This window comes from Kitasatospora sp. NPDC056181 (assembly GCF_042266225.1).
In the GTDB taxonomy this organism is placed as follows: domain Bacteria; phylum Actinomycetota; class Actinomycetes; order Streptomycetales; family Streptomycetaceae; genus Kitasatospora.
Genome location: NZ_JBHJUK010000007.1, coordinates 1 through 57,671, shown reverse-complemented (window position 1 = coordinate 57,671; position 57,671 = coordinate 1). Strand labels below are relative to the sequence as shown.

At 73.7% G+C, this 57,671-nt stretch carries 44 protein-coding genes (1 of these 44 running past the window's edge); 12 read left to right on the top strand and 32 right to left on the bottom strand.

The window, feature by feature from the left end; all coding sequences use genetic code 11:
- The 4 genes in view from ACFC1F_RS05220 to ACFC1F_RS05205 are tightly spaced (each overlapping or abutting the next) and all read right to left on the bottom strand, a layout consistent with a single transcriptional unit that may run on beyond the window.
- Positions 1–176, bottom strand: the start of a protein-coding gene (locus ACFC1F_RS05220) for an effector-associated domain EAD1-containing protein (protein WP_376155815.1). 1,369 nt of this gene lie to the left of the window's left edge; 176 of the gene's 1,545 nt are visible here — the first part of the coding sequence; it begins with the start codon at positions 174–176; the stop codon falls past the left edge of the window.
- On the bottom strand, positions 173–1,252 hold the full coding sequence (locus ACFC1F_RS05215) for a ThiF family adenylyltransferase (protein ID WP_376155814.1): 1,080 nt from the start codon (positions 1,250–1,252) through the stop codon (positions 173–175). Before ACFC1F_RS05215 ends, ACFC1F_RS05220 begins: the two co-directional genes overlap by 4 nt.
- Positions 1,252–2,037 carry a hypothetical protein gene (locus ACFC1F_RS05210; RefSeq protein WP_376155812.1) on the bottom strand — a complete coding sequence of 262 codons (786 nt, stop codon included), beginning with the start codon at positions 2,035–2,037 and terminating at the stop codon, positions 1,252–1,254. The genes ACFC1F_RS05215 and ACFC1F_RS05210 overlap by 1 nt, the downstream gene beginning before the upstream one ends.
- Positions 2,034–2,894: a CHAT domain-containing protein gene (locus ACFC1F_RS05205; protein WP_376155810.1), complete on the bottom strand. Its 861-nt coding sequence runs from the start codon at positions 2,892–2,894 to the stop codon at positions 2,034–2,036. The genes ACFC1F_RS05210 and ACFC1F_RS05205 overlap by 4 nt, the downstream gene beginning before the upstream one ends.
- 183 nt (positions 2,895–3,077) lie before the next feature.
- Here ACFC1F_RS05205 and ACFC1F_RS05200 point away from each other — a divergent pair, with 183 nt between their 5' ends.
- From ACFC1F_RS05200 to ACFC1F_RS05165, 8 genes are read left to right on the top strand one after another with little or no spacing between them, the layout of a single operon-like run.
- A complete protein-coding gene (locus ACFC1F_RS05200) occupies positions 3,078–4,133 on the top strand; it encodes a hypothetical protein (protein ID WP_376155808.1) in 1,056 nt (351 codons plus the stop codon).
- Entirely contained in the window at positions 4,130–5,278 is a 1,149-nt protein-coding gene (locus tag ACFC1F_RS05195; RefSeq protein ID WP_376155806.1) for a hypothetical protein, read from the top strand. Before ACFC1F_RS05200 ends, ACFC1F_RS05195 begins: the two co-directional genes overlap by 4 nt.
- On the top strand, positions 5,275–7,134 hold the full coding sequence (locus ACFC1F_RS05190; RefSeq protein WP_376155804.1) for a hypothetical protein: 1,860 nt from the start codon (positions 5,275–5,277) through the stop codon (positions 7,132–7,134). Before ACFC1F_RS05195 ends, ACFC1F_RS05190 begins: the two co-directional genes overlap by 4 nt.
- Positions 7,131–8,285, top strand: coding sequence for a hypothetical protein (locus ACFC1F_RS05185; RefSeq protein WP_376155803.1), 1,155 nt, complete (start codon positions 7,131–7,133; stop codon positions 8,283–8,285). Before ACFC1F_RS05190 ends, ACFC1F_RS05185 begins: the two co-directional genes overlap by 4 nt.
- Positions 8,286–8,320: 35 nt before the next feature.
- Entirely contained in the window at positions 8,321–8,896 is a 576-nt protein-coding gene (locus ACFC1F_RS05180; RefSeq protein WP_376155801.1) for a hypothetical protein, read from the top strand.
- 20 nt (positions 8,897–8,916) lie between these two features.
- Complete coding sequence (locus tag ACFC1F_RS05175; RefSeq protein WP_376155799.1) at positions 8,917–9,114, top strand: hypothetical protein; 198 nt, start codon at positions 8,917–8,919, stop codon at positions 9,112–9,114.
- Complete coding sequence (locus ACFC1F_RS05170; protein ID WP_376155798.1) at positions 9,107–9,751, top strand: hypothetical protein; 645 nt, start codon at positions 9,107–9,109, stop codon at positions 9,749–9,751. The genes ACFC1F_RS05175 and ACFC1F_RS05170 overlap by 8 nt, the downstream gene beginning before the upstream one ends.
- On the top strand, positions 9,748–10,431 hold the full coding sequence (locus ACFC1F_RS05165) for a phosphatase PAP2 family protein (RefSeq protein ID WP_376155796.1): 684 nt from the start codon (positions 9,748–9,750) through the stop codon (positions 10,429–10,431). Before ACFC1F_RS05170 ends, ACFC1F_RS05165 begins: the two co-directional genes overlap by 4 nt.
- 47 nt (positions 10,432–10,478) lie before the next feature.
- On the opposite strand, the gene ACFC1F_RS05160 is transcribed toward ACFC1F_RS05165, so the two are convergent.
- From ACFC1F_RS05160 to ACFC1F_RS05040, 25 genes are all read right to left on the bottom strand, one after another.
- The gene (locus tag ACFC1F_RS05160) at positions 10,479–11,813 is read right to left on the bottom strand and encodes a glutamate-1-semialdehyde 2,1-aminomutase (protein WP_376155794.1); all 1,335 of its coding nucleotides are present in this window, start codon (positions 11,811–11,813) and stop codon (positions 10,479–10,481) included.
- Positions 11,814–11,820: 7 nt separating this feature from the next.
- Positions 11,821–12,372, bottom strand: a complete 552-nt coding sequence (locus ACFC1F_RS05155) for a dTDP-4-dehydrorhamnose 3,5-epimerase family protein (RefSeq protein ID WP_209413843.1) — start codon at positions 12,370–12,372, stop codon at positions 11,821–11,823.
- Positions 12,369–13,640 (bottom strand): polysaccharide pyruvyl transferase family protein, encoded by a 1,272-nt coding sequence (locus ACFC1F_RS05150; RefSeq protein ID WP_376155793.1) that lies wholly within the window; start codon positions 13,638–13,640, stop codon positions 12,369–12,371. The genes ACFC1F_RS05155 and ACFC1F_RS05150 overlap by 4 nt, the downstream gene beginning before the upstream one ends.
- A complete protein-coding gene (locus tag ACFC1F_RS05145) occupies positions 13,637–14,584 on the bottom strand; it encodes a glycosyltransferase family 2 protein (RefSeq protein WP_376155791.1) in 948 nt (315 codons plus the stop codon). Before ACFC1F_RS05145 ends, ACFC1F_RS05150 begins: the two co-directional genes overlap by 4 nt.
- The gene (locus ACFC1F_RS05140) at positions 14,581–15,966 is read right to left on the bottom strand and encodes a hypothetical protein (RefSeq protein ID WP_376155789.1); all 1,386 of its coding nucleotides are present in this window, start codon (positions 15,964–15,966) and stop codon (positions 14,581–14,583) included. Before ACFC1F_RS05140 ends, ACFC1F_RS05145 begins: the two co-directional genes overlap by 4 nt.
- Complete coding sequence (locus tag ACFC1F_RS05135) at positions 15,963–17,246, bottom strand: DUF4910 domain-containing protein (RefSeq protein WP_376155787.1); 1,284 nt, start codon at positions 17,244–17,246, stop codon at positions 15,963–15,965. Before ACFC1F_RS05135 ends, ACFC1F_RS05140 begins: the two co-directional genes overlap by 4 nt.
- Positions 17,234–18,259, bottom strand: coding sequence for an NAD-dependent epimerase/dehydratase family protein (locus ACFC1F_RS05130; RefSeq protein WP_376155785.1), 1,026 nt, complete (start codon positions 18,257–18,259; stop codon positions 17,234–17,236). Before ACFC1F_RS05130 ends, ACFC1F_RS05135 begins: the two co-directional genes overlap by 13 nt.
- Before the next feature lie 3 nt (positions 18,260–18,262).
- Complete coding sequence (locus ACFC1F_RS05125) at positions 18,263–18,925, bottom strand: PIG-L deacetylase family protein (protein ID WP_376155783.1); 663 nt, start codon at positions 18,923–18,925, stop codon at positions 18,263–18,265.
- The gene (locus ACFC1F_RS05120; RefSeq protein ID WP_376155782.1) at positions 18,922–19,752 is read right to left on the bottom strand and encodes a glucose-1-phosphate cytidylyltransferase; all 831 of its coding nucleotides are present in this window, start codon (positions 19,750–19,752) and stop codon (positions 18,922–18,924) included. Before ACFC1F_RS05120 ends, ACFC1F_RS05125 begins: the two co-directional genes overlap by 4 nt.
- Positions 19,749–20,984 (bottom strand): methyltransferase domain-containing protein, encoded by a 1,236-nt coding sequence (locus tag ACFC1F_RS05115; protein WP_376155780.1) that lies wholly within the window; start codon positions 20,982–20,984, stop codon positions 19,749–19,751. Before ACFC1F_RS05115 ends, ACFC1F_RS05120 begins: the two co-directional genes overlap by 4 nt.
- Positions 20,985–22,259 carry a glycosyltransferase gene (locus tag ACFC1F_RS05110; RefSeq protein WP_376155779.1) on the bottom strand — a complete coding sequence of 425 codons (1,275 nt, stop codon included), beginning with the start codon at positions 22,257–22,259 and terminating at the stop codon, positions 20,985–20,987.
- Between the two features lie 2 nt (positions 22,260–22,261).
- Complete coding sequence (locus ACFC1F_RS05105; RefSeq protein WP_376155778.1) at positions 22,262–23,593, bottom strand: O-antigen ligase domain-containing protein; 1,332 nt, start codon at positions 23,591–23,593, stop codon at positions 22,262–22,264.
- 1 nt (position 23,594) lies between these two features.
- On the bottom strand, positions 23,595–25,133 hold the full coding sequence (locus ACFC1F_RS05100) for a right-handed parallel beta-helix repeat-containing protein (RefSeq protein WP_376155776.1): 1,539 nt from the start codon (positions 25,131–25,133) through the stop codon (positions 23,595–23,597).
- Between the two features lie 32 nt (positions 25,134–25,165).
- Positions 25,166–27,124 carry an alginate lyase family protein gene (locus ACFC1F_RS05095; protein WP_376155775.1) on the bottom strand — a complete coding sequence of 653 codons (1,959 nt, stop codon included), beginning with the start codon at positions 27,122–27,124 and terminating at the stop codon, positions 25,166–25,168.
- Positions 27,121–29,316: a bi-domain-containing oxidoreductase gene (locus ACFC1F_RS05090; protein WP_376155773.1), complete on the bottom strand. Its 2,196-nt coding sequence runs from the start codon at positions 29,314–29,316 to the stop codon at positions 27,121–27,123. The genes ACFC1F_RS05095 and ACFC1F_RS05090 overlap by 4 nt, the downstream gene beginning before the upstream one ends.
- 111 nt (positions 29,317–29,427) lie before the next feature.
- Positions 29,428–31,353, bottom strand: a complete 1,926-nt coding sequence (asnB, locus tag ACFC1F_RS05085; RefSeq protein WP_376155771.1) for an asparagine synthase (glutamine-hydrolyzing) — start codon at positions 31,351–31,353, stop codon at positions 29,428–29,430.
- Positions 31,354–31,356: 3 nt separating this feature from the next.
- Positions 31,357–32,886 carry a Wzz/FepE/Etk N-terminal domain-containing protein gene (locus tag ACFC1F_RS05080; RefSeq protein ID WP_376155769.1) on the bottom strand — a complete coding sequence of 510 codons (1,530 nt, stop codon included), beginning with the start codon at positions 32,884–32,886 and terminating at the stop codon, positions 31,357–31,359.
- Complete coding sequence (locus ACFC1F_RS05075; protein ID WP_376155767.1) at positions 32,883–34,256, bottom strand: Wzz/FepE/Etk N-terminal domain-containing protein; 1,374 nt, start codon at positions 34,254–34,256, stop codon at positions 32,883–32,885. The genes ACFC1F_RS05080 and ACFC1F_RS05075 overlap by 4 nt, the downstream gene beginning before the upstream one ends.
- Positions 34,253–35,518 (bottom strand): glycosyltransferase family 4 protein, encoded by a 1,266-nt coding sequence (locus ACFC1F_RS05070; protein WP_376155765.1) that lies wholly within the window; start codon positions 35,516–35,518, stop codon positions 34,253–34,255. The genes ACFC1F_RS05075 and ACFC1F_RS05070 overlap by 4 nt, the downstream gene beginning before the upstream one ends.
- A complete protein-coding gene (locus ACFC1F_RS05065) occupies positions 35,508–36,824 on the bottom strand; it encodes a nucleotide sugar dehydrogenase (protein ID WP_376155763.1) in 1,317 nt (438 codons plus the stop codon). The genes ACFC1F_RS05070 and ACFC1F_RS05065 overlap by 11 nt, the downstream gene beginning before the upstream one ends.
- Before the next feature lie 73 nt (positions 36,825–36,897).
- Positions 36,898–38,382 (bottom strand): sugar transferase, encoded by a 1,485-nt coding sequence (locus ACFC1F_RS05060; protein ID WP_374106077.1) that lies wholly within the window; start codon positions 38,380–38,382, stop codon positions 36,898–36,900.
- A gap of 1,746 nt (positions 38,383–40,128) precedes the next feature.
- On the bottom strand, positions 40,129–40,281 hold the full coding sequence (locus ACFC1F_RS05055; RefSeq protein WP_209413824.1) for a hypothetical protein: 153 nt from the start codon (positions 40,279–40,281) through the stop codon (positions 40,129–40,131).
- Between the two features lie 519 nt (positions 40,282–40,800).
- Positions 40,801–41,985, bottom strand: coding sequence for a cytochrome P450 (locus ACFC1F_RS05050; protein ID WP_376155761.1), 1,185 nt, complete (start codon positions 41,983–41,985; stop codon positions 40,801–40,803).
- Between the two features lie 424 nt (positions 41,986–42,409).
- Positions 42,410–44,026, bottom strand: a complete 1,617-nt coding sequence (locus ACFC1F_RS05045; RefSeq protein WP_376155759.1) for an alpha/beta hydrolase — start codon at positions 44,024–44,026, stop codon at positions 42,410–42,412.
- Between the two features lie 298 nt (positions 44,027–44,324).
- Entirely contained in the window at positions 44,325–44,750 is a 426-nt protein-coding gene (locus ACFC1F_RS05040; protein ID WP_376155757.1) for a hypothetical protein, read from the bottom strand.
- Between the two features lie 483 nt (positions 44,751–45,233).
- Between ACFC1F_RS05040 and ACFC1F_RS05035 the strand changes: the two genes are divergently transcribed.
- The gene (locus ACFC1F_RS05035) at positions 45,234–46,484 is read left to right on the top strand and encodes a metalloprotease (protein ID WP_376155755.1); all 1,251 of its coding nucleotides are present in this window, start codon (positions 45,234–45,236) and stop codon (positions 46,482–46,484) included.
- Between the two features lie 122 nt (positions 46,485–46,606).
- Here ACFC1F_RS05035 and ACFC1F_RS05030 read toward each other — a convergent pair whose 3' ends face one another.
- From ACFC1F_RS05030 to ACFC1F_RS05020, 3 genes are read right to left on the bottom strand one after another with little or no spacing between them, the layout of a single operon-like run.
- Entirely contained in the window at positions 46,607–47,131 is a 525-nt protein-coding gene (locus ACFC1F_RS05030) for a flavin reductase family protein (RefSeq protein WP_376155753.1), read from the bottom strand.
- A 23-nt stretch (positions 47,132–47,154) separates the two neighbouring features.
- Positions 47,155–49,290 (bottom strand): tetratricopeptide repeat protein, encoded by a 2,136-nt coding sequence (locus ACFC1F_RS05025; protein WP_376155751.1) that lies wholly within the window; start codon positions 49,288–49,290, stop codon positions 47,155–47,157.
- 30 nt (positions 49,291–49,320) lie between these two features.
- Positions 49,321–50,466, bottom strand: a complete 1,146-nt coding sequence (locus ACFC1F_RS05020) for a hypothetical protein (RefSeq protein WP_376155749.1) — start codon at positions 50,464–50,466, stop codon at positions 49,321–49,323.
- Positions 50,467–50,856: 390 nt separating this feature from the next.
- On the opposite strand from ACFC1F_RS05020, the gene ACFC1F_RS05015 reads away from it, so the two are divergent.
- The 3 genes from ACFC1F_RS05015 to ACFC1F_RS05005 all read left to right on the top strand — a co-directional run bounded on the left by ACFC1F_RS05015 (position 50,857) and on the right by ACFC1F_RS05005 (position 57,424).
- Positions 50,857–51,423 (top strand): flavoprotein, encoded by a 567-nt coding sequence (locus tag ACFC1F_RS05015; protein WP_206671055.1) that lies wholly within the window; start codon positions 50,857–50,859, stop codon positions 51,421–51,423.
- Positions 51,424–51,464: 41 nt separating this feature from the next.
- On the top strand, positions 51,465–54,428 hold the full coding sequence (locus ACFC1F_RS05010; RefSeq protein ID WP_376155747.1) for an AAA family ATPase: 2,964 nt from the start codon (positions 51,465–51,467) through the stop codon (positions 54,426–54,428).
- 65 nt (positions 54,429–54,493) lie between these two features.
- Positions 54,494–57,424 carry a type 2 lanthipeptide synthetase LanM family protein gene (locus ACFC1F_RS05005; RefSeq protein WP_376155746.1) on the top strand — a complete coding sequence of 977 codons (2,931 nt, stop codon included), beginning with the start codon at positions 54,494–54,496 and terminating at the stop codon, positions 57,422–57,424.
- The last annotated feature ends 247 nt before the right edge of the window (positions 57,425–57,671 follow it).

Sequence of the window (57,671 nt, the reverse complement as noted above, 5' to 3'; positions counted from 1 at the left end):
CGTTCACCGTCGACCAGCCGCCCGCCTTCCAGCTGCGTCAGCACGTCCTGCCAGAACTGGGCGGCGCTGGTGGCGGCCGGGATGTGCGCCGTCGGGAAGCCGATCGCCTTGAGGATTAATATCCCGTCCTGCATCGGCAGGTACTTGCACAGCTGTTCGTAGAGTTCGGTTCTCACCGTGCACCGCCTCCCCAGCCCGTTCCGGGCTTCAGTTCCAGATACCGCGACAGGGTTCTGCCGCGGTCGTCGAGTACGGGGATCAACTCGCCCGGCGGGATCCCGAGGGCGCCCAACGACGCGTCGGGGTCCGCCGCGCGCAGCCTGGTGGTGGCGGGAACGGGCGAGCGCGATCCGACGCCGACGAACCCGGCCCAGCCCATCGGCTGCTCCGCCGGGCCGACCAGGCCGAGCAGCGCGGACACCGGATCGTCCACCGTCAACGGCACCGGGTGCACCTGGTCGCCCGGCACCCGCTCGTGCAGGGGGCACCCGGGCGACGGGCCGCGGCGGCCTCCGGCGGTGGTGACCAGGCCGGTGCCGGCCAGCGGATCGAGCCGCATCGCGCCCTCGGGCACCGGCAGACCGAGCAGCAGCCGTACCGCCCAGAGGCCCAGTTGCGCGCCGACGAGGGCGGAGACCGGCGCCGAGGCGGCCTCGACCCGGGCCTGCCCGGGGCCGGGCGCCGTGCAGCTCCACGGGTCGTCCCGGACGGCCAGCTCCCGGGGCGTCGAGCCGCAGCCGTAGCAGGGGCCGCCGGGCCGGAAGTACCGCACCTCCCCGCCCCAGGGGTGGGTTCCGCCGTCCAGCATCGCGGCGGCCACCAGATTGACGCGGGAAGCCAGTTGGATCCGGGCGGCCCGGCTGTCCAGGCAGCTGATCACGAGGTCGGCGGCGCGCAGCTCGGCCAGCCCGACACCGGACAGCAGCGGCGCGCAGCGCGCCGTCGCCTCGACGCCCGGGGCGAGCTCCGCCAGTGCCGTCGCGGCGACCTCCGCCTTGGGCCGACCCAGGTCGGCAGCGCGGAACAGTACGCCGCGGCTGAGGTTGCTCTCCTCGACGCCGTCGGGGTCACAGAGCAGCAGCCGGCCCACGCCGACCGAGGCCAGCAGCCGGGACACCTCGCTGCCGAGTGCGCCGATCCCGACCACCACGCAGCGGGCGGCGGCCAGCCGCTCCTGGTCCCAGCCGGGGACGGCCCGCTGCCTGGAGTACAGCTCTGCGGAGCCTGCGGCACGGTTCCGGGCCGCCGCCATCAGGACTGCCCCCCGCGCTCGACCAGGAAGGTGAGGCAGGACTTCCGGCCGGGGGTGCGACTCCAGTGGTCGTAGCACATGAGCCCCTGGGCCGGGTCCCGGTGGATGGCGCTCATGCAGGGCTCGGGCTGACCGCAGGGGCAGTGCACCACCACTTCGCCGGTGCGCAGCGTCGCGCCGCACACCCAGCACCCGAAGCGGCGCTGGTGCGCGCCGCCCGGTACGGTCTGGTCGAACCGGGCCAGCAGCGGGTGGCCGGGGTCCAGCCGGGACAGCCGCAGGCCGCTCTCCGGCGGATACGCCGCGTCGAGCCCCCGGTGGAAATCGGCCGCCGCCTGTGCGGTGTCGGCCCGTGGGTGCGCCTCCGACTCGGACGTGCAGAAGTCGGCGTCGTGGTGGCGCAGCAGGAACTCCTCGGCGGGACCGCCGGCCAGCGACACCGCCTCGCCGAGCCGGAATGTGTGGCTGCACTCCTGGCAGGACCGGCCCGCCGCGTCCATCTGCTGCAGCAGCCGCTCGGTGACGGTGATCCGGGTGCTCCCGGCGGCGCACTCCCCGTCGCCCGCGGCGTCCGGTGCGGCCGCGCCGGGCTCCGGCGCGCCGCCGAGCCCGAGCCGGAACTGCCGCAGCGCCTCCACGGTCTGTGGGTCCGTGATCTCCGCCACGGCGTCCTGGGCCTCGGCGGCGGCCAGTCGGCGGCTGCGCCGCTCCCGGGCGGCGGCAGCCGCGCGGCGCTGGTCGGCCGCCGCGGACTCGGTGACCACGATGACCCGAGGCGTCGTCACCCGGATCGGCCTCCTGTCCTGAGCTCGAGTTCCACGGGACCGGTGGCGTCCAGATCGACCTGGTGCAGGCCGAACCGGAAGGAGTCGCCGATGTTCCGGCCGTGCCGCAGGCCGGTGTAGAAGCCGCGGTCGAAGGAGAGGGCAGCAGGATCGGGGAGCCGGCTGCGGCAGGCGATCACCGACTCGACCGTGGCCGGCAGCGGCGTGGTGCCCGTCCCGAGGTGGCAGGCCGTCATCACCACGGTCCGGATCCCGCCGATGGTCTCGACGATGCCCGCCAGCAGGGCCAGCGACATCGCCGCGACCCCGCCGTTGTCCTGTTCCAGCATGAAGTAGCCGTTGGGGGAGCCGTGTCCGCCCAAGTGCAGGACCTCGGGCCGGTACTGGAGCAGCGCCGGCAGGATGTCCGACGGCCGGGCGGCGGGTTGGACGGCGATCTCGAGTGGCCGCGGGCCGGGCTGTCGGGAGATCTCCTGGATCAGTCGTGCCTCGGAGCCGAGCCGGAGGCGGTCCTGGCCGGGGCCGGCCGGGTCGGCGAACAGGAGCAGCACCCGCAGCGGTGGCTGCTCGGCCGGCCCGGTGGGTCTGGAGCCGTCGGGGGCGAGGCAGAGGCGCTCGGCGGCGGCGCGGAAGACGGGGTTGCTCGGCCACTCGCGGACCAGCGCGCCGACCAGGCGGGCCTCGCCGTCCTCCAGCCGGCCGCCGTCGAGCTGGGTCAGCGCGTCGTGCCAGAACTGACTGCTGGTCGCCGAGTTCTGCGGGAGGGTCGCGGGCGGGAAGCCGATCGCGCGAAGGAGGCGGGTGCCTTCGGCCACCGACAGCCACTTGTTCAGCTCGTGGAAGAGCTCGTCATCCAACGTGTGCCGCCCCCAGCCCGGTCGATTCGCACAACCTATCTTTGCAGTACAGCAGTTGATCGCACGTCACTATAAGGGAGAAGAGCGGGTCATCGGGCAGAACGGGCGTATGGTGACCCGTCGGTGTGATACATCAGCTGGGGGCAGCAGGGCCCGGCCGGGCCTTGGCCCCAGGGGGGTGCGATGCAGGCAGACTTCTACGGCCGGAGACCGCGCGGCCAGGATCCGGAACCGGCCGCCGTCACGGTGGACCTCGGTGCGGAGGATCCGGGCGGCGCGGCACAGGGCGACCTCCGGCTGCGGCCCGGTCGGCTGCTCCCCGCGAACGAAGCGGTCATGGTCGTCTCGTCCGCCCACCCGGTGGCCGGCCCGCGGCTGATGCGCCAGGCCTTCGAAGTCACCGAGCTGCTGGAACAGTGGTGCGGTGAGGGCCGCTACCCGCAGCAGCTCGTCCGGGTGCTCCGCTGGGACGACACGCCGGGTGCCCAGCGCCTGCTGTGCTCCTGGCGCGGCCACCGGGTCGACGCCCTGCCGCCCGGCATGACCCTGGCGGGCCCGCGGCTGCGTGCGGCCGCCCGCGATCTGTTCACCGCGCTCGGCTGCCTGCACGAGGCCGGTCTCGCCCACGGAGCCGTCACCCTCGACCGGCTGTGGTGGGACGAGCTGGCCGGTCTCCAGCTCGCCGGCCTGGAACACGCGTTGTCACGGGGGTCGTCCGAAGACCGGTACCAGGACGTCCGTGCGGCCGGCCGACTGCTCTACCATCTCGCCACCGGCGAGGACCTGCTTCCCGGTGAGCAGCGCAGCGAGATCCAGCGGCGGCTGGGTCTGCTGGACCCGTGGCCGGCCCGGATGCTGACCGACATCCTCGTCCGCGAGCGGCCGCCCGCCGCCGACGTCCTCGTCCGGAAGTTGTCCCCGCCGCCCGCACCATCGCCCGGTCGGCACTCGGCCGAGTACGACCGCGCGCTCACCGCCTTCGACGAGCTCCGCGCCAGGCAGCGCCGGTTCAGGAGCGAGCCGGTCCCTCGGCGACCGCTCGCTTCGCTGTCGGTACCCTGGCGGCCGATCCCACCCGAGCGCCGGGTGGACCAGGGGCGGCCGCCGAGCCACGACCCATGGGACGGGCCGGTCATGGATCATCCGGTCATGGATCATCCGGGCGTGTTCCGCCGTGGCGTGCGGCGGCTGCGCACCCTGGTCGGACTCTCCCTGCTGCTGGCGGTGGTGACGCGATGACTGTTCCTGGCGGCGTCGGGCTCACGGGCGAGGTCGGCGTGATCGACTGCCCGATCTGCGTCGGACAGCTGCACTGGGAGCAGGCCCCGCTGCTGACGCTCGACGCGGACGGCACCGAGAACCCGTTGGACCTGCGGACCGTGCACGGCGACGCCAATCGGCGGCGACTGCTGATGCACGCCTACCGGCGCTGTCCGGGCAACGACGCCCAGCCACCCCACCTGCTCCCGGAGCGGTTCCCCGGACTGGGCACCCGGCCGGTCACCATCGGTCTGGTCGGGGCCTCGGGGACCGGCAAGACGCACCTGCTGGCCGCGATGGTCAGCCGCCTCCACGACGCCACCGTGATGGCCCGGATGAACCTGCAGGTGCAGGGACTGGACCTGCGGATGCACGCCGCCTACCTCGGCGGCCAGGTCAGCCGGTTCATCGACCGGCGCGAGGAACTGCCGGCCACCAGGATCGACGCGCCGGTCGAGTTCGCCGTGGGGCTCATGGTCGACGACCTCGTCTCCGGGCGCAGCCACACCGTGGTGATCTTCGACGTCTCCGGGGAGCGGCTGCAGAGCCCCGACCGGGACCTCGCGTTCATCAACCAGCTCAGCGCCCTGCTGTGCGTGGTGGACCCCACCGCCGTGCTCGGCCTGACCGGGCCGCGGCAGGGCGGCGTCGGCGGCGACCATGCCTTCGACGCCACGATGGACCGGCTGAAGAACGCCCGCTGCCGGCCGGGCAGTCCGCTCGTACCGATCCCCGCCGCGACCGTGGTCACCAAGGCCGACCTGCTCACGCGGCGTGGCTACTCGGAGATCACCCGGTGGCTCCCGCACGGCCTGCACGAGGATCTGGACCTCGGAACGGTGGAGGAGGAGAGCCGGGCCGTGTACGCCTTCCTCGCCTCCCGCAACGGAAAGCGCTGGCTGGGTCCCGCCCACGAGTGCTGGGACTCCACGCTGCACCTCGCCTCCGCCACCGGCACCTCGGCGGTCGTCACCGAGGAGGGGGCCCGGACGGTGGGACGCTTCCCCGAGGCCTCCTTCCGCCAGCGGCGGGTGCTGCGCCCACTGCTGACGCTGTTCGCGCTGACAGGGGTGCTCGACATGGGGACCGCACGGAACCTGGGCCGGCCGGAGGGCGCGCGGTGAGCGCCGCCGATGGTGACCTGATCACCTACCGCTGGTCCGAGCGCTCCCTGCTCGGCCGAAACGGCGTGGGCCCCGTTGTGACCTCCCTCGAACCGGACGAACTCGTCCGCTGGGACGACCGGTTGCGCTCACTCGTCTGGGCGGCCGAGCCCGGCCGGGACCGGCCGGCCCGGCCGGGCCACGTCTACCGCCGCTTCGGCGACCGGGCCGTGCTGCTGCGCAAGGAGTCGGTCAGGGACGCCAAGGGCAGGGTCGGCTCCACCGAGGCCCACGTCCTCATCGCCCCGGCGGACCGGCTGACGCCGCGGGCCGCCCTCGCGATCTGCGCCACCCCCTGGCAGGAGTGGCTGCCCCCGGAGACCAGGGCGACCCGCCCCGGCGCGCTGCCCGCCGACCGCGCGCAGCCCGTCCGGCTGGACCGGCTGCTCGACCTCGCCGAGAGCTTCGAGACCGACGCGCTCGACGAGCTCGGTCAGGTGCCGCACCGGCTCGCGGTCCGGCTGGGCGCGCTGCTGCTGGCGGAGCCCGACCGACCGCTCACCGTCATCGGGAGCCCGGCACGCGGCGAAGCCGTGGTACGGGCCCTTGCTCAGGTGCTCGACGGATTCGTGGCCCACAGCTGGGAGTTCGCCAGCCTGGAGGAGACCGACACCGCCGCGGAGCTACCGGGCCTGGTCTTCCTCGATCAGCCGCCCCCAGTCAGCCTGCACGGCGGACACGGCCGGCTCAGGGTGCGGGCCGCGGCAGCCGCCGACCCGCCTGCCGGAGCAGCCGCCGGGCCTGAGGACCGGCGCGTCGCCGACCTGGCGGAGCGGCTGTTCTCGCTCACCCGGCGGCTCGGACCGCAGATCCTGGACCGGTTGCGGCCCGAGCGTGCCGCGGCGAGCAGCGCCGAGGTCCTCCAGCTGGGGGAGCGGCTGCTCCTCGCCCCGGGCGTGCTCGGCAACGTCGACGTGCTGCTCCGGATGGCCGCGCTCGGCGACCTCACCCCGGAGGAGTCCGGCTACCTGACCGCGAAGCGGTTCCTGACCGGGATCGAGGACGGCCTGCGCCGACTGCCGTCCGGCGAGCTCGCGGCGGTTCTCCGGCTCTGGGAGCAGCACCCGCAGGCGGTGCGGACCTTCGCCGACGTACGCACCCGACTGCACACCGAGGCGGTCGCCCGGTGCCTCGCCGCGGAGCCCGGCGGGGAACCGGAACTGCGCGCGATGCTCGCGGTCAGCACCCCGGATCCCCGCGCGGTGCACGAGGCGCTGGATGCGCGGATCCTCCCCCGGCTGCACCAGTGGGAACCCCGGCATGCCCTCGCCGTGGTCGACGTGCTCACCGAGCTGCACGCCGACGACATGCCGACGGAGCGTCAGGCCGTCCGGCTGCTGGCGGCGCTGGAGCCCGAGACACTGCTCGACGCAGCACTGCGCCGGGTACGCTCCTCGCCGGGAGCGGTCCGGGTGCTGCTCCAGGGCCTCGGCCCGGACCTCTCCCGCCGCTCCAGGAACCGGCTGCGCGCGGTGCTGGAGCGGTCCCGGGCCGTACCGGACCTGCTGACCAAGCTGTGCGCCGACGCCGCGCGCGGAGAAGGGTCACCGGCCGACCGGCAGCTGCTGACCACCCTGCTCGACCTCGTTCTCGGGCCCCGCGCGGACGCCGACCGGCTCCGCCGACTGCTCGCCGCCTGCGGGCCCACCCCGCCGGCCGCACTGCTGCACGCGCTGCTGTCGAAGGTCGACTCCCGGCGCGGCCGCGAGGTGGTTCGGTCGGCTGCGGCCGACCTCTACCTCTTCGGTCGGCTGAGCGGAGCCGACGGCCGGCGCGCCCTGACCCACCCGGACCACCCCGAGGAGCCGCCCCGATGAGCACCGTCACGACCCCCGCCACCCTGGTCGAGGTCGCCGGAGAGCTCCGCCGTCTGGGACAGCAGTGCGCCGATCGCCGGCTGCCGGGTGCGCTGCTGGGATCCGTCGCCGAGACTCTGGAGAGCGACCCCGGCGCCCTCGGCGGCATGGACCTGGCCGCAGCGTACCCGCCCGACCTGCTGGCCCCCGACGGCACGCCGCGCCATGGCAGGGTGGCGGACGTCGTCGAGGCGGTCCGGGACGTCCTGGTGTTCCTGCCGATCGCGGTCACCTGGACCACCCTCTGGATCGACCTCGGCCGCTACCGTGCCGCGGGCCCCGGTGCCAACTTCCTGCGACTGTGGCTCGACGGGGCCGGGAAGGTCGCCGTGCCGACGGTGGTCGTCCTCGTCGCGCTGGTGATCGTCCTCAACGCGGGACTGCACCTGCACGCCGCGACCCAGCAGCGGGCAACCGACCACCACTGGCTGCGCCAGAGCATCGCGCAGGCGCTGATGCGGGCCACCCACATCCTCGCCATCACCGCGTCGGTCAGGACGAAGGAACTGTCCACCACGCAACTGGAGAACACCGCACGGCTTCTGGCCCGCAGCGCGGACCAGCTCGAAAAGGGGCTGGGCAGTCTGACGAACCGGCTGCTCACGGTCCTCAGCCCGGGTCCGGAGGGACAGTTCTCCACCGCCCTGCAGGAGTGGACGGCCTCCGCCCGGGAGCTCGGCACGCTCGGCCGGGCGATGACCATGCCGCAGGAGGTGCTCAACCGCTTCGTCGATCTGCGCAACCAGCTCGCCAACGAGGACCGCGAGCTCCACGAGGCGGTCCGCCGGCTCGCCGCCGAGGTGCGCGACACCAGCGCGGTGTCCCAGGTTGCCGCGCAGGCCCAGCAGAAGGTCGCCGTGGAGGTGATGGAGGACACCCGGCAGCTGGGGGAGGCGCTGGAGAACTTCGTCCAGTACAGCGACCGGCTGCGGGACTTCATGGACGGCCTGGACCAGTTCCTTCACTACGTGAGGGAGAGGACTGAGGTCGCGATCACCGGCCCCGAGGGGACGCCGCCGGCGATGAGCAACGTGCCCGGCTACGAGAGTGACCCGTACGGCTTCGGCGAGCCCGATCGGTCCCGCCGAACCGACGGACCGGAGTTCTACTGATGCGGCCGCCGCAACGATCTCCCCGGAACCGTCGGATGGCCCCCCGTCACCTGGCGGGGTGGCTCTTCGCCGACCTCTTCCTGGTCCTGATGCTGGTGGCCTTCGGGGCCACCACGCCCGACGGGCCGGACGATTCCGCGGCGGGCGCTGCAGAATCCGTTGCACCGTCGGTGTCGGCGTCGGTGTCGGCGTCGGCGTCCGGGTCGCTCACCAACTCCGGGTCGCCGAGCAGCAGGCCGACGTCGCCCGGCCTCGACCCGCGCTCCGTCACGGTGACCGTCGTGGTCGGCAGCGGGCCGCTGCAGAGCGGCAAGCTGTCCGATGACGCGGCCCGTACCGTCCTCGCCGACGTGGCAGCAGCCGTGGAGAAGGACGACGCCCGGCGCGGCGTCGGCCTCGTGTTCACCTCGGGGCTGGCGCCCACTGCCGGGCAGGGGCCGGCCCAGCAACTCGCCTCCGCGGTGAACACCATGCTCCAGAGCCAGTTCAAGAGTGCCTTCTGCGGTCAGAGCGACCAGCAGGTCGTCCTCCGCGACGCCTGGCGCTACGCTCCGACGGCCGACTCGATCCGGGTGGAACTGTTCTTCGTGAACGGCTGCCGGCGCGGGTGAGCCGCTGACATACTCGGCCCATGCCTGAAACGGTGGAGCCTGAGCGGCCATCAGAACAGCAGCCGGTCCCGGTGAAGGGCGACGTCCGGGTCGGCCCGGGTGGCGTCGAGTACTTCGACGGGAGCGCGTGGGGACCGTACCGGGCGGTGCCGGAACCCGGCGGTGGGCCGGTCTTCCGGGACCACCCCGCGTCCTCCGGCGGGAGCGTCGATGGCTGACCCGGCAGCACCCGCCGCCCCGGGCCCACGGGCGAGCGCGGTGCTCGACAGTGTCACCGACATGCGCAGCACCGCCCGTTGGACCATCGGCGCACTCGGGGCGGTCGGCAGTCTGGTCCTCGGGGGCCTGCCGCTCGCCGGGGTGAACGAGATCCACGGCGGTACCAGGCTCTGGCTCGCCTTCGCCGGGCTGTCACTGGCCGTACTCGGCGTGAGCTGGGCGGTGTACTGGACCAGCGATGTGCTGACGCCCCGGTTCACCACACCGGCCACCTGGAACGCCCGGGCGGTGCGGCCGCTGCGCGCCGTCGCCGAGGCCGAACCGGCGCTCTTCTTCGGCCACTTCGGCCGTACCCCGGCCGAACTCACCGCGGCCTGCGAGCTGCACGCCACGGTCGTCGCCAACCTCACCTCCGCCCTGGCCGCGCAGCCGGCAGCCGCGGAGGCGGAGCAGCTCCGGGCGGCTCGCGCCGTCGCCGAGGCCAACCTCGCCGGCGCCCAGCGCCGACTCGCGGAGCTGCTGGACCTCATGCACGCCTGGAGTGTGCGCGCGGCGCTGGTCGCGGCACGCTGGCACACGCTCGCCGGTGGCATCGCCGTCGCGGGCGGGGCGACGCTCTTCCTCCGCGCACTGTGACCGGCCGGTCGGCGTCCGTGCTGTTGGCCCCGGCGCTGCGCGTGGGGCTCGGGCTGATGGCCGCCCTCGCCGCGTTGGTGGTCGTCGTGCTCGGGCTCCGGTATGCCGGCGAGGGCGAGCCCGGCAGGGTGGACGCGCGGGTCCGGGCGGCGGTGGACGGGGTGGGGCCGCCGTGGCGGCACGCCGCGTTGGCGATGGACTCCCTGGGGGAGCCGGTGGGAGCCGCGACGCTGGTCGCTGCCATCGTGACGGGCTGCCTGCTGCTCCGGCGTCCTCGGGCGGCGGTGTTCGTCGTTGCCGGCGTCGGCATCGCGGTGGGGACGACGACGCTGCTCAAGCACCTGGTGGGGCGCACCATCCACGGTGGGTACCTGTCCTACCCGAGCGGGCACACCGCCTTCGCCACCGCGCTCGCCCTCGTGGTGGCGATGCTCGCGACCCGCCGCCGAGGCCGGGACGGGCCCGGCCTCGGCGGGACGGCCGGCACCCTTCTCGTGCTCGCCGCGGCTCTGGTCGCCGGCGCCGCCATGGGCTGGGCGCAGGTCGCTCTGGACGCGCACTACCCGACCGACGTCCTCGGCGGCTGGTGCACCGCGCTGGCGGTGGTACCGGCGACCGCGTGGCTGGTCGACCGGATGGCCGACGGGCCGGCCGAAGCCGGTCGGCGTGAGCGTCGCTGACGTGATGTGACGTGACATGGTGTGACGTCACATCACGTGATGCGACGTCACGTTAGCCGTCGGAACACGGGCTTCACCGGCCGCCCGGCGAGCCAGGGGGTGGGGTCGGCGGCGTCCAGCGCCTTCCGGTACACGGCGCAGGCCCGGGCCACCACGTCGACGGTGCGGTCGATGTCGTCGTCGCCGAGCGCGCTGCTCACCACGAACGACGGTGCCAGCACACCGCCCGCGAGGAGCTGACGCAGGAACAGGGTGCGGTACTGCTGCGAGGGCTGCCGGTTCTCGTCGAGGGTGGCGAAGACCAGGTTGCTGGACCGGCCCCGGAGGACGAGGTGGTCGCCGACGCCCGCGCCTGCCGCGGCCTCGCGGACACCGGCGGCCAGCCGCTCGCCGAGGGCGTGCAGCCGAGCGGTGACGCCCTCCTCGACGTAGGTGGTCTGCACGGCCATCGCGGCGGCCAGCGAGTGCGTTTCCGCACCGTGCGTGGTGGACAACAGGAACACCCGGTCGCCGGAGTGGCGCAGCCCGCCCCGCTCCATCAGGTCGCGGCGCCCGGCCAACGCGGAGACGGCGAAGCCGTTGCCCAGCGCCTTGCCGAACGTGGAGAGGTCGGGGACGACGCCGTACAGGCCCTGGGCGCCCGCCTCGGACCAGCGGAAGCCGGTGATCATCTCGTCGAAGACCAGTACGCAGCCGTGCCGGTCGGCCAGCTCGCGCAGGCCGGCGAGGTACCCGGGCGGCGGTTCGGTGTGGCCGGCGGGTTCGAGGATCAGGCAGGCGATCTCGTCCCGGTACCGGGTGAGCAGTTCCTCCGTGGCGGGCAGGTCCCCGTAGGGGAACGCCACGGTGAGCTCGGTGGTCGCGGCCGGGATGCCGGCGTCCATCGGCGTGGTGCCGATGAACCAGTCGTCGACCGAGAAGAACGGGTGGTCGCCGCAGACGGCCACCCGCGACCGCCCGGTGACGGCGCGGGCCAGGCGCACCGCGGCGGTGGTGGCGTCTGAGCCGTTCTTCGTGAACTTCACCATCTCGGCGGTCGGCACCGTGGCCAGGAAGCGTTCCGCGGCCTCCAGCTCCAGGACGGACGGCCGGACGAAGTTGCTGCCGCGCTCCAGCTCCCGGCGTACCGCCTCGACCACGCGCGGGTGGGCGTGGCCGAGGCTGACCGAGCGCAGGCCGGAGCCGTACTCGATGTAGCGGTTGCCGTCGACGTCCCACACGTGGGCACCGCGGCCGTGGCTGATCACCGGGGCCAGGTGCTCCGGGTACTGGTCGTCGCCCTTGGCGTAGGTGTGGGCGCCCCCGGGGACCAACGCGTGCAGCCGCTCGTTCGCCGCCCGTGACCGGGGCAGGCTGAACTCCTCGGTGTGTCCGGTGTCCACGCCGACCTCACCCCTCCCGGTGTCGCAGGACTTCGGCGAGGCCCGGTGCCTCTCTGTCCCGCTTGGACACCGAGACGGCCGGCAGCGGCCAGGGGATGGCGAGTTCCGGGTCGTCGAAGGCGATCGTCACGTCCTCGGCGGGATCGTGCGGGCGGTCGATCCGGTACGAGACGTCGGCGGTCTCGGTGAGCGCCTGGAAGCCGTGCGCGCACCCCGCCGGGATGTACACGCTCACCTGCGTCTCGCCGGACAGCTCGAAGAAGGCCCGGTTGCGGTAGGTCGGCGAGTCCGGCCGCAGGTCCACGACGACGTCGAAGACCCTCCCGTACGAGCACCGCACCAGCTTGGCCTCGCCGGCGCCGGAGCGCAGGTGCAGGCCGCGCAGCACGCCTCCGACCGAGCGGGACACGCTGTGCTGGACGAAGGCGTCCGGGTCGAGGCCCACCGAGCGGATGACGTCGGCGTCGAAGGTGCGGCAGAAGAAGCCGCGCTCATCGGCGTACGGCGTCGGCTCGAACAGGTACGCGCCGGCGATCGCCGGGACTTCGGTCACCTTCATGGGGCCTCCCGCAAGGCGTGGGTCTGGGCGTGGGTCTGGGCGTGGGCGTGGTCGGTCGCCGGGAAGAGGGCCGCGGTCAGGGCGGTGAACTGGTGCTCCAGGCGCCGGGCGGCGGCCAGGTTCCGCTCGGTGAGGGTCCGCCGCAGCTCCGCCGATCTCTTCTCCAGTTCCCGGAACTGCTCCAGCAGCCGGTCGGCGTCGACCTCGCGCGCCGGGTGGCAGTACGCGCCGAGGCCCATGTCCGCCATCAGCGCCTCGCTCTTGGTCGCGTAGCAGAGGGCGAGCACCGGCGTACCGGTCTTCAGCGCGCAGATCAGGTTGTGGTAGCGGACCGCCACCACGGTGTCGGCGGCCGCCATCTCCGCCATCAGGTCGGCCAGCGAGGCCGGTTCGGCGGCGGTGACCAGCGGCGAGTCCACCGCGTCGAGGACGGCGGTGACGACCGACGCGTCGCAGTCGTCGCCGGTGAGCAGCCGGACCGGCCGGCCCTCCGCGACCAGCGCCCGGACGAAGTGGATCGTCCCGTCCAGGTAGCGCCGGTGGATCTCCTCGGCCCGGGCGCGGTCGTCGTTGCCGCCGTGGAAGTCCATCACGCCGAGGCAGACCGGGCCGGGCGGGCCCGACGGCGGGCCGGCCGGTCGTGTGCCGGCCGACGGGGTCGGCAGGGAGAACGCGAGGTCGGGGTAGACCTCGTCGCGTGCGGTGTCCACGCCCATCGCCCGCATCGCGTCGCGGGACGGGGCGTCCCGGTACGACCGGTACGCGGCCAGCCGCGCGGACCAGCGCACCAGGGCCCGGGTCGGCCGGTTGCGGATCTCGGCGGCGCCGACGCTGACCAGCGCGACCCGGGTGCGCAGCAGCCGGCCGCTCGCGCAGAGCAGGAACAGCGCGTACGGGAAGCCCCACGGCCGCAGCGGCAGGGTGGCCTCCAGGACGCCCATGCCCGGCACGATCACCACGTCGTGCCGGCGCACCCAGGCGGCGGTTCGGACGGCGTCGACGAGTTTGCCCACGCCCTTCGACGCGATCGCGCCCGCCCGCGACGCGGTCCGGTACTCCGCGCGGTTCCAGTGCAGTCGCGTGGCGGGGATCCCGAACCGGGCCGTCACGGCCTCGGGCCCGCCGCACAGCGCGTCCACGACCGCCTCCGGGTGTTCGGCGCGCAGGTACCCGAGCACGGCCTCCAACGACCCGTCGTTGCCGAGGTTGCCGGAGCCGAGCAGCCCGAACACCCCGACCCGCACCGGGTTCGCGTGCGCGGACGTCATGTCTGCCGCCCCTCGCGGCCGGCCACGAGGGCGTCGACGGAGACGGTGAGCCCGGCCGGATCGACCGGGGCGCGGTCCTCGACCCGTTCGCCCGCGCCCGGCCGGGCCCGGCTGCTCAGCCACGCGGCCAGGTGGCGGTAGCAGGCCCGGCGGTCGGACGGGGACAACGGCGCCCGCCGGACCGCCGAGACGAAGCCCCAGACGTACTCGGCGAGCAGCCGGGGCGTCGGGTGCAGCGCGCCCGCCCGGCGCGGGTCCAGGTTGACGCACCGGGAGCGCTTGGAGGGGTTCGCCCGCTCGGCGCGGGTGGGGTGGTCGCGGCGGAAGTACAGCAGCTCCGGCACCTGGTGGAAGGGCCCGTGCAGGCCGATCTCGGTGACGAACGTGCGGTCCGCGTGGTGGTAGCTGTCCATCGGTTTCACCCGGCGCAGCACGTCGGCCCGCAGCACCCCGTAGAAGTCGTCGCCGCCGGGCTCGAACAGCATGCTGCGGAAGCGCTCCGGCGCGTGCGGCGAGGCGGTGGCGAGCGTGTACTCGTAGGGGACCTTCACCTGGCCGTCGCCGTCGATGACCGCCTGGTCGGCGTGCGCGAGGATCACGTCCGGCCGCTCGTCCAGCGCCTCCACGCAGCGCAGCAGCAGGTCCCGGCCGTACAGGTCGTCGTGCGAGGCCCACTTGAACAGCTCGCCGCGGGACTCGGCGAACACGTGGTTGTGGTTCGGCGTGGCGCCGATGTTCCGGGGCAGCCGGAGGTACCGGATGCGCGAATCCCGCGTGGCGTACCGGCGGCAGATGTCCTGCGTCGCGTCGGTCGAGGCGTTGTCGGAGATGATCAGCTCGAAGTCCTCGTAGGTCTGGCCGAGCAGGGCGTCGAGCGACTCGGCGAGGTACTCCTCGCCGTTGTACACCGGCAGGCCGATGCTCAGTCTGGGTCGGGCGGTCATGAGGTCCTCACTTCCGGGGTGCCGTCCTCTACTTCGGGGGTGGGGGCGCTGTGGTGCTCGCGCAGGGCGGACCGCAGTTGCAGCCACCACACGGCCGAGCCGCTGACGGTCGCGGCGGCGACGCCCCAGGCCGAGCCGGTCGTGCCGGCGGCGGCCGCCCCGCCGAGCCCGCCGCCGGCGTAGCAGGCGGAGGCGAACAACTGGCAGCGCAGACTGCGCCGGGCCGCGCCGAGCGCGCGCAGCCCGGCCGCCGCGCCGGTGCCGAGGCCCGCGCCCGCGACGCCGAGGGTGATCGGCACGATGAGCTCCGAGGCGGAGTGCCAGACGCCGCCGAGCACCAGCTCGCCGAGCCGGCCGGGCACGAGCAGCAGCGCCGTGCCCCAGAGCAGTGCGCCGGCGGCCTGGCCGCCGCCCAGCAGGAGGCAGAACCTGCCGAGCCGTTGCGGGGCCCGCCGCAGCACCCGGGCCGCCTCGGGGACGGTGACCAGCGAGAGCCCCATGAGCACCGCCAGGAAGGGGCCGAGCAGGAGCTCGGCGCCCCGCACCGCACCCACCGCGCCGACCCCGACGATCGCGCCCAGCCCGTACGCCCGCAGCTGGCTCGCGCCGCTGAGGCTGACGTTCTCGACCAGGTACCGGTAGCCGAGATCGCGCTGCTCGCGCAGCCATCCGGCCGCTTCGGCCGGCCGGGGCCGGATGCCGGACTGGAGGCAGCCGTACCCCGCCGCCACCGTGGCGGACGCGCCCCAGGCGAGCACGAAGGCGGCCACGCTGCCCACCCGGGCCGCCACGACCATGGCGGGGACGAGCGCGACGCCCCACACGACGTCGTTGACGAACGCCTTCCGCCCGGCGCCGGCGGCGAAGAACGAGAACCGCCAGGCGTCCTGGAGCAGCAGCCCCGGCACCATGACACCGAGGGCGGCGAACGCGGACCCCACGCTGCCCCCGAAGCCGAGCCCGGCCACCAGGCTCACCGCGCCGATGACCGCGCCGACGCCCAGTGCGGTACCGGTCGAGCGGGCCACCGCCCCGCGCCAGGACGCGTCCGGCACGCCGCTGAAGCGCACCACGAGCGGATCGGTGGCCAGCCCGCGGGAGACGTTGAGCACCACGCCGTACGTCACCCAGGCGAGGCTGAACATGCCGAACGCGGTCACCCCCAGCGAGCGGGCCACGAAGACGCCCACCACGAAGTTGCTGACGCTGGAGGCCGCCTGGTCGGCCAGCCCCCAGGACAGCCGGCCGACCAGGGCCCGCGTGGCGCTGCGCCGGGCCGCTCCGGGTGCCTGCTCCGGTGTCGCCGTCGACGGGGCCGCCTGCGCCGGTGTCGCCGTCGACGGGGTCGTCGCCTTCGTCCCCCCGGTGGTCATCGGCGTCATGCCTTGATCAGCCCGGCGCCGTGCAGGGCGTCGGCCGCGGCGGCGACGGTGTCGAACGGCAGCCCGGACCGCTCGGCGACGTCCAGCAGACCGTGCTCGCCGTCGGAGAGGCTGAGCACCCAGAGCATGGCCAGCTGGGCCTGCTTGGCGTCGCTGCGGCCGCCGAGCGAGTCGTACAACCCGCGCCGGCCCAGCTGCGGTTCGCCGTACGGGCTGAGGTTGAGGTACCGCCGGTTGCGGTCGAGGACGGCGAACGCCTCGCGGCAGACCGCGAGGGTGTCCGCCATCGCCTCCGGGGAGACGAAGTCCGGGTTGTCCGCCGAGGTGTGGTACTCGGGGTACCCGGCGTACGGGGTGCGGCTGAGCGAGCCGACGCCGAGGTCGAACCCGGGCGAGCAGTACTGCCGCTCGTCGTACCCGTACGGTGTGAACTCGGTGATGTGGTGCGGTCGTTCGGTTGCGCGCAGGACGTGCCGCAGAACCCGGTCGATCTCCGCGTCGCCGCGCCTGCTCTGCTTGTACGTCAGCCGGCCCCGGTCGCCGGCGCAGGCCAGCACCAGCCCGTGCTTGACCCGGTCCACCCGCTCCGCGTTGCGGGCCAGCCAGGTGATCGCCCCGATGGTGCCGGGCGCGAAGATGAACCGGTAGGTGTGGTACGGCGTCCGCTGCGCCAGCTCCCGCGCCAGGAAGGTCGCCACCGCGACGCCCGCCAGGTTGTCGTTGGCCAGCGACGGGTGGCAGACGTGGCAGGAGACGATCACCTCGTCGGTGACCTGCCCGGGGACGACGTGCTCGGCGTAGGTGAGGTGGCCGTCCGCGAGCGTGGAGTCGATGCGCACCTCGTACTCGCCGTCCGGCATCGCGTCCAGGGTCTCCTGGGCCAGGCAGAACCCCCAGTCCGGCGTGTAGTAGCTGGTGCGGTACGGCACCCAGGTCGGGTGGTCGGGCAGGGTGTGCAGGTGCCCGCGCAGCTCGGCCAGCGGCATGGTCGCCGCCACCGGGACGCTGTAGCCGAGCACGTGCAGGCTGGACGCGGCGAAGTCGACGACCCGGCGGCCGGCGGTGTCGGCGATGTACGCGTCCCGGATGTTCCACTCCTGGGGCACCGTCCAGTCGAGCACCGGCGTCCCGGTCGGCACCTCGTGCACCTCCAGCGGGACGTACTCGCCGACGACGTCCAGGGTGGCGCGCACGCCGTCGCCGGTGATGCTCCGGCAGATCGGGTAGAGCCGCTCCACCAGCGCGTGCATCTCCTCGCCGGCCGTGGTCATCGGCGCCACCGCAGGGTGTCGTCGACGGTGCCGGCGCCGGACGCCGCGCGCAGCACGGCCAGCCGGGTGAAGCGCTGCTCGAAGGACTCCCGGGTCAGACCGAACTCACGGTAGGCATCGGCGAGTTCGAGCGCACCCCGCTTCACCGTCCACTCGCACTCGAAGCCGGGGACCGCGGCCCGGAAGCGGGAGAAGTCCACCCGGTAGGAGCGGGGGTCGGCGCCGGCCTCCCCGGTGATCCGCACCTTCGAGCCCTCCACCGCCTCGGCGACCAGCTCGGCGATCTCGGCGACGGTGACGTTGTTGGTCTCGCTGCCGATGTTGAACGCCTCGTCGTGCACCGCCTCCCGCGGCGCGACCAGCGCGGCCGCGAAGGCCCGGGCGATGTCGGCGGCGTGCACCAGCGGGCGCCAGGGGGTGCCGTCGGAGAGCACCAGCACCTCGCCGGACAGCAGCGCGTGGCCCACCAGGTTGTTCAGCACGATGTCGGCGCGCAGCCGGGGCGAGTAGCCGAAGGCGGTGGCGTTGCGCATGAACACCGGGCTGAAGTCACCGTCGGCCAGGTCGTGCAGGTCGTCCTCCACCCGCACCTTGGACTCCGCGTACGGCGTCACCGGGCGCAGCGGGGCGTTCTCGGCCACCAGCTCGTCGCCGCCGGCGGCGCCGTAGACCGAGCAGGTGGACGCGTACAGGAAGCGCCGCACCCCGGCGTCGCGGGCCAGCCGGGCCAGCCGCACGGAGGCGTGGTGGTTGATGTCGTAGGTGAGGTCCGGCGCCAGCGAACCCAGCGGGTCGTTGGACAGCGCGGCCAGGTGGATCACGGCGTCCACCCCGGCCACGTGGTCGGCCGTGACGTCACGCAGGTCCACCCGGTGCCCCGGCGGGTCGGCGGGCGCCGGGCCGAGGACGCAGTCCGCGAACAGGCCGGCGTCCAGCCCGACGACGTCGTGCCCGGCGGCCGCGAGGACCGGGGCCATCACGGTGCCCAGGTAGCCCTGGTGTCCGGTCAGCAGTACGCGCATGGGTCATCCCCTCCGGTCGGGAGTGCCGAGATCGAGTGTGACTTTGGTGAGGGCGAACGCCTCGGCGTAACGCTCGTGGCATTCGATGCCGCGGATCCGCGCCAGCCCGAGGAAGGCCTCCCGGTCGTACCAGGGCCGGTGCCGCTGCGAGGGGTAGTGCTCCTGCAACAGCCGCACCTTCTCCTCGGCGACCTCCGGGGACAGCGGCTGGTACGCCGTCGGACGGCCGAGGTCGCCGTCCCACTTGACGATCTCGTAGCCGAGCACGAGGTGGTCGCGGAACGCGGTGGTCACCAGCTGCGCCAGTCCGCGGTGGTCCTGGTGCGCGTCCTCGGTGCGCGGTGCGAGGACCAGCTCCGGCTCGGTCCGCCCGCGCAGCTCCTCGACCGAGGCCTTGGCCTCGCCCCAGTGCGCGGGCAGCCGGCCGTCCGGCAGCTTGAGCACGGTCAGGCGCAGGTCGGCGTCCGGGCAGAAGGCGGCGAGGGCGTCCCGCTCCTCCTGCTCCCGCTCGCCGCCACCGCCGGAGAGCACCAGCGCGTCGACCCGCAGGCCCGGCCGCGCGCGGCACATCGTCAGCAGCGTGCCGCCGGCGCCGATGGCGATGTCGTCGCAGTGCGCCCCCAGTGCGACGATCCGGTCCGGGCGCCCGGCCCCGAGCCGGATCACGCGGTCCCCGCCGCGGCTCCGGCCCGGCTTCCGGGCACGCGCGCAGCCTCGGCGCCGCGCTCCCACACGGCCCATGGGCGGTCGCCCCGGGTGTAGGCGGCGTCGAGCGCGGCCCGCTCCTTCACGGTGTCGGTCGGCTTCCAGAAGCCGCGGTGCCGGTGCGCCACCAGCCGGCCGTGCTTGGCCAGTCCGGCGCACCCGTCGGCGACCAGGTCCCCGTTCTCCGGTATGTGGTCGAAGACCTCCTGACGGAGCACGAAGTAGCCGCCGTTCTCCCACAGCGGCAGTTCGCTCACCGCGGTGATGCCCCCCACCAGGCCGTCCTCGCCCAGCTCCACGCAGTGGAACGACTGCTGCGGCGGCACCACCATCATCGACGCACCGGCGTCGCGCTCGGCGAACCGGTCGATCATCTCCGGCAGCGGGGCGTCGGTGAGCACGTCGGCGTAGTTGGCGAGGAACATCTCGTCGCCGTCCAGGTGGTGGCGCACCCGACGCAGCCGCTCCCCGATCGGCGACTCGATGCCGGTCTGCGCGAAGGTGATCGTCCAGGAGGCGATGTCGGTGGAGAGCAGCTCGGTCCGGCCCTGGCGCAGCACGAAGTCGTTGGAGGTGGTCTCCTCGTAGTTGAGGAAGAAGTCCTTGATGTGGTGGGCCCCGTACCCGAGGCAGAGGATGAACTCGGTGTGCCCGTAGTAGGCGTAGTAGCGCATCACGTGCCAGATGAGCGGCCGCGGGCCGACCATCGCCATCGGCTTGGGCACGTCGTCGGAGGCTCCGCTGCGCATGCGCAGCCCGTAACCGCCGCAGAACAGGACGACCTTCACGGCTTGACCTCGACAATGCTGAGTTCCGGGATGGGGAAGACCAGCCGGCCGCCCCACTCGTGCACGAAGGACAACTGCTCGACCAGCTCGGCCCGCAGGTTCCACGGCAGGACGAGGACGTAGTCCGGCCGGTCGACGGCGATCTGCTCGGGCGGCAGGATCGGGATCCGGGTGCCCGGGGTGAACCTGCCGTGCTTGTAGGGGTTCCGGTCGACCGTGTACGGGAGCAGGTCGGGCCGGATGCCGCAGTGGTTGAGCAGGGTGTTGCCCTTGCCCGGGGCGCCGTAGCCGACGACCGTCTCGCCGCGCTCGGCCGCGTCGACGAGGAAGCGCAGGAGGTCCCGGCGCACCTTGGCCACCCGGGCGGAGAACTCGGTGTACCCGGAGAGCTCCTGCAGCCCGGCGGCCTTCTCCCGGTCCAGCACCTCGGCCACCCGCCGCCCCGGCTCGCCGGCCACCTCGGCCGGCCGGGCCCACAGCCGGATGGAGCCGCCGTGCGTGGGCAGCAACTCGACGTCCACGAGCGCGAGTCCGCCGCTCGCCAGCGCCCGGGCCGCGGACGCGACCGTGTAGTACTGGAAGTGCTCGTGGTAGATCGTGTCGTACTGGTTCTCCTCGATCAGGGTCAGCAGGTGCTGCACCTCGATGGAGACCCAGCCGTCGTCGGCGACCAGGGCGCGCAGCCCCCGGGTGAACCCGACCACGTCGGGGATGTGCGCGTACACGTTGTTGGCGACGACGAGGTCCGCCGGGCCGTGCTCGGCGCGGACCTCCGCGCCGGTGGCCGGGTCGAGGAAGGCGGTGAGCGTGGGCACGCCCTTCTCCCGCGCGGCCGCACCGACGTTGACCGACGGTTCGATGCCCAGGCAGCGGATGCCCCGCTCCACCACGTGCCCGAGCAGGTAGCCGTCGTTGCTCGCGACCTCGACCACGAAGGCCTCGGAGCCCAGGCCGAGCCGCCGGACGGCGCCGTCGACGAAGGTGCGCGCGTGCTCCACCCAGGAGGTCGAGTACGAGGAGAAGTACGCGTACTGGGTGAACGTCTCCTCCGGCGTGATCAGCGGCGGGATCTGCGCCAGCCAGCAGTCGGTGCAGACCCGCAGGTGCAGCGGGTAGGCCGGCTCGGGCCGGTCCAGCTGGTCCGCGGCGAGGAAGCTCTCGCACGGCGGGGTCGCCCCCAGGTCGACGACGCTCCCCAGCGCCGTCGAGCCGCAGAGTCGGCATCGTGTCATCTACTGCCCCCATTCCTGCCCGCGCGGGGTGCCCCGGCGCGGGCCAGCGTTTCCGTTCCCTGTCGGCGGCGCGTCGTCCGCGCCCCCGGACCGCCCCGCGATCACGGTGCGGTACTCCTCCACCAGGCGCTCCAGGCCGACGACCGGGCTGAAGGCCCGCTCGTAGTGGCGCCGGGCCGTGCGGCCCATCTCCTGGTTGCCGGCGGTGTCGGCCGTGACCCGGCGCAGGCAGTCCGCGAGCGAGGCCTCCTCGCCCGGCCGGTGCAGCAGCCCGGTCACCCCGTCCTCGACCAGCTCGACGAAGGCGCCGTGACCGGCGGCGACGGCCGGGACCCCGGCCGCCATCGCCTCCGCGACCACCAGCCCGAAGGTCTCCGGCGCCAGCGAGGGCGCCACCACGGCCACCGCGCGGGCGACCGCCTCCCGGCACCGGGCCGGGTCGTACAGGCCGACGTAGCGCACGTCGTCGCGGCCGGCCGCCCAGGCCGTCACCTCGGCCTCCAGCGGCCCGGCGCCGGCCAGCACGAGCGGCACGCCCACCCCGCCGCCCGCCGCGATCCGGTCCCAGGCGGCCATCAGCAGCCGCACGCCCTTGGGCTCCGCGAGCCGGCCGAGGAACAGCAGGTGCTCGCCGGCGCCCGTACGGCGGCTGCCCGGATCGGGCACGAAGTTGTGCTTCACCACCAGCCGTTCGGCCGGCATGCCGGAGCGCACCAGGACGTCGCGCTGCGCCGCCGAGATGCAGAAGAACCGGTCCACCCCGGACCACCACCGCCGCCGGTTGACCGACAGGCTGACCGCGAGCGGCACCGTCGCCAGCCGGGAGTTGCGGTAGCAGCCGTGCCGCACGGCGGGCAGCACGACCTTCGACCCGACGCACTCGCCGCACGCCCGGCCGTCCCGGTGCAGGGTGCCGGGCGGGCAGACCTGGGTGAAGTTGTGCAGCGTGGCGACGACGGGCACGCCGGCGTCGGCGCAGGCGGCGAGCACCGACGGCGACAGCAGCGGGAAGACGTTGTGGACGTGCACCACGTCCGGCCGCTCGCGGCGCAGCCGGGCGGTGAGCTCCGCGCGGACCGCCGGGTTCCACGGCACCAGGAGCGGCACCGCGACCTTCCCCGGCAGGGACCGGCCGGCGATGGTGTCGCTGCGCCGTTCGAACAGGTCGACCCGGTGGCCGGCCGCGCGCAGCAGCCCCACCTCTTCGTCGACGACCCGGTTCTCCCCGCTCGGCTGCGCCGAGGAGTAGCGGTTGTGCACCACGAGGACGTGCACGGTCAGTTCACCTCCCGTTTCCGGTCCTGGCGCGGGTTGCGTCGGCGCGGGACCACGAGCGTCGTCAGGGGCGTCGCCTCGGCGGGCGTGGCGAGCAGCGAGGCGGCCAGCGCCAGGTGCAGCAGGTACGGTGAGGCGTCGCCGAGCCCGGCCTCGGTGTACGAGGAGATCGCGACGTAGCTGATCAGGAAGATCGCGCAGGCCCGCTCCAGCGAGGGCGGGCGCAGCAGGGCGACGCCGCCCAGCACGACGAGGATCGCGGCCACCAGGGCGATGCCGACCAGGCCCTGCTCGTTGTAGACGGCCAGCCAGCTGTTGTCGATCGGCAGCCCGCCGAAGGACTTGTCGCCCAGACCGATGCCGAACGCCTCTTCGGGGACGGTCCGGGGCTGGGTGAGCAGGGCGTCCCAGACCTTGGCCCGGCCGGTGAGGTTGGAGAAGTTCTCCTTGCTCTGCCCGCGCATGAACCAGGTCTGCAGCGCGGAGGCGAACGCCACCGCGGCCACCGTGGAGCACACCAGTGCCCAGGTGAAGAACCGGCGGGCGGCGGCGCTGGTCAGGACGAGCGAGCAGATCGCCAGCGTCAGGCCGGCGAGCAGGCCGATCGTGGCCGTCCGGGTGTGGGTCATGGCGAGCAGGACGAAGGTCGGCACGATGATCATCGCCGCGCTCCGGCCGGTGGTCCGGCGGCCCAGCAGGAGCAGCACGGTCAGCCCGATGATCACCGCGGAGTACTGGCCGATCTGCGGCGGGGTGAGCGGCCACAGGGCGCCGACCAGCCGCCCGCCGTAGTACTCGGGCATGGCCGTGCCCGGGGAGATGACCAGACCGGCGGCGACCGTCCAGAGCACCGCGTAGTACATCCGGATGTGGGTCCGGACGAACGTGAGGCCGCCGTCCCACCAGCGGCTGATCAGCCAGAGCGTGCCGACGAAGATGGCCAGCCGGGTGCAGCGGAACAGCGCCCCGAGCCCCACCTCCAGCTTCAGGCTGGAGATCAGGCTCGGCACCAGCAGCAGGGTGAGCAGGAACAGGAAGGCGCCGGCCCGGATGCGCAGCCGGAGGTTGAGCAGGAGCGCCAGCGCGAACGCGGAGACCAGCGCGCCCATGGTGGCCATCTGGATGAGGGAGCGGGGGAGGCGGACGATGGTCTTCGCCCCGGCGGAGCCGAGCGTGTTGAGGCCCAGCAGCGCCCAGACGATCCAGACGGCCTTCGGCGTGGCGTCGGGGCGCCGTCCCGCAGCGGGCCGCGCCGCCGCCGCGTCCGGTCCGTCCGGTCCGTCCGGTCTGTCCGTCAGCCCGTTCAGCCCGTCCCGCACCGGGCTCCCGCCCATCTCAACCACCGGCCCGTGCGGTGAAGGTGCTGCCCGCGTCCTGCCGGTACGGCAGGCCCTGCCACTGCCCGGGGTCGAGCGGCCGGCCCGGGTCGTCGGCGACGAAGGCCCACGGTCCGGTGTAGACGTTGTCGTGCCAGCGGTTGTCCTGCTTGAGGGTGATCGCCTCGGACACCCGCTTGCCCAGGTACGGGGACCAGTCCGGGTAGGTGCCGTAGTTGGAGAGCACCGCCATCCGGCCGCACTCCACCGAGCACTTGACCACGGCCGGGTCGAGGGCGAAGCGGTTGTCGTGGACGTCCACCCGCTGGGTCTTCCACCGGCAGTCGTCGTACAGCGGTGCGGTGTCGATCGCCGGTTTCGCGCACCGCCGGGCGTCCTTCACCAGCAGGGTGCAGTAGCCGGTCGAGGTGTTGGCCGGGCTGTTGCAGAACCGGTCGGCGTTCTCCCACAGGGTGATCCCGGACCAGTTGTCCTCCAGCACGTTCCGGTAGATCTCGATCCTGTCCGTGCGGGCCGGGATCCGCGGTTCGCCGCCGGCCTCCGACACGTAGACGGCCGCGTGCGGGAAGTTGTCGCCGTCGGCGGCGTGCCGGCGGCCTTCGACCCAGTTGTTCCGCCGGATCGTGTTGTTGCGGACCACCGCGTTGTAGCTGGTCTCGTACATCAGCGCGGCGCCGTCGTTGGCCTCCAGCACGTTGTCCTCGATGAGGAAGTCGTTGTTGTCGTTGTCCGCCCACAGCCCGGTGCCGCGGTTGTCGTGCACCCAGTTGCCGCGGACGTCGGCGCCGTTGACGGCCCAGAACTTGACGCCGCCGGTGCAGCCGCAGCCCGGCTGCCGCCGCTCCCAGTCGTCGGTGTTGTTGCCCACGATCTCGTTGCCCTCCACCACCAGGCCCTTGATGGTGTCGCCGGTCTTGTAGGCGTTCATCCCGTACTGGCCGTTGTCGCGCAGGCAGCTGGTGCGGACCTGCTGGCGGGCACCGGCCATCAGCCCGGCGCCGGAGTTGCCCTGGATCGTCGTGTGCTCGATCACCCACCCGTCGGCCATGTCGTGGTTGACCACGCCCTCGTCGTGCGGCGCGACGAAGCCCTGCACGGTCAGGTAGCGGATGGTGACGTCGGGGGAGGTGCCGCTGAACGCGTAGTTGTTGGTCTTCCCGCCGTCGAGCACCGCGCCCGGCGCGCCGAGGTAGGTGTCCCCCTCCTTGGTCATGACCTGGGCGTAGCGGTCCGGTTCGAGGGTGTGCCGGCCCGGGGCCAGCCAGAACGTGGTGTGCGGAGGGCTGTTCCTGGTCTTCACGGCCAGGTCGTTGACCACCGCTGGGTCGACCGTCACCGCGCCGGCCGGCGCGCTGCCCGGCCCGGCCGCGGGCTCGGCGCACACCCGGGCCACGGCCACGGCCACGGCCGCGGGCCCGGACCGCGTGGCGGTCGGCTTCGCCGGGGCGTCCGACCCGCCCGTACAGCCGGTCGCCACCAGCAGGGCGAGCGCCAGCGTCGCCGCCGACGCCCACCGGTGCCGTCCGGTGATCCCCATCCGTCCCATCCGCCCCGTCACCACCCGTCCCACTAGCCGCGGAACCCGAGCACGGTGGTGAACCCCTGCGCGCCGTCGGTGAAGCCGGTGCCGACCAGCGTGGTGGCCGGCACCTTGCGTCCGAAGCCGGCGGAGTACCAGCCCAGCGGCGGCCCGGTCTCGCCGCGGTGCGCCCGCCAGGTCAGCCGCCCGGGCAGGTCGAGCACCGCGGAGTGGTCCTCGCCGTCCCCGGTCCAGGTCAGCACGGCCCGGTCGCCCGTCAGGTCCGCGGTGACCGCCGGGCCGAGGTGGAAGGCCAGCCGTACCGCGCGGCGCGGGCCGCGCACCTCGTCGACGATCCGCAGCTCCCGGCTCGCGGCGGTCAGCTCCACCCGGCGGCGGTGCACCGACTGCCCGTAGCCGTCGTGCTCGGCGCACCAGCGGGCCACCCCCTCGGCGGAGGTGTCCGCGACCAGGACCCGGCTGCGGGCGTGCCGGGTCCACAGGAACGGGCCGCCGGAGGTGGACTGGTCCTCGCCGTCCAGCTCCAGGGTGTTGTGGCCCAGCGTCGACCGGAAGTACCGCCGCCACTCGGGCTGCCCGTGGTAGCAGTACGTCCCCGGGTCGGCGAGCACGTCGACCCCGTCCTGCCGCACCTCCAGGGACAACGCGTCCGCGTGGGCGTGCGCGGCGATGGACAGGAACCCGTGCGGACCGCCGTCGCAGCGGCACCAGATCCCGTCCGGGCCGCGCAGGACGGTCATCCCGGCGTCGGCGAAGTGGGCCCGCCGGCGCGCCGGCCGGGTCACCGCCGGGGTGCTCCCGCTCCTCCCGTACGGCCGCAGGAGCGCGGCCAGCAGCGGGGTGCGCACATCGGTTCCGGTCACCTCCGGCCACCAGGCGAGCCGGCCGAACACGGCCTCCCCGGTGGCCAGCAGCGAGGCCCAGCGGTCGGTGCCCGCGCCGTCCACGACCAGCCCGTGCCCGTCGTCCCCGTCGCCCTGGCGCGGCGGCCGCAGCCGGTCGTCCACGACGGCCGCGAGCGCGTCGGTCATCCGCAGCAGGACCAGCCGGACCGTCCTGGGGACGGGTACCGCGGCGGCGTCCGCCTCGGCTACCGCGGCCAGACCGAGCTCCAGGACCAGCCCGTGGTACTCGCCGGCCAGTTCGCGGTTGAGGCCGGACGGGAAGGTGTTGGCGCGCAGGTTCCGTTCCAGCGACCGCAGCGCGCCCGTCCGCCAGCGCGCGGAGGACGGGAACCAGTCGAAGGCGCAGGCCGCGGCGAACTGCCCGGCCGCCTCGGCGATGACGTGGTTGTTCGCCGAGGACCCCCGGCTGGGGAAGGCGGCCAGCCAGCGCTGGTGGTGCCAGATCTGGTCCAGCGCCACCGGGTTGCCCTCGAACAGCCCCGCCGCGCCCGGCCAGCCGTTGAGCAGCCGGCGGATCCACACCCAGGACAGCAGCCGGATGCCCAGCTCGATGCCGCTGATCCAGTGCACGCCGCGCAGCGGCGGGTTGGCCGCCCACCAGGACCGCAGGTGCTCGGCGACCCGCTCGGCGTACCGCTCGTTCCCGGTGACCGCGTAGGCGGCGGCGAGCACGGTCAGGTACTGGTGCCGGGACGGCTCCCAGATCTGCTTGACGTCCCCGACCGCGTCCTCGTCGCGGTAGGGCACGTCGAAGGCGTAACCGGCCGGCGCCCGGCGCCCGGTCTTCGGGTCGCGCCACCAGTCCGGGGCGGCCAGGTCGTCACGGACCACCCCGAAGAACTCGGCGTGCCCGTCCATCAGCCGGTCCGCCGTGGCGACCAGCCGTTTCGCGGCGTCCGCCGGCACCGCGGCGATCGCCCCGGCGGGCAGTACGGCGGTGAACCGGGCGCCGGACACGACCGGGCGCTGCGGCACCTCCGTCCGCCATCGCCGCCTGCGCGCCGCGTCGCCCACCCGGCCGCCGACCTCCCGCGGCCCCATCCGCGACAGCCGCCGCAGGTACCAGCCGGCGCTCATGGTCATCGCGGCCTCGCCAGGGTCACCGGCGCACCGCCGGTCAGGGCGGCCTGCACGGCCAGGGTCGCCGCCGTGGTGGCGACCAGCGACTCCAGCGGCACCGGCATCGGCCCGCCGGTCCGTACGGCCCTGACGAACGCGGCCAGTTCGGCGGACTGGCCCTTGTCCCGGGCCTTGGGCAGCCGGGAACTGACCCACCGCTTGGGGCCGTGCACCGAGGCGCGGACGAAGTCGTCGAGCTTCAGCACCTTGCCGTCCGCGACCAGGTCCAGCGTCTCCTTGGGGAAGCCGGGGGCGCCGGTGGTGACGTAGCTGATGGTGGCGGTGGAGTCGTCCGGGTAGCGCAGCACCACCTGGAGGTCCTCGTTGCCGGACGACGCGACCGCGTACACCGAGACCGGGTCGGCGTCCAGCAGCCAGCTCGCCGTGTCGACGAAGTGCCCGCCCTCGCCGGCGAACCGGGTGCCCTCGGTGCCCTGCCGCAGGTACCAGCTGCCGTGCTGCAGCCGGCCCGCGTTCACCAGGTAGCGCAGGCTCGCCGGACCGGTCCGGACGCCGAGCCGGCTCTTCGCCTCCCGCAGCAGCGGCGCGAACCGGCGGTTGAAGCCCACCTGCAGGCGGTCGTTGCCGGACTCCTCCACCGCCGCCAGCACACCGGCCAGTTCGTCCTCGGTGAGGGCCAGCGGCTTCTCCACGAACACCGTCTTGCCGGCCAGCAGCGCCTGCCGGGTCAGTTCGGCGTGCGAGCTGTGCCGGGTGACCACGAAGACCGCGTCGACGGACGGGTCCCCGAGCACGGCGTCGAGGTCGGTGGTCGCCCGCGCGAAGCCGAACTTCCGCCGGGCGTTGGCCGCGGACAGCGCCGTGGTGGTGACGACCGTGGACAGCGTGACGCCCTCGCGCTGCGCCAGGTGCGGCAGCAGCATCGAGCTCGCGTAGTTCCCGGCGCCGACGAACGCCAGCCGCACCGGCGCGCCGGCGGGCCGGGCCGGGGCGGACCCCGTGCCGCGGCGCACCGCGGGCACCGCCACCACCGGGGCGGCCTCCACGGCGTGCTCCGACTCCTCCCCGGTGGGCCCGGGGTAGCGGAACAGCACGGCCACGGCCTTCAGTTCGCCGTCCTTCAGCCGCCGGTACGTCTCGACGGCGTCCTCGAACTCGGCCACGTGGGAGACCAGCGGCTCCACGTCGACGCGGCCGCGGGCGAGGAGATCGAGGAAGCAGGCCAGGTTGCGGCGCTCCGTCCAGCGCACGTAGCCGATCGGGTAGTCCCGCCCGTCCAGCTCGTACTCCGGGTCGTAGCGCCCGGGGCCGTACGAGCGGGAGAACCGGACGTCCAGCTCCTTCTCGTAGTAAGCGTTCCACGGCAGGTCCAGGCGGCACTTGCCGATGTCGACGACCCGGCCGCGGTCCCGGGCCAGGTGGGCGGCCAGCTCGACCGGCTGGTTGCTGCCGCCGCCGGCGGCCAGGTACACCTGGTCCACACCGTGACCGCCGGTCAGCTCGGAGACGGCGGCCTCCAGGGCCGCGGAGCCGGGATCGCCGCAGGCCACGGCGCCCAGCTGCTCGGCGAGCGCGCAGCGCACCGGGTCGGGGTCGGCCCCGACGACCCGCACCCCCGCGGCGGCGAGGAGCTGCACCACCAGCTGCCCGATCAGCCCGAGGCCGATGACCAGCGCCACCTCGCCCAGCTGCGGCTCGCCCTGGCGCACCCCCTGCAGCGCGATCGACCCGACGGTGCCGAAGGCCGCGTGCCGCGGCGCGAGACCGTCCGGTACCGGGGTGTAGAGGTTCTTCGGCACCCAGTTCAGCTCGGCGTGCAACGCGTGCTCGTTGCCGGCACAGGCCACCAGGTCGCCGACCTTCACGTCGTCGACCCCGGCGCCGACCTGCTCGACCACCCCGCACAGCGAATAGCCCAGCGGCGTGTAGGAGTCCAGCTTGCCCATCACCTTGCGGTAGGTGGCGGGCAGCCCGTTGGTGGCCACGCTCTGCATGACCTTGGCCACCTGGTCCGGCCGGGAACGGGCCTTGCCCAGCATCGACATGCCGGCCTCGGACACCTTCATGAGCTCGGTCCCGGTGGATATCAGCGAGTAGGCGGTGCGGACCAGCACACCGCCCGGCTTGCACCCCGGCACGGGTACGTCGAGCACCGCCAGCTCGCCGCTCTTGTAGTTCTGCACGACCTGCTTCACCGAAGTCCCCTGCTCTCTACGCCGTCTTGCTCGTCAAGCCGTCTTGTTCGCTCCGCCGTCCCGTCCCCTCCGCCGGCACTGGGCCCACGCCGTCGGGCGGGCCCCGCGCCGTCAGGAAGGCGCCGTGGACGGGCCGGAGGTCGCGCCGCGGTACCAGTACTCGAGGGTCAGCACGTGCCAGAGGTGTTTGGAGTAGTCCTGCTGCCCGGCGGCGTCCTCGGCGACCAGCCGGGCCAGCGCGTCGCGGCGCAGGAACCCGGACCGGACGAGCTCGCCGTCGTTGATCACCTCGCGCACCAGCGGCGCCAGGTCCCGGCTCATCCAGGCCCGCAGCGGGGCGCTGAACAGGCCCTTGGGCCGGTACACGATCTCCCGGGGCAGCACCGAGGTGGCCGCCTCCTTGAGGACGGCCTTGCCCTGGCGTCCCACGATCTTGCGGTCGCCGGGCACCGAGAACGCCGCCCGGACCACCTCGACGTCCACGTACGGCACCCGCACCTCGGTCGACGCGGCCATGCTCGACCGGTCGGTGTACGCGAGGTTCAGGCCCGGCAGGAACATCCGGGCATCGCCCAGGCACATCCGGTTGACGAAGTCGTCCAGGTCGTTGTCCCGGTAGACGTCCGCGTGCTCGGTCAGCACGTCCTGCACCGTCCCGGCCAGGTCCGGATCGACCAGGGCGAGCAGTTCCTCCCGGTCGTACATGGTGTAGCTGCGCCGGAACGCCGTCTCCTCCGGCAGGTCGGCGAAGGAGAGGAACCGCTTCGCGAACCGCACCGACCGCAACCCCCGGCTGGCCGTGGCGACCGGCAGCCGGTCCACGGCGGCGGACAGGCCGCGCCGCAGCGGCCGGGGCACGCGCTGGTAGCGCAACGCCAACTGGTTGGCCAGGTGCTTGCGGTAGCCGGCGAACAGCTCGTCCGCGCCCATCCCCGAGAGCATCACCTTGACCCCGGCCTCCCGGGCGGCCGAGCAGATCAGGAAGGTGTTGATCGCGGCCGGGTCGCCGATCGGCTCGTCCAGGTGGTACGTCATCCGCGGCAGCAGATCGAGCACGTCCGGGGCGATCTCGATCTCGTGCAGGTCGACGCCGAACCGCTCGGCCACCTGCCGGGCGTAGCGCAGGTCGTCCGGCATCGCCTCGAACCTGGCGTCCTCGGCGCGGAAGCCGATCGTGTAGGCGGAGATCCCGGGGTGGTCGCGGGCCGCCAGCGCGGTCAGGTAGCTGGAGTCCAGCCCGCCGGAGAGGAAGGTCGCCACGGGGACGTCGGAGAGCAGGTGACGCCGCGTCGACTCCTCGACGGCGGCGGCGATGTCCGGCAGTTCGCCGGCCAGGGCCCGCTCCCGGCCCTCGGCGGCGACCTCCCGCAGGTGCCAGAACCGGCCGCGCTCCACCCGCCCGTCGGGCCTGCACCGCAGCCAGCTCCCCGGCGGCAGCTTCTCCGCCCCGCGGAACGCGCACCGCGAGTCCGGCACCCAGTAGTACAGCAGGGAGGCCACCATCGCCGCGTGGTCCACCTCCAGCGTCCCGCCGGTGGCGGCGGCCAGCGCCTTGAGCTCGGAGGCGAACACCAGACCCCCGCCGCGCCGGACCAGGAACAGCGGCTTGATGCCGAGCTGGTCGCGGACGAGCACCAGCTCGCCGGTCCGCTCGTCGAAGATCCCGAACGCGAACATGCCGCGCAGCCGGGGCAGGCAGTCCGTGCCCCAGCGCCGCCAGGCCTCCAGCAGCACCTCGGTGTCGGAGGTGCCGCGGAAGCGCACCCCGGCGGCCGCCAGTTCGGCCCGCAGCTCGGGCGCGTTGTACAGCTCGCCGTTGTACGTCAGGACCAGGCCGTCCGAGACCATCGGCTGGGCGCCGGTCTCCGACAGGTCGATGATGGCCAGCCGGCGGTGCCCCAGGTGCACCTCGCCGTCACCGACCGGGTGGCCGTAGCGGCCCGACCCGTCCGGACCGCGGTGGGCGAGGGTGTCGGTGAGCAGGTCGGTCACGACCTTCCCGTCCGGCCATCGGTACGCGCCTGCGATGCCACACATGTCCTACCTCGCCTCCTGGTCGCTGTCCGGGACCCGTGCGGTCCACATCGGTCGTCGCTCCGTCCGCCGCCGGCCGGTGCCGTTCTGCCGGGCCGGCGACCCGGTGCGGCCGCGCACCGGGGTGGGCGGCCCGTCCCAGAGCGTGCCGTCGGTGCGGTCCCGCGGATCGGGGTCGATCAGCACCACGCCGATCACCGGGATGTCCTGGTCGGCGAGTTGCCGCGCCACGGTGTGCAGCCACGCGGTGCTCCCGTGCCCGGCCCGCACCACGAGCACCGTCCGGGTGCCGAGGTGCCGCAGGTCGGTCCAGGCCGTGCCGGGCGCCACCGAGCCCACGCCGAGCCGGCGCTCCGCACCCGCCGGTGCCGCCGCGGACTCGCCGCCGACCACGGTCGGGTCCCCCGGCTGCGGGCGGCGCCCGGCGAGCTGCGGACCGGGCAGACCGTCGACGACGACCACCGGCCCGTCCTCCCCCAGGGCCCGGCCGAGGTCCAGGGCGATCTCGCTCGCACTGCCCGCGCAGCCCAGTTCGAGCAGCGACACCGCCTCCGCGGAGCCGCGCACCGTCCGGGCCAGGGTCGTGGTCAGCCTCGCCCGGGCCACCCGCGCCCGCCGGCCCTGCAAGCGTCCGGCCGGCCCGCGCGGCCGCCGGCGCAGCTCCGCGATGACCGAGGCGCCGAGGTTGGCCGCGACGTCCCGGCGCAGCACCGGGCGGTCCGCCACCACCGTGCCGACCGCGGCCCACGCCAGCCCGACGACGAGCCCGAGGACCAGCCCGATCGCGGCGTCGGTGGCGGCGGTCACGGGCAGGGACTTGCGGACCACGTGCGGGGCGTCCACGATCTGGGTGCCGGCGACGAGCCGGGGCGTGCCGACCCGCGCGGCGGCGGCGCGCTGGCCGAACTCGGTGATCCGCGAGGTGAGGTCGGCCCGGCTGGAGTAGAGCGACTCCAGGCTCGCCGGGGCCTTCGGCCCGCCCTGCTGCGCGCCGTCCCCGATCGCCTTGTTGACCTGGGCGAGCTCCTCCTGCATCCGGTCCCGCTGGTCGAGCAGGGCCTTGGCCTCGGCGTCCGCGGCTTCCTGGATCCGCCGCACGTGGTCCGCGATGAAGGCGTCGGCCAGCGCCTTGGCCCGGGCCACCGCCTCCGCGTCGCTGCGGCCCGTCACGTCGATCTCCAGGAGGTTGTTGGTCAGGCCGAGGCCCGTGTAGGCCTTCATGAAGTCCTCGGGCTTGTCCGGGGCGCCGAGGGCCTGCAGGGCCTTTCCGGCGATCGCCGTGGTGTGCAGCACGGCCACGTCGGTGCGGATCAGCGTTCCGGAGTCGTTCGGCTGGTCCGCCTCGTGCGCGACGAGCAGTTTGACCACCGCGCTCGGCGGCGGCGGCTTCACGACGGCCACCGCCGCGCCCAGCAGCAGCCCGACCAGCGCGAGGGTGCACCAGAGGCGGCGGCGCCTGCGCACCGCGACCACCAGGTGTTGCAGGTCCAGGAGCGGAGCGGCGGCCGGCGACTCCGGCGTCGTACTCGTCGTCACCCCGACGCTCTCCTCGTGTCGTCGCCGCCCACCGGCACCGGCACCGGCTCGGCGGCGTCCGGACGGGGGGCGGCGGAGCGGTTCGGACGCGCCCGGACCAGGCCGGCGACGACCACGCCGACGACCTCGTGCCCGGCCTCCGCGCACGCCTCGGCGATGCCGGCCAGCTCGGCCGCGGTCCGGCTGCCCGCGCCGAGCACCACCAGCGCACCGGACTCGTCCTCGCGGTAGGGCACCAGCGGACGGTCCACCGACACCTCCACCACCCGCAGCGCGGGCTCGCCGCCCGCCTCGGCGACGAGCTGCCCGGCTGCCCGGTGGGCGAGCCGGTCCCCGCCCGGGACGACGACCAGCAGGCGGCGGGGGGTCGGCAGCCGGTCCCGGAGCCGGGCGCACACCCGCCGGTAGCGGGCCTGCCGGTCGGCCTCGTCGCCGGAGGCGTGCGGGGCCGGCACGTCCCACCGGACGTCGAGGCCCAGCAGCCGGCGGACCAGGGCCTTCGGGCCGCGGTCCTCCGGCCGCTTCGCGGACCGTTCACCGGAGACGTCGACGGCACCGAGGAACACCGAGCGCAGCGCCGCGGCGATCTCCGGTTCGGTGCGCAGCCGACGACTGGCCCGGGCGGCGCCGAGATGGCCGACGACCCCGATCAGGAGGAACACCAGCGCCCCGCCGGCGACGAGCTGGATCCTGGTCGGCGCGGCCTCGCCGGTCGGCCGGGCCGCCGAACCCATGACGACCATGGAGCCCGCCTTGTTGGTGGCCGGGTCGGCCTGGTCCAGCTTCTTCATGGCGTCCTGCAGCGCGGTGCGCATCTTCACCAGCTCGGTGCGGGTCTGCACGGCGTCCACGGTCTGCCCCGGAGCGGCCGCGTCCGCCAGGTCGGTGATGCGGCGGCTGGCCTGCGCCACCAGCTGCCGCAGCGCCTCGGGCTGCGCCGCCTGGGGGTCGGTGCCGTCGCCCGCGATCCGGAGCGCGAACGAGACGAACTGCTGGGCCGCCTGGTCGGAGAGCTGCTGCGCACGCTCCGGGGTCTCGGCCGTTCCGGAGATCTTGATGATGTTCCCGTCCGCGGCCGTCGCGCTCACCCGGCCCCGCAGGTCGCTGCCGCTGACCCCGGCCCAGCCGAGCGTGGCGGCCACCCGGTCGAGCACCACCGAACTGGTCGCGATCTCCGCCTGGGTGAGCAGCTCGCGGTCCTGCCACGCCCCCGGCAGCAGCACCGACGCCGACGTCGTGTACTGCGGCGGGAACAGCGCGGAGGCGCCGAAGCCGCAGAGCGCACCCAGCACGGCGAGGACGGTGAGCAGCCGCCAGCGCCGACGCAGGATCCGGCCGATGGTGGCCAGGCGTATCGTGTCCTCGCTCAACGGAGCGGCCTTCTCCCCGTCCGGTCCGGGCCGCCCGCCGCCCCCGGAGCCCGGTCCCGGCAGGCGGCTTCGTAGGCGGCGAGCAGCGCGCGCTGGGAGTTCCGCCAGGCGAGCGGCCCGTTGATCCGCTCCTGGCCGACCTTGCCCATCAGGGCCCGCCGCTCCGGATCGTCCAGCAGCTGCGCGACGAGTCCGGCGAACCGGGTCTCGTCGTTGGCGGGCGCGTAGACGGCGGCGTCACCGGCCGAGACCCGCGCCTCGCGGAGGTCGAACGAGACGATCGGCCGGCCCATCACCATGTACTCCAGGACCTTGTTCATGGTCGACACGTCGTTGAGCGGATTGCGCGGGTCGGGGGAGAGGCACACGTCCGCGGTGGACAGGTACCGCACCAGGTCGGCGTCCGGAACGCGCCCGGTGAACTCCACCTGCTCCGAGAGCCCGAGCCGCCGGGACAGCTCCACCATCGCGTCGAAGGTGTCGCCGCCGCCGACGAACACCGCGTGCCAGTCGGTCCGCCCGAAGTCGTCGCGCAGCTTCGCGAGGGCCCGCAGGGCGTAGTCGACGCCGTCCTGCGGCCCCATCACACCGAGGTAGCACAGCAGATGGGGCTTGCCGCGCTTCAGCTCCGGCTCCGGCGGTACCGGCCGGAACCGCCCGGTGTCGGGAGCGCTGCGCACCACGAAGACGTCGTCCGGGCACCGGCCGCCACGGCGCAGCGCGACGTCCCGGTAGCTCTCGTTCGTGGCGAGCACGACGTCCGCGGCCCGGTAGGTCAGCCGCTCCAGCGCGCACACGCCGCGGTAGAGCAGGTCCTCACCGCGGTCGAACCGGGAGAGGTACAGCTCGGGCACCAGGTCGTGCTGGTCGAAGACGAACCGGGCGCCGCGCCGCTTCAGCCACAGGGCCGGCAGGAACAGCAGGTCGGGCGGATTGCAGGCGTGGACCACGTCGACCGGGCCGAGCCTGCGGGCCAGCCGGGCCGTGTGCCACAACGCCGACCCGTACTCCCGCAGGTACCCGGCCGGCCCCCCGGTGGCCGCGCGCAACGGGTACCGGTGGATCCGCACCCCGTCGATCACCGCCTCCGGCTCCGTGTCCCGCTTGCTCCCCTGCGGGCAGATGACGTCCACCCTCCAGCCCGCGTCACGAAGCGTCGTGCACTCCTGCCACACCCGCCGGTCGAACGGCACCGACAGGTTCTCCACGAGGATCAGCGCGCGACGGCCCCGCCCGTCGCCGCCCGTTGCGTCACCAGGCAAGGCCCACGTACCCCGGCTCGGTCCGGCGCGCCTCGGCGTCGGGAAGGTGGATGAGGTCGACGATCACCTGGCCGTTGCCGTGGGGCAACGCCGACAGCACGTTCGGGTCCCTGGTCCCGACCACGCACACCTCGGCGTGGTCGAGCACCTCGTCGACGGACGTCGCGAGCAGCTGCGCGAGGTGCGGCAGCCTGGTCTCGATGTACTCGCGGTTCGCGCCGAGCAGCCGGGAGAGGTTCACGTTCGGGTCGTAGATCCGCAGGTCGTAGCCCTTCCCGAAGAGCCTCTCCGCCAGCTCGACGAGCGGGCTCTCGCGCAGGTCGTCCGTACCGGGCTTGAAGGACAGGCCGAACAGGCCCACCCGACGTTTGCCGGAGCGCTCGACCAACTCCACCGCGCGCTGCAGGTGTTCGTGGTTGGAGGGCAGCACGTGGGAGAGGATGGGCACCGCGACGTCGGCCTGCCGCGCCGCGTGGACCAGGCTGCGCAGGTCCTTGGGCAGGCAGGAGCCGCCGAAGGCGAAGCCCGGCCGCAGGTAGGCGGGGCTGATGTTCAGCTTGCGGTCGGCCAGGAACACGTCGATCACCTGGTGCGAGTCCACCCCGAGCGCCCGGCACACCGCACCCAGCTCGTTCGCGAAGCCGATCTTGAGGCCGTGGAACGCGTTGTCCGCGTACTTGATCGCCTCGGCCGTCGGGACCGGCACCCGGAACACCTCGCCGGGCAGTCCGTCGTACAGCGCCGCGACGACGTCGCCGCTCGCCGGGTCGAGCTCGCCGATGACGGTCTTGGGCGGGTCGAAGAAGTCCCGCACGCTCGTGCCCTCGCGCAGGAACTCCGGGTTGACCGCGACCCCGAAGTCCACCCCGGCCGTGCCGCCGACGTACTTCTCCAGGATCGGTACCAGCAGGTTCAGGCAGGTGCCCGGGAGCATGGTGCTGCGGAACACGACGGTCTGCCGACCACCCCGCTCGGCCACCGCGGCACCGATCTGCTCGGTGACCCGCTCCAGATAAGTGGTGCACAGGCTTCCGTTGGGCTCCGACGGCGTGCCCACGCAGACCAGCGACACCTCGCTGCCCATGATCGCCTCGCGGACGTCGGCCGTGGCGCGCAACGCCCCGGACCGCACGACCTCCGCGATGAGCTCGCCGATCCGCTCCTCGACCACCGGGGCCCTGCCCTCGTTGACCAGGTCGACCTTCACCTGGTTCACGTCCACCCCGATGACCTCGTGGCCCAGGCTGGCCAGGCACGCGGCCGACACGCAGCCCACGTAGCCGAGCCCCAGGACACTGACCCTCATGACCCGTTCCTCCCCTCGGGCAGGCCCTTGTGGCCGGCCGTCCGCGCGTCGATCGGTCGACGCCCCCCGCGCATCAGTACGCCCCCCGCCCTTGAAGCACCGCACGCAACGTCTTCCAGAGGATCACCGCGTCAAGGGCGAGCGACCAGTCCTCCACGTACCGCAGGTCCAGCCGGACCGCCTCCTCCCACGGCAGGTCGCTGCGCCCGCTGATCTGCCACAGGCCCGTGAGCCCGGGCTTGACGAGCAGCCGCCGCCGGATGTCCGGGCCGTACGCGGCGGACTCCTCCGGAAGCGGAGGCCGCGGACCGACCAGCGACATCGAGCCGGTGACCACGTTCAGGAGCTGCGGGAGCTCGTCGATCGAGTACCGGCGCAGCACTCCTCCCACCCGGGTCACCCGCGGATCCCGGCGGAGCTTGAACAGCAGGCCGGCGCCCTCGTTGCGGTCGGCCAGCGCGGCACGTGCCCTGTCGGCGCCGGCGACCATGGTGCGGAACTTGACCAGGGTGAACTCGCGGCCGTCCTTGCCCACCCTGTGCTGTCGGTAGAAGGCCCCGCCCGGACTGTCCAGCAGCACGAGCAGCCCGACGAGCAGCATCAGCGGTGCGAACAGGATCAGCAGGACCGCGGCACCCAGTCGGTCGACGACCTCCTTGACCGCCCGGTGCCCCCCGGTGAAGGCCGGCATGCTGACCCGCAGCATCGGGATCCCGAGCACCGCGTCGACGTGCAGCCGCGGGCCGGCCACCTCCATCAGCACGGGGGCCACGACCATCTCGGCGTCGCCGCCTTCGAGGTTCCAGGCCAGCCGCTGCAGCCGGTCCGGTGACCAGTGCGGGTCCGGCGTGACAGCGACGACGCGGTAGCCGTCGCGGTGGACGTGGTTGGCGACGTCCGTCAGCCGGCCGACGACCGGCACTTCGTCCAGCCGGTCACGGTTGGGCCCGAGACCGGACGACGTGCACACCGCCTCCACCCGCCAGCCGAGGTGCGGGAACTTGCGGGTCCGGGCGATCAGGTCGCTCACGGTGGCCGGACTCCCGGCGGCGAGCACCGGGCGCAGGCACCGCCCCTCCTTCCGCTGTTTGTGCAGCCAGAGGCGCAGCAGATACCGCTCGGTCATGGTGACGAGCGTGATCGCCGGGATCGCGACGAACACCCAGAGCTTGATGTTGTGCGAGGTGAGGGCGATCCCGCCGAGCGCCAGGACGACGGCGGCCGTGAGCAGTGAGCGTCCGAGCCGGCGGAATTCCTCTGCGCCCTGGCCGAGAACGGCCGGAGCCCACGACCGGGTCGTCGCCAGCGATCCCATCACCAGCAGCTCGGTGCAGAAGGCGAGAATTCCCCATTTCTCGTGCCAGTTGGACGCGTGCCGGACGCCGAAGAAGCGTCCTATCGCCGCCACCACGAAGGCGGTGGCCACGGTATCGCTGATGATCACAGTACGGCGGTACTGCTGCTCCCAGTCGATCGCGGGCCGGCTGATTCTCCCGTTCAGCCGACGCCCCCGTGCCGGTAGAAACGGGCTGACTAATTCTCCTTCCCCCTGCTCCACGGCCCCCTCCAGGTCGGCAGTGGGTTCGACGTGTTCGCTCCACACGGTTCCTCCCCCCCGGGAGACCTGCGCCTCCCGCACTGTTCCTCCCCTCGGGAGACCGCCCCGCCTCCCGTGCCGCGCTGTTCCTGCGTCTCCTGCTTCCGGCTGGGCCCCGACTCCCCCCGAATGGCAAACCGCTCATTGCGGTGCCACGTGAACATCCCGCCCGGGAACCGGCGGATGCGAATATCCCGCCGGCGCCCCGAGGCGCATGGAATACCGTCGACGACCGCCCTCCACACCCGAGGCCCCCGCCCGGGCGACAGGAGTTGATCACCTCCACGTCTTCCGCCGGGGACGGCCGCCGGCCGTCCGCAGCACCGGACCTGTAGATCATGATTCGCCGCTTCGCTTCCAACTGTGGGAAGTGACAGTCAATCTAGAGCATCGGGACCACTCGAAGGGGGCGATGTGTGAAACGCGTGCGCGATATTTGGCGCTTGATCTTCCGAATGGTGACGGCACGGGATTCCTGGGAATGAGGACGTGCATTGTGACGTGTGATGCGGGAGTTGTCCGGGCTGCGGGCACCGCCAATCCCGAGGCGTCCCACCAGTGCCTGGCGGCGCGGCCAGGCACTGGCGGGCCGGGACGCGCCGGGCCGGGACGAGCTCAAGGCGCGGGCGAAGCCACCTGTCCGTCGGCGCCGTGCGGTGCGGGTGCGTGCCGGGCGGCGCGGGATCCGGTAGACCCGCAGCGCGGAGACCTCGGGGACGTTCTGGAGCGGCTGCGGCTGCGGCTGCGGCTGCGGCAGGGGCAGTGCCGCGTGGCGGGCCCGGGCCCGAGGTGGCGCAGCCGGTTCCGGCGGACCGGTTCGACGACGTCGCGTGGTCCAGGGGTTGCCGCAGGCCGGGGCCGCCGCCTGGATCTGCTGAACTGCGGCTGCCCGCCGGTCGGTTGTCGCCGAATTCGAGGCACTGCCGTGACAGGCGCGCGGTCGGACCAGCGCTCGGCGCGGGTCTCGGCGCGCACGATTCAGGCCTCGACGGCCTCGACGGCCTTGGCGGCGGGGAGCGGTGGGCGATCTGGAGGTCGATGCGCGGGCGGACAGACGCGTTCTGTCCGAGAGCGTCCGCACGGCCGGCTCGGCCCGCGCCGGCCGGTTCCACGGCCTTCGGGCCCGGCGACGGAGCCTCGCTGTTCACCGCGGCGCCGGCCGAGTTGATGGAACGACTTCGTGATCCGGTGACGCCGGCTCAGGCGGAGCTGGTCCGCTCAGGCCTCGTCCCGCAGTTCCTCGCGATGCCGTGGGAGGGGACCCGGCCTCCGGGCACCCGGTGCGTGCTGCCGGCCGGGGCGTTGGTGTCGCTGTACGCCGCGTCGATCCGGCAGGCGTGCTGCGCCGCAATCCGGAGGGCGCCCCGCCACGGGAAGGCGGCGTCCGGCCGGTCGGAGTCCGTGGACGTGTCCGCCGGCGAACCCTCCCGCGAATCGTCCCGCGCATCCTCCGGCGAGTCCGCCGGCGCGGTGCCTGAAGCAAAGAAGCGCCTGGCCGCGAAGCGCGAGCACCTCGACCGGTTCACCAGGGCCGGGTACTACCGACGGGCCGCCGACCTCGACAGCCCGCAAGCGCCTGCGCGCCGCGTCCTGAGTCCGTTCGCGCGGAGGCTTCCGTTGTGCTTGTGCTGCGCCCAGGTCAGCGGCCCGACGGCCGACCACTGGTCAGGCCGTCACGCTGTGGGTGACGGCCTGCCGGGGCGATGCTCATCCGCCGAGGCGGGCGAGGAGCAGGCGTGCCCGCCGGGTCTTGGCCTCGGCGCGGTTCTTCAGGTACAGCGCGTGGGCGAGGCGGTGCTGCTCGGCCTCCCGCATCCGCTCGTCGATGATGGCGCGCGCGGTGTCGAGATGGTAGTTCATGACGTCGTTCCCCCTGTCGGTGGGTGACCCGCCGATGGCTTCAGCATCGGCCCCAAGGCACCCTTGCGCCTACGATTCTACACCAACATTCGCGCTTCGCTCGCCAAATCAGAGTCAGAGTGGGTTGTTGTCCTACTGTTTAAAGGCCTGTCGGTTGGTGAGCATTGGGTGTGCCGGGTGTGGCCGTCCGCCGTCCAGGGCCGGTCCGTCCGGTGTCGGTCCGCCTGGTCGTCAGCGCGTGATCGGACACGCCGGGAGAGCGAAGAAGGGCAGGCCAGGGGCATGGCCGAGGTCCGGGCCGCCCCGGCCGAGGCGGGGTGGCCCTCGCCGGCGGACGAGTGCAACGGACGGCGCCCCGCTGGTCCGGGCGCACGTGCGACTGCCGTGGTGGCCCGTCAGGCGCGTACGGGGGAGGGAGACGGGCCTCGCCCGAGGCTTCTCCGGGAGGTGCTCCGCGGCGGCGGGGAGTCGGGGCTCGTGGTGCGGGGGAGGGAGGATCCCGGCCCCCACCGCACGCGCCTAAACGCTCACCGGCAGGGCGACGAGGCCGCGGACCAGCCGGGACTGCCGCCGGACGAGCCGGTCGGCAGGGGCCGCCAGCTGCAGACCGGGGAAGCGCTCCAGGAGGACGCCGAGCACGATCTCGACCTCCGCGTGGGCCAGTGGTGCGCCGAGGCAGCGGTGGATCCCGTGGCCGAAGGCCAGATGGCCGGCGGCGTTCGCGCGGCCGAGGTCGAGCCGGTCGGGGTCGGGGAACCTCCCGGGGTCGCGGTTGGCCGCGCCCGGGCACACGAAGACCGGGCTGCCGGCGGGCACCGCGGTGCCGCTGAGATCCACCTCGTCGGGTGCCCAGCGCCAGGTGGCGATGCTGACCGCGGAGTCGTACCGGAGCAGCTCGTCGACGGCGGCCCGGATGCGGTGCGGGTCGGTGCGCAGGTGCTCCAGCTCGGCGGGGTGCTGGAGCAGGGCCAGCACGGCGTTGCCGATCGCCGCGGTGGTGGTCTCGTGGCCGGCGACCAGCAGCAGCACGGCGAGGGAGAGCAGCTCGTCCTCGCCGAGCCGGTCGGCGTCCTCGTCGTGGACGGCGATGAGGTCGGAGAGCAGCGAGCGGTCCGGGTGCGTGCGCTTGCCGCTGATCAGCTGCGACAGGTAGCCGGCCACGGCGTGGGACGCGGCGTCGATCCGCTGGTGGTCGCCGGTGGCGAAAAGGTCGGTCGACCAGGAGCGGATCGAGGGACGGTCGGCCGGGGGCACTCCCAGGAGCTGGCAGATGACGGTGACCGGCAGGGGTCCGGCCAGCTCCTCGACGAGGTCGACCTCGCTGCCGGGCTCCCACGCCCCCACGAGCTGCTCGGCGAGCGAACGGATGTAGGGGCGCAGGCCGTCGACCCGGGCCGGCGTGAACGCCTTGGTCACCAGCCGCCGGAGCCGGGTGTGCTCCGGCGGATCGGTTGCGAGCATCGTGCGTGCGACGGCCGGGTGCAGGGACCGGCCGGACGGTCTGTCGGCGAAGTACGCGCCGGTGTCCTTCGACAGCGGGGCGGTGAACGCCTGCCGTGCCTCCTCGTAGCCGGTGACGACCGCCGCGGTGGTGGCACCGCCGTCCAACGCCACCTGCAGGACGGGAGAGGCCGCGCGCAGGGCGGCGTAGGTGGGGTAGCGGTCTGCGTAGAACGCCGGGTCGGCGAAGGGTGAGGAGGCCATGGTCGATCCCTGTGCCGCTTCAAGTGCCGTCCGCCGCCGGGCGGCCGCGGCGGTGCGGACGATGTCAGTGGTCGCGTACTGCTGAGAGGCCAAGCGTAGCCACAGCGCGCAGGCCCCTCGCCCGGGCGGGCTCGCCGGTCGTCTGCGGGGGACCCTATCCACCCCGTGGCCCGGTGCCTGGCGGCACCGGGCCACGGGATCAGGCCTCGTGGTCGTGGGGCACGATCACCGCGCAGCTCGACGACCTGGAGAAGGCGCCGGTCGAGCGGCGGATACGCATCGCGCCGCCGGCACGCCGCGCGCCGCGCCGCTGACCGGTGTCTCCCCGGTCCGCCCTGTCAGGGCATGGTCGGACGGACCGGGGAGGGGGCGCCGGCCCGGGGCTGAGGAGGGGAGGTTCGCTCCGGGCCGGCGGGCTCGGGTGTCAGTTGGCGCAGCGGGTACCGGGGGCGGGCATCGTGCCGGCCACCAGGTAGGCCTCGTACGCCGCGTCGATGCAGGTGTTGCCCCGGCCGAAGGCGCCGTGCCCCTCGCCCTCGCGGGTGAGCAGGGTGGCGTGGGCCAGGCCCTTGGACAGGTTCTCCGCGGCGGCGTACGGCGTGGCCGGGTCGCCCGTGCTGCCGACGACCAGGATCGGGGCGCTGCCCTCGGCCCGGACGACGTGCGGCTTCTCGGGGGTCTTGAACGGCCAGTTCTCGCACCTGCCGTGCTGGTAGTCCTCGACGGAGACGCCCTGCGTGACCAGCGGGGCCTCGGCCTTGAGCTTGGCCACGACCTTCTGCGCGCGTTCCGGGGACGGCGCGGCGGCGGGCCCGTCGGCGCAGGAGATCGCCGTGTGGGAGTCGTTGAGGCTGGTGTAGCGGCCCTTCTCGTCACGGCCGTGGAAGCGGTCGGCGGACGCGAGGAGGAGGTCGCCGCGCTGCCGGACCATGGCCATGGTGAGGGCGGCGCGCAGGGCCGGCCAGGCGTCCGTCTCGTCGCCGTAGAGGAAGGCCTGGGTGCCGGCCCAGCTCAGGTCGCTGGTGAGCTTGCGCCCGTCGGCGGTGTCCAGCGGGTGGTCGTGCAGGCTCTCCAGGTAGTCCGAGGCCTTCTTCGCCGCGGTGCCCGGGTCGCTGCCGAGCGGGCACTCGGCGGCGTGGGCGCGGACGCAGTCGTCGGCGAAGCGCTGGAGCGAGGACTCGAACCCGATGAGCTGGTCGGTGGACTCGTCCAGGGTGTCGGCGGCCGGGTCGACCGCGCCGTCCAGGATCAGACGACCGGTCCGGGCGGGGAACTCCTCGGCGTAGAGCGTGCCCAGGTAGGTGCCGTAGGAGATGCCCAGGTAGTTGAGCTTCGGGTCGCCGAGCGCCTGGCGCAGGACGTCGAGGTCGCGGGCCGTGTTGCGGGTGCCGACGAAGGGGAGCAGCTTGCCCGCCTTCGCCGCGCAGGCGGTGGCGAACTCCTTGTCCCGCTGTTCGAGCACCACACGACGCTTCGCCGGGTCGACGGGGATGTCCACCTGGTCGCGGTCGTCCCGCTGCCGGTCGGTCAGGCAGGTCACCGGGGAGCTCGCCCCGGTGCCCCGCGGGTCGAACCCCACGACGTCGAAGCGGTTGTGCAGGGCGCCGTCGAAGAGCTGTCGCCCCATTTCGACCATCTCCACGCCGGACCCGCCGGGTCCGCCGGGGTTGATCACCAGGGAGCCGACCCGCTGGGCCGGATCGGCCGCGGGCAGCCGGACCAGCGCGACGCCGAGCGCGTCGGCGCCCGGGGTGGCGTAGTCCAGCGGAACGCGCAGTTCGCCGCACTGCAGCCCGGTCAGGTCCACCGGTCGGCTCCCGGCGTCCGGCCGGCAGGCGTGCCAGTCGATGTGCTGGCCGTAGAAGGCGCCGAGCCGGGGGTCGTCGGCTCCGGCGGGCTTCGCGGCGGCGCCGGCCGGGCCGACGGTGCCGCCGTCGGCCGGTGGGTCGGTCGCCAGGTCGTTGCAGGCGGTGGTGAGCAGCAGGCTGCCGGCGGCGAGTGCCGCCAGCGCGAGGCGGCGGGCGGTCCGGTGGGTGGTCATGGTGGTTCCTGTCGAGCGGGGTCGGGTGTGACGGTGGTTCGGTGCGGACGGCCCCGGCCGTCGACGGTCGGTGGTCCCGCGAGGTGGGGTGCTTCCTCCCGCGCGGCGGCGCGTTCCGTCCCGTCGTGCCTGGCGGAGGGGCGGCGTCCGGCTGGACGCGCGCTCCCAGCGGATCAGGTCGAGGCGTTATCTGACGATTCGTCAGAGATGTTCCCGGGGAGCCTCCCGGTGCGGTCAGCCCGGGCCGGGCTTCCCGGTACCCCCGGCGGGCCGTCGCGCCGGGCGCCGGTCGCCGGGGTCAGCGCCGTGCGGCGGCCGTGTCCAGGTCGGCGGTGAACCGTGCGAACTCCTTCCGCCAGGCGAGGCGGACGCGCATCAGGGTGGGCTCGTCGTCTTCGTTCCCGGGGAGGACGAACGGGAAGGAGCTCCAGAGCAGTTGGCGGTGGACCTCGCCCATCCGGCGCGCCGCGTCATCCCGGTCGAAGCTGTAGACGAGGCTGCCCGGCCGCAGCCCCAGCCCCCTGGTCCTGGCCTGGTGGAAGTGGACGGACCGCGCGGTGGCGGTGACGAAGTAGGTGTCGGCGCCGAGGCCGCCGCCGAGGCAGGAGAGCCACGGGCTGTCATCGAGGAACACGCCGAAGACGGTGAGCGGGGGATCGGTCGCATCCATCTCCCGCACCATCTGCTCGACCTGCTTGATCGTGGCGGCCTTGCGCACTGCCATCCGTCTGTCCTCCCGCCCCGGCCGGCCCGGCGTCGGGGGCCGGCCCTGTCCGTGACCGATCGGGCGTCGAGTGTCGCCCGGGGTGGCCGGGGCGCATCCCGTGCCCCGGCCGTGGCCCAACGTAGGGGCTGCGGGGGTCGGAGAGGATGACGGTCGGCACCGAAAGACTCAGGACGTTCGGGACCCTTCGGTCCGCAAGGGTCGGGCCGGTGACCCGGCGGTGGAAGGCGCCGGGGAAAGTCTGCGGGCCGGGCGGTGCCGCTTCGGGCCCGTCGGCCCCGTCGGACCGTCTAGTCTCGTCGAATCCCGCGCTCCTCCGCCGGGATTCCCCGTGCCGCCGTCCGCAAACCGCGAAGCGTGGTCGTTTTCGGCCGTCGGCGTTTCACCGCCGGCTTCCGCCTGGCCGGACGGGTGCCGTCGTCCGGATCGGCCTCGTCCGCGCGGCCGGGGATCTTCCTCCAAAGTCCTGAAACACTCATGGAGTTGACGTTGTCCGACCGCTTCCGAGCCCTGCCCCCGTCGCCCACCCTCGCGGGCGCCGGCCGGCGGGCCGCCGCCCGGGGCCGGGCGCTGGCCGCCTCCGTCCTGTTGGCGACCCTGGCGTCCTGCGGCCCGTCGACGGCCGGCGGCCCGCCCGCATCGGCGCCGACGAACGCTTCCGCCACGGTCGTCGTCCCGGCCACCACCGTCCCGGCGGACGGCCGGACGTGCCTCACCGGAGCGTTGACCTACGACCACCACGACGCGGAGGCCGGCACGAAGGGGGCCGAGCGGCTCACCACCGCGGTGGCCCGCGGCGGCACCTGGGAACTGTGGGGCCGGCTCTCGACGGACGGCGCGGACCAGTTGCTCGCCTCGGGCGTCACCGACGACGGGGGCTGGTTCCGGGCCTGCGCGGGCCGGGCCGGTCAGCTGACCGAGGCCCACCTGACGTTCCGGTCCAGCGGCGGCGACCTGTGGCGGGTGATCAGCCCCACCGGCGGCACCGAGTACGCCTTCGACTCCGGGCGGCTGCGCGACGTCGCGGGCAACCGGGACCTCGGCACCCTCAAGGTGCCCGCCGACCGGCAGGACGCCTGGAAGATCGTCGACACCGTGGGCGACCTCTACCGCAAGGTGACGGCCGCCGAGGGCCCGGGCTCGCGCTGCTGGACCCGGCACCAGACCACCGGAGGCTGCGACGAGCTGACCTTCACCTGGGCGCCGGAGGCCACGGTCGGCGGCTTCTGGGAGCCCGACACCCGCAACGTCGTGCTCGCCGGCGAGCACACCGCCTCCCGGCACACCATCCTCCACGAGGCTTCCCACTGGCTCCAGTTCGAGCTCTACGACCACTGGTTCCCGGACGCCCCGGGCTGCGAGAACCACACCTTCGACGTCGCCACCACGCCCGGGTGCGCCTGGACCGAAGCCTTCGCGGACGCGGCGGCGGCCTACGTACTGGGCGACTACCGCTACGTCTACCCGGACGGCCAGGACTTCGACCTGCACAACGACGGCGCCACCGCGTGGGACCGCGGCGACGCCGTCCAGGGCCGCGTCGGCGGCTCCCTGCTCGACCTCTGGGCCGCGGACGGTCCGGACGGCGGGACGTGGGACCGGACCGTCCGGCTGATGGGCGAGCAGCGCAGCGCCGACTTCCGCCAGTACTTCACCGAGGGCCGGCCCCGGGCGGGTCTCTCCACCACGGACGCGGCCGGCCGGATCATCGCCGACCACACCATCGCGTACTGACCGGCGGTCCCGGCGCAGGCGGGGGAGGCCCCCCTGGTTGCGCCCTGCCGACAAGCCCGGTGGTAGGCCATGGGGTTGCTCGTGCTCCGGCGCCTGTTCGTCCCCGCGGACGGGCGCCCGGATCACGCACGTGCCGATTCCACGGCCAGACACTGGTAGTGGCTTCCGAAGTGCACCAGGGGGTCGGCGGCACCGTTCTGGTCGCACCACATGGGCTGCCCCAGCACGAGCAGGTGGTCGGCGGCGGCGACGGTGCGCTCGACCCGGCACACCAGGGCCGCCATCGCCTCGTCGATCACCGGGACGTTCCGGACCAGCCGGTGGCCGACGCCGGTGAACCGCTGTTCGGCCGGTGCGGTGGCGAACCGGTCGGCCAGGTCCTGGTGACGGCGGCCGAGCAGGTTGATGCCGAAGGCACCCTGGCTGGTGATCACGGCCAGGGTGCGGCTGCTCCGGTACAGCGACACCAGAACGAGCGGCGGGCTGAGCGAGACCGAGGTGAACGAGCTGGCCGTGCAACCGGTCGGCCGGCCCTGGGCCGCGGCGGTGACCAGGGCGACCCCCGTGGCCCAGCGGCGCATGACGCTCCGCAGGGCCGGTCCGGTGACGGCCGGGGTCTCCGGCCGGGGCGTCACCGGACCGGTCACGGTGTCAGGATCCGGCCCGGCCGTCACGACACCCTCACCGGATCCGCGTCCGCGTTCGGCGAGATCGCAGCCGACTCGGCCGCCGCCAGGTCGGCCTGATGGGACGTCGGATCCCCCAGGGCGAGGTGGCATTCGGCGCGCTGTCGCAGCAGGTCGGCTCGGTCGGCACCGGGCAGCAGCAGTGCGGCGGTGTAGTCGCGGCGGGCCGACTCCCAGTCACCGGCGCTCTGGTGGACGTAACCACGGTTGTAGAGCAGGTCCGGATTGTCGGCCTCGATCGCCAGCGCCCGGGTGAGATCCGCGACGGCGGTGCGGTGGTCGCCCGTCTCCAGGACCAGGGCCGCGCGGTTGGCCAGCGCGCTCACCAGGTCCGGCTCGGCGTTCAGCGCCAGGTCGAAGTCGCGCAGCGCCGCCCGGTCGGCGCCCGCGTCCAGCGCCAGCAGCCCCCGGGCGCACAGCAGGCGGGCGTCGCCCGGATGGTGGCGCAGCCCCTCCTCGACCTGGGCCAGCGAGCCCGCCGCGTCGCCCTGCTCCCGCAGCAGGCTGGCGAGGTTGATCCGGGCGTCCAACTCGTCGGGTTCCAGCTCGAGCACGTACCCCAGGTCCGCGATCGCGCCCGCCAGGTCACCCAGTTCCAGGCGCAGGTCGGCCCGGTTGTAGTGCATCTCCCAGAACGGCGCGGCGAAGGTGATCGACTCGCTGTAGTCGGCCAACGCGCCGGGCAGGTCGCCCATCCGGCGCCGCAGGTCGGCCCGGTCGAAGTAGTAGTCCGGGTAGTTGGGATCCAGCTCGATGACGGTGTCGATGTCGGCCAGCGCCTCCTCCAGCCGGCCGAGCACCGTGTACACCCGGCCCCGGTTGTGCACCAGCACGGAGCGGTGCAAGCGGTGCTTCTCGGCGGGGAGTTCGCGGTCGATGTCGGCCAGACCGGTGCTGACCAGGCGCAGCGCCTCGGTCGGGTTGCCCAGCTGGAGCTCCACCAGGGCCAGGCCGTTGCGGTTGAAGACCGACTGGAAGACGCGCTGGTCGTGGTCCGGCAGCAGGGAGGCCATCGCGAGCACGTTGTTCAGGTGGGCCTTGGCCAGCTGGTGGTCCTTGTGCTCGGCCGGGTAGTAGCGCGTGTAGAGCATGGCGAGGGCGTAGCCGGAGAAGATGTGCAGCATCGGCTGGTCGAACATGGCGCGCAGCTCGATGTAGCGCCGTTCGGCCTCCTCCGGCCGGCCGAGGATCGCCAGTGCGGTGGTGACCTTGGTGCCCAGCATCCAGTACTTCCGGGGCTCCTCGGCCGGGTCCATCAGGGCCGTGCCACGTCCGGCCACGTCGAGCAGCGAGTGGTAGAAGCCCATCGAGACCAGGTACTCGGCGGCTTCGAGGAACGCGTCGGCGGCCGCTTTCCGGTCGCTGCCGTGCTCCAGGTGATAGGGGATAGCCCCGAGACACAGGCTCCAGTCTCCGCTGCGGCGCAGCTCGGCCGCCCGCTGGTCGTGCAGTCGGGCCCGCTCGGCGGCGTCGACGCGACGGTAGGCGGCTTGTTCAGCGGGGTCGTGGGAGGTGCCGTCGGACTCGACGTAGGCCAGGGCCGGCTTGTGATGATCGGTCAGGTGTTCGTGCTCGTCCGGATGTTGGGCGACGGTGTGGGTGGCATGGGCGGCGAGAGCCGTGGTGAGTTCGGGGATCAGGTCGGCGCCGCCGGTGTGCACGGTGACCGTCACCAGGTCCGGCAGGGCCCGGCGCAGCAGGATGGCGAGGAACTCCTGGTCGGTGTGATCGGCCTCGTCGACCCGGTCGAAGCGCAGGGCCAGCGCGTGGCCGCGCTCGCGGGCGTGGCCGTGCAGGAACTCGATGATGCCGTGGGCGAGGCGGCGGGTGCGCTTCGCCGGGTAGAGGCGGGTGCGCTCGTTGGGCACGGCCAGCGAGGTGAGGGTCTGCGGTCCGGCGCCGATCAGGTCCTTGAGTTCCGGAGCAGCGGACAGGATTTCGACGGCGTGGTGCGCCACGAGCTCCGGGCGGGCCCGGTGCGCATCCGGAACCAGTGAGCGCAGCAGGGTGCCCAGACCGGTGTACGGTCCGCGCAGCCGCCGGTGGCAGTCGGCTCGGGCGTCGTACCGGTCGTCGTGCGCGGTGCCTTCGGGCTGGAGGTGCCAGGTGTGGGAGGTCACGGGTTTTCCTTTCGTGAGTGCGCGGGCCGGTCACGCGGCGGCGCGGCGTTGCCTGCGGCCGACCAGCAGGGGCAGCACGACGACCTGGACGACGATGACGAGCAGGGCGACGGCGGCATCCCAGAGCCGGCCGTCGCTCAGCGAGCGGTGCGCGATGCCGTCGGCGAGTTGCTGGGCGAACGACACGGCCGGCAGGACGACGGTGAACACGGCGGCGACCAGCAGGAAGGCGGTGCCGATCGCGGTCAGCAGGGCGTACCAGGGGGCCAGCGCCCGCTCCCGCGCCGTCCAGCGGTCCTCCGCCCAGCCGCCCCGGCCCAGACGGTGGCGCAGATAGGCCGAACCCACCTCGTGCAGGTCGGCGCAGCCCAGGGCCGTGGCGAGGACGTAGTAGAGGTCGGTACGCAGGAAGATCAGGAACTGCCAGGCCAGCCGGGGCAGGATCAGGTACGCCACGGCGAGGGCGAACCGCCCGGCCCAGGACGGTCCGGTCGCGAGGTCGACCGCCGCCGCGAGGGTGAGCGCGCCGAAGAGCACGACCTCGCCGAGCATCCCGGCCAGGAAGGGCAGGTAGCGCTGCGCGGGCCGCACACCGAACAGCGCGTCGAGCCGGGTCTCGAAGACCACGAAGTAGAGCCGTCGTCCGATGCCCAGGCCGGTGGGCAGGCCGAGCCTGCGGCCGGCCAGGACGTGCCAGCCCTCGTGCCAGAGCATGAGTGGCATCTGCACCGCGGCGAGGGTCACCTCCACCGCGACCAGGGACGGGACGAAGAACAGGTTCCGGGTGTGCGGCTGCAGTCGGGGCTCGTAGATCATCGCCGCGATCGCCAGTGCGGTGATCAGCGCGTAGCAGCTCCAGCCGAGCGGCGAGAACACGGCACGTCCCCAGGCCTGGAGGCGTACGGGCACGGGCTCGGCGGCGGCGCCGGGCTCGTGGACGAAGCCGAGATCGCGCATGGCCTCGATGAAGTCGGCCAGGTCGACCGGCTCTCCGTAGGCCGCGTGGTACCAGGCGGCGGCCTCGGCGAGCGGCATGCCGTCGGCCAGGCGTCGCAGCAGCGCCGCGCCGTCCTCCGGGAGCAGCGCGAAGGACCCGGTGTCGGGCCGGCCCACCAGCGTGCCGTCGCGTTCGGTGACGAAGGTGAGCGGATGGAACGCGAGGTCGGCGGTCGCCATGATCTCTCCCTCGGAGGGGTGCGGGCCTCCCGGACGGGTGCGGCCCGCTCGGGCGGGTGCGGCGGGACGAACCCGGGCCTGCGTGCTGTGCTGCACGCAGGCCCGGGGGTGTCAGCGGGTCAGCAGACCACGAGGACGTAGGACGCCGGCGAGGTGAGCTTGATGGAACCGGTCTTGCGCACAGCGATCTTCTTCATGGTTCGACTCCCTTGATGGAGAGGTGGGTTGGCACCGCCCGCCCTGGTGGCGGATCGGCGAGTCCGACGATGGCATGGCGTCCGGTGGGCGGACATGGGTAGTCGGTCCCCGTCTTCCCGCCCGGAGCCGGGACGGAAAACGGGGGCCCGATCCCCATACCGGGGTAGGCCGGGCTCGGACACCATCCAAGCCATGCGAAATGACGCCCTCTCCGTGATCGCCTGTGGCTCGATCGCGGCCAAGGACCTGCCGAACTACCTCGTCTTCCTCCGCCAGGAGATCGACCTGCCGTTGAGGGTCCTGCTGACCGCGAGCGCCGCGCGCTTCGTCCACCCCCAGGTACTGGCCTGGCACGCGGACGAGGTGTACGTCGCCGACGACCCGACCCTCAACCCCACCGAGTTCGCGCACCGCTCGCTCGGCCTGGTGGTGCTGCCCGCCACCGCCAACACCCTCGCTGCGGCGGCACTCGGGCTGGCCGCCACGCCGGCCCAGACGGTACTGCTGGCCCACGAGCGGCCCGCACTGTTCTTCCCGAACATGAACGGCTCGATGTGGCGCAAACCCGCGACCCGACGTCACGTCAGTACGCTGCGCGCCGACGGCCACACCGTGGTCGAGCCGACCGAGCGCGAGATGTTCCTGCTGTGGCAGAAGGAGAACGGCGTCGGGCCTGCCATGCCGGGGCCCGACGAGGCCGCCGAGACGGTCGTGAAGTGGCTGGAGGACGCCCTCAACGGCGACGACGAGTCGGCATAGGGTGCGCCTTGATCGGGATCAGCAGACCGGAGGGGATCACGATGACGGAACCGCGCGTGGACCGGTTCAGTGGACTCGTCGGACGCGAGGACGAACTCGCCCTGCTGGACCGCGTCCTGCAGGACGCGCGGCAGTCGCGGGGCGGTACGGTGTGCGTGACCGGAGAGCCGGGGATCGGGAAGACCAGACTGGCCGGCGAGGTGATCACGCTGGCCCGGGAGGCCGGGATGACCGTGCTCAAGGGCCGCTGCATCGCCACCGGCCCGGCCGTGCCGTACCGGTCGCTCACCGAGGCACTGCTGTCACTCGCCCGGGCCGGTGGCGCGCCGCCCACCGACGCGCTCGGACCGTACCTGCCCGTGCTGGGCCGCCTGGTCCCCGAGTGGGCGGTCGGGGACGCCTGCGACCGGTCGCCGATCGTGCTGGCCGAGGCCGTGGTCCGGCTGGCCGCCGCCTGCGGCCGGGAGCGCGGCTGCCTGCTCGTCATCGACGACCTGCACGACGCGGACCTCGAGACGCTGGCGGTCCTGGAGTACCTGGCGGCCAACCTGGCCCTGCTGCCGGTCGCCGTCGTCGCCACCCTGCGGGACACGCCGGGCGCCGCCCACTCGCTCGCGGACACGCTGGCCCAGCGCGGGGAAGCCGGCCTGTTGAGACTCGGCCGGCTCGGTGCCGCGCAGGTGCACGCGCTGACCGCGAACTGTCTCGGCTGCCCGCCGGACGAACTGCCTGTGGCGGTGTCCGACCAGGTGCTCGCCGACAGCAGCGGAATCCCGTTCACCGCCGCCGAGTTGATCCGCGGCATGCGCGCCGAGGGCCGACTCGTCCGCACCGAGGGCCGCTGGCGGCTGGTCGGCACCAGCCGCGCGGCCGTCCCGTTCACCCTGGTCCGGGCGGTCGAGCAGCGGGCGGAGCGGCTCGGACCGCAGACGCTCCGGCTGCTGTCGGCCGCCGCAGTGCTGGGCCGCAGCTTCCCGCTGTCGGTGGCGCGGCGCTGCGCCGCGCCGGACGACCACGAGCCCGCCGTCTCGCTGCGCTCCGCCGTCGTCGACGGCCTGCTGGTGCCGGACGACGAGCGTGGGCCCGACTGGTACGCCTTCGAACATCCACTGACCCAGGAGGCGTTGCTCGACCGGCTCACGCCGGCCGACCGGGCCGAGCTCGCCGCCCGGGCCGTGGCGGCCATGAACGAGCTCGACCCGAGCCTGCCCGGCACGTGGTGCCTGCTGGCCGCGCGGCTGCACGGGCGGGCGGGGGACCGCCGGACCGCCGCCGTCCGCTACCTGGAGGTGGCCCGCCGTGCCCTGGCCGGCCACGGGCCCGGAACGGCGATCGCGGCGCTGCACGAAGCCCGGTCGGCCTTGGGGCCTGTCGACGGATCGGACGTCCACCTGCCTGACGACGCCGTACCGGCGGGCGTGCGACGGGAGTTGCTGGAGACCCTGCTGCTCGCCCTGGCGGACGACGGCCGGCTCGACCGGGCCACCGAGGTGGCGCAGCAACTGCGCCGGGCCGATGTCGAGGCCGATCCGGGACGCCGGGTCGAGCTGCACGTGCGGCTGGCCTGGGCGGCGCAGGTGGCGGGGCAGTGGGACGTGGGACTGGAACAGGTCCGCGCTGCCCGGGAGCTGCTGCCCGAGGGGGCGGGTGCGCGGGACACCGCGGGCATCGACGTGGTCGAGGCCTACCTGGTGGTGTCGACGGCGGAGCAGGGGCGGATCGGCCGCAGCGAGCAACTGGCCCGCCGGGCGATCGAGGGCGCGGAACAGCGCGGTGACCACGCACTGGCCTGCCAGGCGTGGTACGCGATGGGTTTCGCGACCCGTGGGCGTTCCCTGGCCGAATCCGACCGGTGCTTCCGCCGCACGCTGCGGTTGGCCGCCGAGAGCCGCCAGGTGAGCTGGCACAACCACGGGCTGATCGGCCTGGGCAGCAACGCCTGGCTCGCCGAGGCCGACCTGGACGGGCTGCACCACGCCCACCAGGAGGCGATGCGAACCGGTTGCGTGAGCCTGGCGCACAACGTCGGGGCGATGCTGGCGCTCGACGCGGTGCTGCGAGCCGACTTCGACCGGGCCGCGGCCCTGCTGGACGGCTCCAGGGCCGAGACCGAGCGACTGCAGTTGCACTCGGTGTCCCGGTACGCCCTGATGGTGGGCGCGGTGGCCGCCGCCCACCGGGCCCGCAGGCCCCAACTGCGGGCGGCGCTCGCCCGGTTCCGGACCAGCGGTGGGAACGAGTCGCGGGAGGCACCGCTCGTGCTCGGTCTGGCCGAGCTGTTCTGCGCGCTGCTGGAGGAGGACCACGAGCAGGCGGCGGAGCTGGCTGCGCGGCTGGCCGCCGCCGTCCCGCCGGACGAGGAGAACTACTTCCACCTCGCCGGCAGCCACGGGCTGGTCCTGCTGCTGTCCGTGCTGGCCGGGCGAGCCGACTGGGCAGAGGTCGAACGGATCACCGCGAGTCAGGCGGGCCGGATGCGGTGGAACCGGCAGTTCGTCGGCCTGGCCCGGGCGGTCCTGTACGGGCGGGAAGGTCGCCCGGCCGAGGCCGTGGCGGCGTTCCGCGCTGCGCAGGCCGACGCGGTGATCTTCCCGACGGCTCGTCACCTCGGCCTGCGTCTGGTCGCCGACGCCGCGGGCACCGACGGATGGGGGGCGGTCCGCGACTGGTTGACCGAGGCCGAGAAGTACTTCCACCACTCGGGTGCCGACGCCGTCGCCGCCGCGTGCCGCTCCCGGCTGCGTTCGCTGGGCGCTCCGGTCGGGCAGCGCCGTACCGGCACGGATCGGATTCCGGCCGAACTCGTCGCGCTCGGCGTCACCCTGCGCGAGTACGACGTCTTCTGCCTGCTGGTCGAACGCGTCGGCAACAAGGCCGTGGCCGCGCGCCTGCAGATCTCTCCCCGGACGGTCGAGAAGCACATCGCCAGTCTGATCGGCAAGACCAACTCCGCCACCCGTGCCCAGCTGTGCGACTTCGTGGCGGACTTCCTCGCCGCACGGTAGGCCTGCCGGGAAATCTGATGCGCCACCCTGAATGGGCGATGGTGTGTCAGAGTTGTGGAGTGACAGTGCAGACGATTCAGCCGGTTCCGCTGCCCGCGGCATCCGGCGCCTGGTGGCTGCCCGCACTGTCGCCGGCCGAACGCGATGCCCTGCCGCCCGGGCGAACGCCACGCTGGGCCGAGTCGGTGGAACAGGCGCTGCGCCTCGCCGAGTCGGCACCCGGCGGGCGGATCCGCTCGCTCCCCGGGACGGGCCCCGAGGGCCGACTGCTGCATCCGCTGCTGCCGTTCCTGCGGACCACCTCCCGCCACTTCGCGGCGGCGAACCCTGCAGCGGCAGGGCGGCGAGCGGTGTGGGCCGGTGCACGGCGCCACCTGGCCGACGGCTTGGTGCGGCTGGCCGGACGCACACTGGTACAAGAGTTGGGGCACGCGCGCCGGGCCGGAACCTTGACCGGGCAGGACGGGCGGGAGCGGTTCGACGCGTTCCTGTGCGAGGTCGCCGCCGGACCGGCCCTGGGCGCGGTGCTGCACCGTCATCCCGTGCTGGCCCGGCTGCTGGCCGAACGGTGCATGCGCACCGTGGCCGCAGCCACCGAACTGCTGGAGCGGCTCCACGCGGACCGGGAGCAGCTCACCGCCGCCCTGCTCGACGGCGAGCCCGGTCGGTTGACCCGGGTCCGCTTCGGACTGGGGGACCCGCATGCGGCGGGCCGGTCCGTCGCCGTGCTGGAGTTCGACGGCGGGCAGCGCCTGGTGTACAAGCCGCGCCCGCTCGGTCTGCACGCCCGGTGGAACGAACTGCTCGCCTGGTTCGGCGGACACCAGCCCCAACTGGCGGCGCGAGCAGTTCGGTTGCTGCCGCGGGCGGGGTACGGCTGGGCCGAGTACGTCGCGCCGCGCCCATGCCGGTCCCAAGCCGAAGTCGGGCGGTTCTACGAGCGGCTCGGCGCCCAGCTCGCGCTGCTGCACGTGGTGAACGCGGTCGACATCCATGCCGAGAACCTCATCGCCGCGCGCGACCAGCCGGTCGTGGTGGACGTGGAGACGCTGTTCCACCCGTGCTGGGCGCCCGTCACCGACGGCGGCGCCGATCCGGCCGCCCGGGCGCTCGCCGCGTCCGTGCAGCGGACCATGGTGCTGCCGAACCCGTGGTTCGGCGGCGGCGGTTCACTCGACCTCTCGGCACTTGGCGCCCGGGCCGACCAGTGGACGCCGGACCCGATGCCCGGGTGGGCGGACGCGGGCACCGACCTGATGCGGCTGGTCCGCCGCCCGGCGCGCTGGCCGGGTGCCGACAACCGCCCGGTGCTGGCCGGGAGACCCGCCGATCCGGCCGACCAGCTCGACCGGCTGCTGTGCGGATTCCGCGCCGGCTACCGGGCGATTGCCGCACATTCCCATGAACTGCTCGGTGAGCAGGGGCTGTTGCTTCGCTTTGCGGGTGAGACGATGCGCCTGGTGGCGCGGCCCAGTCAGAGCTATGCGACGCTGCTCGCCGAGGCGACCGAGCCGGAGCTGCTGCGCGACCACTCCGGTCGGGAGCGGGCCTTCGCCGCACTGCACGACGAGACCGGCTACCCGCACCTGCACGTGCTGGCGCCCCACGAACTCACCGACCTGCTCGCCGGCGACGTCCCGTTCTTCACCACGACCCCCGCCGCCCGCACCCCGCGGACCTGGGACGGTCGTGAACTCCCGTTCCTGCTCGACGAATCCGGGCTGACGGCCGCCGCCGGGACGATCCGGGGGATGTCGGAGGGCGACCTCGACCGGCAGGTATGGCTGATCCGCGCCTCCCTGGCCGCCGGACGACGGTCTCCGGGCCGCCATGCTCCGGGGCGCCCCGCTGCCGAATCCGAGGACGCCTACGACGGCGACCCCGGTGCCCGGGCGCTGGAGCTCGCACGGGGGATCGGGGAGGACCTGCTCTCCCGGGTTTGTCGGGGCGAGGGCCGGGTGAACTGGCTCGGGCTGCAGGAGGCCGGGCCAGGGCAGTGGGCGGTGCTGCCGATGGGCATGGCGCTCGGCGACGGCTACACCGGCCCGGCGCTGTTCCTCGCCGAACTGGGCCGGCTCACGGGGGCGGTCCGCTATCAGGAGGCCGCCGCCCAGGCCGTCCGCGTCCTCCCACAGCTCCTGAGGCTCTTGGCGGAGCACCCCGAACTCGCGCGTGCCGTGGGGCCGGGCGGCTTCTCCGGGCTCGGCGGCATCAGCTACGCCACCGCCCGGCTCGCCACCCTGCTGGACTCCCCGGAGCTGAGCGCCGCCCTGCCCGCCGGCCTCGCCGCACTTCACACGGCCGCCGTCGACCCGGCAGCCCCCATGGACATCGCCGACGGCCTGGCCGGTGCCCTGCTCGCGGCCGAGGCCGTGCATGCTCAGACGCGGCTGCCGGCGGCCGCCGAACTCGCCCACACTGTCAGGACCTTGGCGGGCCGTCGGCCCCGTCCTGAGCGGCCCGGATTCCTCCACGGCCACGAGGGCGTCGCGTGGGCCCTGCGGGAGCGAGCGGCGGTGGACCTGGCGGACTCCGACGGCCCCGGCCGTTGCCCGGACTGGGTCGGCCGGGCGCTGCGCGCCCGCGAGGCGGACCAGCACCTCGCCCTGCTCGCCGACCGCGTGCCGATGCCGGGCCACTCGCTCCGCCACGGCGAACTCGGGCTGTTGGAACCACTGGTGGAGCTGATGCCGACCGATGCCGGCCATCGCCGTACGGCCGCTCGACTGGTGCGGTCCGTCGAACAGCAAGGCGCCCGTTGCGGCACCCCCGGCGAGGTGCCCACACCCGGCCTGCTGACCGGACTGGCCGGCATCGGCTACGGCCTGCTGCGGCTCGGCTTCGGCCCCAGGATCCCCTCGGTGCTGCTGTTGCGACCGGCAGCAGGACCGGGGCCCGTCGAACGAGAGGGAAGACATCACCATGATGGACGGCGAACTGCTCGACAATGTGGACAACGAGCTGCAGGAGACCGACGAGCGTCGCACGGCGGCTGATCACGCGGCCCGCCAGGCCCGGCTGCGGGTGGCGATCCTCGCCGGCCTGACCGTTGGCGCGGCTACCGTGGTCGCACTGGGCCAGGGGGACCCAAACACAAGCACCGTCGCGAGCATTGTCCTCTGAGAAAGCGTCATTGTCCGAGACCGGTGGTGGGGGGGGGCGCGGGGGGGGCCCCCCCCCCCCCCCCCGCGGGGGGGATAAAAAAAAAACAACGCACCACACAGCGTTGGAAGGTGGGTGGGA

Bases quoted from the DNA above. Each gene is read 5' to 3' on its own strand.
- ACFC1F_RS05130 (WP_376155785.1), bottom strand. From the start codon at position 18,259: ATGCGCGTACTGCTGACCGGACACCAGGGCTACCTGGGCACCGTGATG.
- ACFC1F_RS05050 (WP_376155761.1), bottom strand. From the start codon at position 41,985: ATGGCCTCCTCACCCTTCGCCGACCCGGCGTTCTACGCAGACCGCTAC.
- ACFC1F_RS05040 (WP_376155757.1), bottom strand. From the start codon at position 44,750: ATGGCAGTGCGCAAGGCCGCCACGATCAAGCAGGTCGAGCAGATGGTG.
- ACFC1F_RS05180 (WP_376155801.1), top strand. From the start codon at position 8,321: ATGGCCCCCCGTCACCTGGCGGGGTGGCTCTTCGCCGACCTCTTCCTG.
- ACFC1F_RS05010 (WP_376155747.1), top strand. From the start codon at position 51,465: ATGACGGAACCGCGCGTGGACCGGTTCAGTGGACTCGTCGGACGCGAG.
- ACFC1F_RS05195 (WP_376155806.1), top strand. From the start codon at position 4,130: ATGACTGTTCCTGGCGGCGTCGGGCTCACGGGCGAGGTCGGCGTGATC.
- ACFC1F_RS05015 (WP_206671055.1), top strand. From the start codon at position 50,857: ATGCGAAATGACGCCCTCTCCGTGATCGCCTGTGGCTCGATCGCGGCC.
- ACFC1F_RS05020 (WP_376155749.1), bottom strand. From the start codon at position 50,466: ATGGCGACCGCCGACCTCGCGTTCCATCCGCTCACCTTCGTCACCGAA.
- ACFC1F_RS05115 (WP_376155780.1), bottom strand. From the start codon at position 20,984: ATGACACGATGCCGACTCTGCGGCTCGACGGCGCTGGGGAGCGTCGTC.
- ACFC1F_RS05175 (WP_376155799.1), top strand. From the start codon at position 8,917: ATGCCTGAAACGGTGGAGCCTGAGCGGCCATCAGAACAGCAGCCGGTC.
- ACFC1F_RS05140 (WP_376155789.1), bottom strand. From the start codon at position 15,966: ATGACGCCGATGACCACCGGGGGGACGAAGGCGACGACCCCGTCGACG.
- ACFC1F_RS05100 (WP_376155776.1), bottom strand. From the start codon at position 25,133: ATGGGGATCACCGGACGGCACCGGTGGGCGTCGGCGGCGACGCTGGCG.
- ACFC1F_RS05055 (WP_209413824.1), bottom strand. From the start codon at position 40,281: ATGAACTACCATCTCGACACCGCGCGCGCCATCATCGACGAGCGGATG.
- ACFC1F_RS05065 (WP_376155763.1), bottom strand. From the start codon at position 36,824: ATGAGGGTCAGTGTCCTGGGGCTCGGCTACGTGGGCTGCGTGTCGGCC.
- ACFC1F_RS05200 (WP_376155808.1), top strand. From the start codon at position 3,078: ATGCAGGCAGACTTCTACGGCCGGAGACCGCGCGGCCAGGATCCGGAA.
- ACFC1F_RS05215 (WP_376155814.1), bottom strand. From the start codon at position 1,252: ATGGCGGCGGCCCGGAACCGTGCCGCAGGCTCCGCAGAGCTGTACTCC.
- asnB (WP_376155771.1), bottom strand. From the start codon at position 31,353: ATGTGTGGCATCGCAGGCGCGTACCGATGGCCGGACGGGAAGGTCGTG.
- ACFC1F_RS05095 (WP_376155775.1), bottom strand. From the start codon at position 27,124: ATGACCATGAGCGCCGGCTGGTACCTGCGGCGGCTGTCGCGGATGGGG.
- ACFC1F_RS05185 (WP_376155803.1), top strand. From the start codon at position 7,131: ATGAGCACCGTCACGACCCCCGCCACCCTGGTCGAGGTCGCCGGAGAG.
- ACFC1F_RS05045 (WP_376155759.1), bottom strand. From the start codon at position 44,026: ATGACCACCCACCGGACCGCCCGCCGCCTCGCGCTGGCGGCACTCGCC.
- ACFC1F_RS05105 (WP_376155778.1), bottom strand. From the start codon at position 23,593: ATGGGCGGGAGCCCGGTGCGGGACGGGCTGAACGGGCTGACGGACAGA.
- ACFC1F_RS05150 (WP_376155793.1), bottom strand. From the start codon at position 13,640: ATGACGTCCGCGCACGCGAACCCGGTGCGGGTCGGGGTGTTCGGGCTG.
- ACFC1F_RS05155 (WP_209413843.1), bottom strand. From the start codon at position 12,372: ATGAAGGTGACCGAAGTCCCGGCGATCGCCGGCGCGTACCTGTTCGAG.
- ACFC1F_RS05170 (WP_376155798.1), top strand. From the start codon at position 9,107: ATGGCTGACCCGGCAGCACCCGCCGCCCCGGGCCCACGGGCGAGCGCG.
- ACFC1F_RS05145 (WP_376155791.1), bottom strand. From the start codon at position 14,584: ATGACCGCCCGACCCAGACTGAGCATCGGCCTGCCGGTGTACAACGGC.